General features: G+C 73.3%; 39 protein-coding genes and 2 pseudogenes (1 of these 41 running past the window's edge). 21 read left to right on the top strand and 20 right to left on the bottom strand.

Going from position 1 to position 57,671, the window contains the following annotated elements; all coding sequences use genetic code 11:
• The 3 genes in view from ABZ873_RS06820 to ABZ873_RS06810 are tightly spaced (each overlapping or abutting the next) and all read left to right on the top strand, a layout consistent with a single transcriptional unit that may run on beyond the window.
• A protein-coding gene (locus ABZ873_RS06820) for a bifunctional DNA primase/polymerase (RefSeq protein WP_360866286.1) crosses the window boundary here: on the top strand, positions 1–714 show its 3' portion. It extends 390 nt beyond the left edge of the window; the window shows 714 of its 1,104 coding nt (coding positions 391–1,104); its start codon lies off the left edge, out of view; its stop codon occupies positions 712–714.
• A complete protein-coding gene (locus ABZ873_RS06815; RefSeq protein WP_360866283.1) occupies positions 711–2,225 on the top strand; it encodes a phage/plasmid primase, P4 family in 1,515 nt (504 codons plus the stop codon). Before ABZ873_RS06820 ends, ABZ873_RS06815 begins: the two co-directional genes overlap by 4 nt.
• Positions 2,222–2,596 carry a DUF6009 family protein gene (locus ABZ873_RS06810; RefSeq protein WP_360866280.1) on the top strand — a complete coding sequence of 125 codons (375 nt, stop codon included), beginning with the start codon at positions 2,222–2,224 and terminating at the stop codon, positions 2,594–2,596. The genes ABZ873_RS06815 and ABZ873_RS06810 overlap by 4 nt, the downstream gene beginning before the upstream one ends.
• Positions 2,597–2,653: 57 nt before the next feature.
• On the opposite strand, the gene ABZ873_RS06805 is transcribed toward ABZ873_RS06810, so the two are convergent.
• The 11 genes from ABZ873_RS06805 to ABZ873_RS06755 all read right to left on the bottom strand — a co-directional run bounded on the left by ABZ873_RS06805 (position 2,654) and on the right by ABZ873_RS06755 (position 16,934).
• Positions 2,654–2,902, bottom strand: coding sequence for a hypothetical protein (locus tag ABZ873_RS06805; RefSeq protein WP_360866277.1), 249 nt, complete (start codon positions 2,900–2,902; stop codon positions 2,654–2,656).
• A 134-nt stretch (positions 2,903–3,036) separates the two neighbouring features.
• Entirely contained in the window at positions 3,037–3,357 is a 321-nt protein-coding gene (locus tag ABZ873_RS06800; RefSeq protein WP_360866274.1) for a DUF6087 family protein, read from the bottom strand.
• Positions 3,358–3,536: 179 nt separating this feature from the next.
• Entirely contained in the window at positions 3,537–4,412 is an 876-nt protein-coding gene (locus tag ABZ873_RS06795) for a hypothetical protein (RefSeq protein ID WP_360866271.1), read from the bottom strand.
• Positions 4,409–6,799, bottom strand: a complete 2,391-nt coding sequence (fxlM, locus tag ABZ873_RS06790; protein ID WP_360866269.1) for a methyltransferase, FxLD system — start codon at positions 6,797–6,799, stop codon at positions 4,409–4,411. The genes ABZ873_RS06795 and fxlM overlap by 4 nt, the downstream gene beginning before the upstream one ends.
• On the bottom strand, positions 6,796–7,527 hold the full coding sequence (locus tag ABZ873_RS06785) for a M15 family metallopeptidase (RefSeq protein WP_360866267.1): 732 nt from the start codon (positions 7,525–7,527) through the stop codon (positions 6,796–6,798). The genes fxlM and ABZ873_RS06785 overlap by 4 nt, the downstream gene beginning before the upstream one ends.
• Positions 7,528–8,031 carry an NUDIX hydrolase gene (locus ABZ873_RS06780; protein ID WP_360866265.1) on the bottom strand — a complete coding sequence of 168 codons (504 nt, stop codon included), beginning with the start codon at positions 8,029–8,031 and terminating at the stop codon, positions 7,528–7,530.
• A gap of 501 nt (positions 8,032–8,532) precedes the next feature.
• A complete protein-coding gene (locus ABZ873_RS06775) occupies positions 8,533–9,945 on the bottom strand; it encodes an NUDIX domain-containing protein (protein ID WP_360866263.1) in 1,413 nt (470 codons plus the stop codon).
• Entirely contained in the window at positions 9,942–10,469 is a 528-nt protein-coding gene (locus tag ABZ873_RS06770; protein ID WP_360866261.1) for a GFA family protein, read from the bottom strand. The genes ABZ873_RS06775 and ABZ873_RS06770 overlap by 4 nt, the downstream gene beginning before the upstream one ends.
• A 990-nt stretch (positions 10,470–11,459) precedes the next feature.
• Positions 11,460–12,935, bottom strand: a complete 1,476-nt coding sequence (locus ABZ873_RS06765; protein WP_360866257.1) for an NUDIX domain-containing protein — start codon at positions 12,933–12,935, stop codon at positions 11,460–11,462.
• Positions 12,936–13,050: 115 nt separating this feature from the next.
• Positions 13,051–15,057, bottom strand: coding sequence for an ABC transporter ATP-binding protein (locus tag ABZ873_RS06760; RefSeq protein ID WP_360866254.1), 2,007 nt, complete (start codon positions 15,055–15,057; stop codon positions 13,051–13,053).
• A 971-nt stretch (positions 15,058–16,028) separates the two neighbouring features.
• Positions 16,029–16,934 (bottom strand): LysR family transcriptional regulator, encoded by a 906-nt coding sequence (locus tag ABZ873_RS06755; protein ID WP_360866251.1) that lies wholly within the window; start codon positions 16,932–16,934, stop codon positions 16,029–16,031.
• Positions 16,935–17,120: 186 nt separating this feature from the next.
• Here ABZ873_RS06755 and ABZ873_RS06750 point away from each other — a divergent pair, with 186 nt between their 5' ends.
• Together ABZ873_RS06750 and ABZ873_RS06745 are read left to right on the top strand one after the other, a co-directional pair.
• The gene (locus tag ABZ873_RS06750) at positions 17,121–17,954 is read left to right on the top strand and encodes a 3'(2'),5'-bisphosphate nucleotidase CysQ (protein ID WP_360866248.1); all 834 of its coding nucleotides are present in this window, start codon (positions 17,121–17,123) and stop codon (positions 17,952–17,954) included.
• 57 nt (positions 17,955–18,011) lie between these two features.
• Positions 18,012–18,620 carry an NAD(P)-binding domain-containing protein gene (locus tag ABZ873_RS06745; protein WP_360866245.1) on the top strand — a complete coding sequence of 203 codons (609 nt, stop codon included), beginning with the start codon at positions 18,012–18,014 and terminating at the stop codon, positions 18,618–18,620.
• A 50-nt stretch (positions 18,621–18,670) separates the two neighbouring features.
• Here the strand turns inward: ABZ873_RS06745 and ABZ873_RS06740 are convergent, their stop codons facing one another.
• A complete protein-coding gene (locus tag ABZ873_RS06740) occupies positions 18,671–19,318 on the bottom strand; it encodes a TIGR03086 family metal-binding protein (protein ID WP_360866242.1) in 648 nt (215 codons plus the stop codon).
• 101 nt (positions 19,319–19,419) lie between these two features.
• On the opposite strand from ABZ873_RS06740, the gene ABZ873_RS06735 reads away from it, so the two are divergent.
• From ABZ873_RS06735 to ABZ873_RS06725, 3 genes are all read left to right on the top strand, one after another.
• Positions 19,420–20,391, top strand: a complete 972-nt coding sequence (locus tag ABZ873_RS06735; protein WP_360866239.1) for a WYL domain-containing protein — start codon at positions 19,420–19,422, stop codon at positions 20,389–20,391.
• A 130-nt stretch (positions 20,392–20,521) separates the two neighbouring features.
• Entirely contained in the window at positions 20,522–20,830 is a 309-nt protein-coding gene (locus tag ABZ873_RS06730) for a hypothetical protein (RefSeq protein ID WP_360866237.1), read from the top strand.
• A 384-nt stretch (positions 20,831–21,214) separates the two neighbouring features.
• Entirely contained in the window at positions 21,215–21,562 is a 348-nt protein-coding gene (locus ABZ873_RS06725; RefSeq protein ID WP_360866235.1) for a VOC family protein, read from the top strand.
• An 891-nt stretch (positions 21,563–22,453) separates the two neighbouring features.
• Here the strand turns inward: ABZ873_RS06725 and ABZ873_RS06720 are convergent.
• Positions 22,454–23,083 (bottom strand): winged helix-turn-helix transcriptional regulator, encoded by a 630-nt coding sequence (locus ABZ873_RS06720; RefSeq protein WP_360866232.1) that lies wholly within the window; start codon positions 23,081–23,083, stop codon positions 22,454–22,456.
• An 80-nt stretch (positions 23,084–23,163) separates the two neighbouring features.
• Between ABZ873_RS06720 and ABZ873_RS06715 the strand changes: the two genes are divergently transcribed.
• The 3 genes from ABZ873_RS06715 (at position 23,164) to ABZ873_RS06705 (ending at position 25,952) form a co-directional block, all read left to right on the top strand.
• Complete coding sequence (locus tag ABZ873_RS06715) at positions 23,164–23,916, top strand: MBL fold metallo-hydrolase (protein WP_360866230.1); 753 nt, start codon at positions 23,164–23,166, stop codon at positions 23,914–23,916.
• A 77-nt stretch (positions 23,917–23,993) separates the two neighbouring features.
• Positions 23,994–24,638: an NAD(P)H-binding protein gene (locus ABZ873_RS06710; RefSeq protein ID WP_360866227.1), complete on the top strand. Its 645-nt coding sequence runs from the start codon at positions 23,994–23,996 to the stop codon at positions 24,636–24,638.
• 3 nt (positions 24,639–24,641) lie between these two features.
• Positions 24,642–25,952 (top strand): multidrug effflux MFS transporter, encoded by a 1,311-nt coding sequence (locus ABZ873_RS06705; RefSeq protein WP_360866224.1) that lies wholly within the window; start codon positions 24,642–24,644, stop codon positions 25,950–25,952.
• 27 nt (positions 25,953–25,979) lie between these two features.
• Here ABZ873_RS06705 and ABZ873_RS06700 read toward each other — a convergent pair.
• Positions 25,980–26,330, bottom strand: a pseudogene (locus ABZ873_RS06700) (integrase core domain-containing protein); the annotation flags it as partial.
• 196 nt (positions 26,331–26,526) lie between these two features.
• Between ABZ873_RS06700 and ABZ873_RS06695 the strand changes: the two are divergent.
• From ABZ873_RS06695 to ABZ873_RS06670, 6 genes are all read left to right on the top strand, one after another.
• Entirely contained in the window at positions 26,527–26,967 is a 441-nt protein-coding gene (locus ABZ873_RS06695; RefSeq protein WP_360866221.1) for a restriction endonuclease, read from the top strand.
• A gap of 40 nt (positions 26,968–27,007) precedes the next feature.
• Complete coding sequence (locus ABZ873_RS06690; RefSeq protein ID WP_360866219.1) at positions 27,008–27,373, top strand: WXG100 family type VII secretion target; 366 nt, start codon at positions 27,008–27,010, stop codon at positions 27,371–27,373.
• Positions 27,374–27,410: 37 nt separating this feature from the next.
• A complete protein-coding gene (locus tag ABZ873_RS06685) occupies positions 27,411–27,725 on the top strand; it encodes a WXG100 family type VII secretion target (RefSeq protein ID WP_360866216.1) in 315 nt (104 codons plus the stop codon).
• Between the two features lie 25 nt (positions 27,726–27,750).
• The gene (locus ABZ873_RS06680; protein WP_360866214.1) at positions 27,751–29,097 is read left to right on the top strand and encodes an EsaB/YukD family protein; all 1,347 of its coding nucleotides are present in this window, start codon (positions 27,751–27,753) and stop codon (positions 29,095–29,097) included.
• 43 nt (positions 29,098–29,140) lie between these two features.
• Complete coding sequence (locus tag ABZ873_RS06675; RefSeq protein ID WP_360866211.1) at positions 29,141–31,936, top strand: right-handed parallel beta-helix repeat-containing protein; 2,796 nt, start codon at positions 29,141–29,143, stop codon at positions 31,934–31,936.
• A gap of 76 nt (positions 31,937–32,012) precedes the next feature.
• Entirely contained in the window at positions 32,013–32,336 is a 324-nt protein-coding gene (locus tag ABZ873_RS06670; RefSeq protein ID WP_360866208.1) for a hypothetical protein, read from the top strand.
• Positions 32,337–32,358: 22 nt separating this feature from the next.
• Here ABZ873_RS06670 and ABZ873_RS06665 read toward each other — a convergent pair whose 3' ends face one another.
• The gene (locus ABZ873_RS06665) at positions 32,359–32,973 is read right to left on the bottom strand and encodes a hypothetical protein (protein ID WP_360866205.1); all 615 of its coding nucleotides are present in this window, start codon (positions 32,971–32,973) and stop codon (positions 32,359–32,361) included.
• 191 nt (positions 32,974–33,164) lie between these two features.
• Here ABZ873_RS06665 and ABZ873_RS06660 point away from each other — a divergent pair, with 191 nt between their 5' ends.
• From ABZ873_RS06660 to ABZ873_RS06650, 3 genes are all read left to right on the top strand, one after another.
• Positions 33,165–33,620: a WXG100 family type VII secretion target gene (locus ABZ873_RS06660; protein ID WP_360866202.1), complete on the top strand. Its 456-nt coding sequence runs from the start codon at positions 33,165–33,167 to the stop codon at positions 33,618–33,620.
• A 54-nt stretch (positions 33,621–33,674) separates the two neighbouring features.
• Complete coding sequence (gene eccCa, locus ABZ873_RS06655) at positions 33,675–37,823, top strand: type VII secretion protein EccCa (protein WP_360866199.1); 4,149 nt, start codon at positions 33,675–33,677, stop codon at positions 37,821–37,823.
• A gap of 78 nt (positions 37,824–37,901) precedes the next feature.
• Positions 37,902–50,753, top strand: a complete 12,852-nt coding sequence (locus ABZ873_RS06650) for a hypothetical protein (protein WP_360866197.1) — start codon at positions 37,902–37,904, stop codon at positions 50,751–50,753.
• An 82-nt stretch (positions 50,754–50,835) separates the two neighbouring features.
• Here the strand turns inward: ABZ873_RS06650 and ABZ873_RS06645 are convergent, their stop codons facing one another.
• From ABZ873_RS06645 to ABZ873_RS06625, 5 genes are all read right to left on the bottom strand, one after another.
• Entirely contained in the window at positions 50,836–51,780 is a 945-nt protein-coding gene (locus ABZ873_RS06645; RefSeq protein ID WP_360866194.1) for an RICIN domain-containing protein, read from the bottom strand.
• Positions 51,781–51,930: 150 nt separating this feature from the next.
• A complete protein-coding gene (locus ABZ873_RS06640; protein ID WP_360866191.1) occupies positions 51,931–53,970 on the bottom strand; it encodes an ATP-binding protein in 2,040 nt (679 codons plus the stop codon).
• Between the two features lie 97 nt (positions 53,971–54,067).
• Positions 54,068–54,748 (bottom strand): transglycosylase SLT domain-containing protein, encoded by a 681-nt coding sequence (locus ABZ873_RS06635; protein WP_360866188.1) that lies wholly within the window; start codon positions 54,746–54,748, stop codon positions 54,068–54,070.
• Positions 54,749–54,966: 218 nt separating this feature from the next.
• Positions 54,967–55,680 (bottom strand): L,D-transpeptidase, encoded by a 714-nt coding sequence (locus ABZ873_RS06630; protein ID WP_360866185.1) that lies wholly within the window; start codon positions 55,678–55,680, stop codon positions 54,967–54,969.
• Positions 55,673–56,176 (bottom strand): SigE family RNA polymerase sigma factor, encoded by a 504-nt coding sequence (locus ABZ873_RS06625; protein ID WP_359125556.1) that lies wholly within the window; start codon positions 56,174–56,176, stop codon positions 55,673–55,675. Before ABZ873_RS06625 ends, ABZ873_RS06630 begins: the two co-directional genes overlap by 8 nt.
• A gap of 1,025 nt (positions 56,177–57,201) precedes the next feature.
• On the opposite strand from ABZ873_RS06625, the pseudogene ABZ873_RS06620 reads away from it, so the two are divergent.
• A pseudogene (locus ABZ873_RS06620) lies at positions 57,202–57,465 on the top strand (transposase); the annotation flags it as partial.
• Positions 57,466–57,671: the final 206 nt, after the last annotated feature.

The following is a 57,671-nucleotide window of genomic DNA, read 5'->3' as shown; positions in this document are numbered from 1 at the left end:
ATCGGGGATCACATCGACCTCTCCGGGATGACGACCGGCTACCACTCCCTCGCCGTACTCGCCGCGCTCAGGGGCGAGGTGAGCCCGGCCGACGACACCTCGACGCTCCGGGTACGGACCCCCTCCGGGGGCATGCACGTCTGGTACCGGGCCACCGACGGCCGCCGCTGGCAGTGCTCCACGGGCTCGGGGAAGCGGGCGCTCGCCTGGCAGATCGACATCCGCGCCCACGGCGGGTACATCATCGCTCCCGGGACCGCCACCGCAGCGGGCCTGTACGCCCCTGTGGGGCCCGTACGGCGTCCAGCTGCCCTCCCGGCTTGGCTGGCCCAGGAACTCCAGCGCACGGGGCATCTGCCGGCTTCTCACATCCCTGCCCCCAGGCCGGTACCTCCGCGCGCTCGTGAGGCCGTACTCGCGGCAGGAGGAGGGCGCGGGCAGACCTCGCGTCTGCTGGACGCTCTGCTCGCCGATGTAGCCGCCTGCTCGCACGTCATCGAGGGGGCGGGCTTCACGGAAAAACTCAACCGGGCGGCCTACACCCTCGGCGGGCTGGTCGCGGCCGGCCACCTCACCGAGCCCGAAGCCGAGATGGCGCTCCGGGAGACGGCGGAAGCGGCCCGCCCCGGGCAGGAGCAGCGCTCCGGCCAGATCATCCGCAGCGGCATGGCCGCCGGCGCGAAGCGCCCCCTGCACCTTGGAGGCCGTCGGTGACCCCCGTACCTGAAGCCGACGACTTCCTCTTCGACTTCGACCCCGAGGCCGTCGCGGCGCAGATCCTTGCCCAGGCCCCGCCGCCCGTGCCCGCGCAGGGTGGTGAACGCGCGCCCCTGGACCACGCGACGTCCGCGGGGCTCCTGCCCGACACCCTCAGCGACCGCGGCAACGCCAAGCTGTTCGTCCGCCTGTACGCGGGGGACTACCGGCACGTCCCCGGCCTGGGCTGGTACCGGTGGGACACCACCCGTTGGCAGGTCGACGAGGACGACACCGTCGTCTGGGCCGCCGGCGACCTCGCCGAAGCCCTCGCGACGACCGACCCCCGGGGTGTGCACAGCAACCAGGCACTGCAGAAGCACCGCCGCCGGGCCCTGAGCACGTCCGGCATGAACGCGATGCTCACCCAGGCCAAGTCGGCCCCAGGCATGGTCCTGCGGGCCGAACTGCTCGATGCGGATCCGTACGCCCTGTGCACCCCGGCGGGCATCGTCGACCTCCGCACCGGTTTCGTCCGTGCCCCCCAGCCCGACAAGGACTTCCACTCCCGCTCGACCTCTGCCGCGCCCAAGCAGCAGCCCACCCCTCGCTGGACCCGGTTCCTCACGGACACCTTCGGTTCCGACTCCCAGGGCAGGGAGATGATCGACTTCCTGCACCTGATGCTCGGCTACTCCATCACCGGGGACGTCGGTGCCCAGGTCATGCCCTTCCTCTTCGGCGCGGGCAAGAACGGCAAGTCCGTCCTCCTCGACGTGCTGATGAAGCTCCTGGGCGACTACGCCGACGCCGCCCCGCCCGGATTCCTCATGGCGCGCACATTCGACGGCCACCCCACCGAGCTCGCCGAACTGCACGGCCGACGCGTCATCGTGTGCTCCGAGGTCAAGCCGGGGGACAAGTTCGACGAGGCGCGCGTCAAGCTGCTCACCGGCGGTGACCGGATCAAGGCCCGCCGCATGAGGCAGGACTTCTTCTCCTTCGCTCCCACGCACAAGCTCTGGCTCATCGGCAACCACCGCCCTGAGGTGGGGACGGGCGGCTTCGCCTTCTGGCGCCGTATGCGGCTGGTGCCCTTCGAGAAGGTCGTCTCCGACGACCGGAAAATCGACAATCTCGCCGACATCCTCGTCACCGAGGAGGGCCCCGGCATCCTCGCGTGGCTGATCGACGGCGCCCGGCGCTACCTCGCAGGTGAGAAGGACCTGACCGGTCCCGCCCCGGTGCGGATCGCGACCACCGCGTACGCGGAGACGGAGGACCACACCGGCCGTTTCTTCGAGGAGTGCTGCACGTTCCACGCCGACCACCGGGCCGAGCAAGCCCGTCTCTACAACGTCTACCGCACCTGGTGCCAGAATGAAGGCGCGCCCACCGTCTCGTCCCGAGCCTTCGCGGCGCGGGCCCGAGAGCTGGCGGGCCTGGCCTCACCCAAAGAAATGATCTTGTCCAACTCGAAGAAGTACTACCCCGGCATCGGACTGCTCGCAGAGGAGGAGAACGTATGAGCTCTCTCATCTCCGACGACGAGATCCAGCACGAAGTCGGCCTGGTCTGGCTCGAAGACGTCAGCGAACTCGACTACGTCCGCCAGTCCCTCGACCGCCTCCCCACCCGCCGGGGCAAGCCCGCCTACCACCGCGACGGCCGCCTGGTCGGCTACGCCCAGCTCGGGCCCCAGGCGAAGCCGTCCCGCTCCAGCGGCACCTTCCGCCGCCGGGTCTTCTGGCTCCTGCCGCACGACCGCGACACGGCCCCCGACGGCCTCTACGCCTCCGGCGCCCCGGCCGAGGCGGTGGACCCGACGACCCTTGCCGCCGGCAGCAGGGGGCGGAAGACGGAACGGTCGGAGAGGCCGACGCAGGCGGCTGATACGTAGCCTGCGCGGCTCTCGGCGTCCGTATGCCCCGCGGGGGCGTGGAGGCGGGTGGTCGGGCTACCGGCGGGAGCGCCTGGAGGGCTTGCGTGGGGTGTGGTCCAGGTCGTCCTGCGCGGTGGGCAGCCCCGCGTGGCCCTCGGAGTGATGGTTGACCCAGCCGCACAGCGGACAGGCGTAGCGGCCGTTCAGTCCTGAGATGAGGGTTCCGCACTGGCGGCACTCGGTGGTGGTGATCTCCAGTGCGGTGAGTACCTCATCGTCCGAAGAGGCGGGGTCGGCAGCGGGGGCGTCCCTGTCCCAGGTCATGGTCCGACGCTACATCGGTGGCCGGGGGCGTGGCAGAGGACCAGCCGCAGTAGTTCGTGCACAGCCACTTGCCGTCGGGCCCCTGCTGGGCCGAGGCTCCGCAGTTTCCGCAGTTCATGGGCTCTCCTGATCCGTCAGGCCGGCGGCTTCCGGTGGCGTCCTGTGCCTGGGGCCAGTGGGCTTCGGCCGGTGACGGGGCCGGTGGTTTCCGTTGTGCCGGCGGGCTGTGTTTCCGATGTTGGGAGGAGGGCGCGGCATGCTGCCGCGTAATTCTCCACCGTCGCCAGCGCCTGCCAGGCGAAGCCGTCCCATTCGACGATCAGGCGGGGTGTGTCCGGGGCGAGGTGGGCCGCGCGTTGGGGGCCCGTCCCCAGGGTGATCGCCTTCCGCTCGCCGGGTTTGCGCAGGCGGCCCTGGCGGCGGGCGGCCCAGCGATCGAGGGGTTCGTCTTCCACTGCGTACCTCCGTGGCGGTAGGGGCAGCACCCTAGCGAAACGGAAGGGCCGAGGGGCCTGCCTCATCGAGATGGTCGGTCCAGGGGTGGGCACCGTAGGCGCTGAGACGGGATCCCAGGCAGTCGGCTGATGGGTGGGCATTCCCGGGAGGGCAGCCGTCTTGTATGCGCGGGGATCTCCTACGCCCGTAGGGGCACAGCCGGCACCGGTGTCCCGGTGAGGTGTTGCGCCCGGCGGGCCAGGTGCGGGGCGAGCTCCGGGTGGGCGCCGCGGGCGGTGACCTGGAGCAGCTGAGCCAGGGCGACGAGTTCGCCGAGCCGTCCCTCCGGGGTGTCGAGGATGTGCGCGTACTCGCTGCGGATGCGCGCGGCTGTGGCGGGCCGGGTGAGGGTGTAGGCGTGGAGGAGGCCCACGTCGTACCCGGTGGGGAGGCGGCCCCACCCCTCCCAGTCGAGCAGGACGAGGGGGTGTGGTGTCAGGTTGCCCCAGTGCAAGTCTCCGTGGCCTGTGGTCCAGGAGTCGATCGTGGGTGCGGGGATGCCGAGGAAGCGGGTGAAGTTGCGGTCGATCCACTGCTGTCGTACGGCCTGACGGTCGGTCGGTACCGTCGCGGTGGCGGCGAGCGCCTTGCGCAGGTCGTCCCACCAGAACTGGGGCAGGTCCACGTCGGCTGTCAGGATCGGGCCGCCCGTTTGGAGCGCGGGCCGGGCGATGTATTCCGACAGTTCGGCGCGGTAGGCGATGGTGTCCTCGGTCCACTCGGTGACGTCGCGCAGGCGAGGGCGGGGTACGGAGCGAGGCAGGGCGGAGTCCGCCGCCGCAGTGCCGTCCCACAGGCGGGCGTTGCGCCTGTCGGCGGGAGCGCTGACCAGTCGCAGCCAGTACTGACCGGCTCGGCGGCCCAGGGTCCGGCCGTTCCATCCCCACGCTTCCGGGCCGGATGCCGAGACGCTGAGGACCAGGGCGGCTCGCTCGTGTGCTCGGCGCATGCGCCGGCGGCCGGACGTCTCGGCGGGGGGTGCGAAGACGGCCTGCGGGATGTTCGGTTCGGTCATGCCGGCCGTCCCGGGTCGTCCTGGTAGTCGCGTCCGGGCCAGGAGACCACCACGCGGCACCCGGCCTTCTCCACGACGTCCCCGGCCGGGAGTGCCGAGTCGGGAGTACCGGCGGGCAGTACCGTCAGCCGCGGCCTGCTCCGGTCCCGCAGGTCCCGGTCCCAGGTACGGACCGCGGCCGCGAGGGCATCCGCGGCGTCCTTGCCGCGGCCGTCCCCGTCGCCGCCCCCGTCCCGCCCGAAGCTCTGGACGCCGAACTCCCAGGTGGAGGCCCCGGTGGCCTCGTCGTGCTCGCGGCGTTCCGTCATCAGGCAGGCCAGCGCCCCGCCGAGGACGACCGCCGCGGCCCCGGAGCGCTTCGGCAGCCGTACCGGGCCCCGCCTGTCCGGGTCGCCTTCCATGCGGCAGAAGCCGTTCAGGGACGTGGCCAGCCACAGCTGAAGGTCCTCGAAGGATTCGCCCCCGCGCACCGTCACCCCCGTCCACAGCTCCGACCCGCCGCCGGCGACGGCGCGGGCCAGGCCGTCGAGCGGGGCGGGCGGGGTGTCCTCCCAGCGGATGCCGTAGCCGGTGTCCCCGATCGGGACCGGCGTGTCGTCCCAGCGGCCGGCGCCCTGCATGGAGACGAATCCGCACGGGCTGATGTGCGTGGAGACCAGCGCCGAGCCCTCTTTCCGCAGGCCGACGAGCCGCGTGAACCCGCCGATCCGCAGCGGTACGACCAGGTGCCCGCCCTCCGCGAGCCGGCCGGTCCAGCTCCGCGGCACGTCGTTCGCGGCGACGGTGACGAGGACGGCGTCGAAGCCGTTCGCCGGAATCAGGTGCTCCGGGGCGCCGTGGGCGCCGTCGCCGAGGACGAGCCGGACCCGGTCCGCGTACCCGGTCTCGGCGAGGAAGCGGCGCGTACGGACCTGCACGTACGGGTCGATCTCCACGCACACCACCGACCCGGCCGGCCCGACTAGCTCCGCGATGAGGGAGGCGTTGTAGCCGCCGCCCCCGATCTCCAGCACGTGCGCGCCCGGCCGGAGCCCTGCCTGCCGCAGCATGAGCGCCTGCATCTCCGGCTGGGACACCGAACTCGTCGACTGCCCCGTGCCCTCGTCGAACACGGTGGCCACCGCCTCGTTGGCGTACGCCCGGTCGAGCGGCTGCTCGGGCAGGAAGGCGTGCCGGGGCACCGCCTGGAACGCCCGCCGCAGCTCCGGGGTGTCGGTCCAGCCAGCCTCCGTGAGATCCCGTACCAGCTGCTCGCGGAGCCGCACGGCCGCGGGCGGCTCCGCGAACGTCAGTGGTACGTCGCCGGGCGGCCTCGGCGTGTGATGCGCGTCAGGGACGTCGGGCAGGAGGCCCGGCCAGACCACGTTCAGGGCTTGGGCGGACGTCGTGAAAAGCGGCTGCGGCAGGCCGCGCAGGGCGGACGGGGTGTGCCACTCCCAGCGGGTGATCAACTCGGGCTCGCGCGCCGCGGGCCGGCCCGTGTGGTCGGTGATGCGCGCGATCTCGGTGATACGGGTGAGTCCGTGGGCGGCGTCGCACAGCGTCCCCAGCAGGAGCACGGACTCCGGCCGGGCGTGGAGGCCCGCCTCCTCCGCGAGTTCGCGTACCGCCGTCGCCTCGAACGCCTCGCCCGGCTCCACCTTGCCCGCCGGGAGTTCCCAGACAGCCCGGGAGGGATTCCAGCCGAGGAGCACCTGACCGTGGCCGTTGGTGACCACGACGGCGACACCGGCCAGCGCGACCGGCTTCGGGGCCCACTTCTCGTGGTAGGCGACGGATCCGGTACGGGGCCCCCGCAGCAGCAGGATCGTGGAGCCGTCGGCCTCGATGCGCTCGGTGTGCTGCCAGCCGTCGGTGAGGAGGCCGATCTCGGCGTCGTCCAGGCAGATTCCGCGCTGCTCCTCCGGGTGCCGGCCGGCGTGCGGGGTGATCACACACAGCGTGCCGTCCTCGTGGAGCAGGGCGGCGAGTTCGGTGACCGTGCGGGTGCGGTCGGGCAGGTGGGCCAGGGCCCGGCGCATGGTGATGAGCCGGTAGCCGCCGCTGTCGGCCGGGGTGAGAGAGGAGAGGTCGCCGCCGCTGATGTCGAGCTGCCGGAAGGAGACCCCGGCGGAGAGGGCCCCGGCCCGCTCGACCGCGGACCGGGCCCAGTCCACCGCGTCGACCCGGTACCCGGCCGCGCCGAGGAAGCGGGCGAGCTCTCCGGTCCCGCAGGCCACGTCCAGGGCCGGGGCGCCCTGGACGTCCTCCGCCAGGGGCAGGTTCAGATGCTCGCTGAGGGCGGCCTTCTCGGCGTCGGTCAGGGGGAGGAAGTCGCGGCCGGACTCGTAGTGGGCGTGCCAGTCCAGGACGGTGTGCGTGGTGCTGATGGGGTGCGTGGTGCTCATGCGGTGCGTGCTCCGTATCCGTGTCCGTCTCCGCGCTTGTGTGCGTGTCCGTCCGCTTGCTCGGGAGGATGCGGTGGGGGCGGGGAGACGGGCCCGTAGAGGGCTGTTGGCGCGCCGGTCATCAGGGCCCAGTAGCGGTCCCCGAAGGACCAGTGCCACCACTCCGTGCCGTAGTTGACGAGCCCCGCGGCCCCGAGCGCGCGGCTCAAGGTGGCGCGGTGCAGCCGGGCCTGCCGGGGGATGCCGTCCGCGAGGGTGTAGCAGGCGCCCGCGCTCTCCTCGGGGTCGGCGTTGACCCGTGTTCCCATGTCCAGCTCGGCGCCATCGGCGTCCACGAGGGTCAGGTCGACGGCCGCGCCCGCGCTGTGCGGAGCGATCTCGGGCGGCGACACGTACCGGCTCGCCTGCGCCCGCAGCTCCTCCGCCGACCAGTCGGCGCGGACGGCCCGCAGCTCGGCCGCGTACTCCGTGAAGTACCGCTGCTGCAGTTCCGGAGGCCGGAACCCTTCTACGACGAGCAGCCGCAGGCCGTCGGGCAGGAGCGACTGGGCGTGTTGCAGCCGGTCCAGGACGCTTGAGCGGAGGTGTGCGAAGGCCCGCGCGGGATCGGAGCGGCGGTCGTCGAGCAGGATCGCTCCGTCCGCGGTGCGTACGTCGGTGAGCGGATCGCCGTTCTCGGCCACGGGGATCGCGGCCACCCGCGGATCGGACATCAGGACGATGCTCATCTAGACCTCCCAGTCCCAGGTGTCGAAGTACGCCGGGATCCCGGTGCTGCGTGCGTGCATGACGGCCTGGAGGCGGGTGTGGTCGCGTGGGGGCATCAGGTGCTGCCATTCGGGGACGGTCAGGGCTTGTACCTGGTCGTGTTCGTCGGGGTCCAGAGTGATGTCGGTGAGTTGTGCGGTGGTGAGCCGGCCGCCGTCGAAGACGAAGCCGACCGTGGCGAGGGGCCAGGCGCTGCCGGGGAGGCCGAAGACGCTGGCGAGGAGTTTCGGTGGGCCGGGGAGGTGGATTCCGGTTTCCTCGTGGCATTCGCGTACGGCGGTTTCCCAGGGGCGTTCGCCTGGTTCGGCGATGCCGCCGGGCCATTGCCAGGGGTGGGTGTGGGAGTAGGTGGCGCGGAGTTGGACGGGGCGGTCGTCGGGGTCGGTGAAGAAGACGGCGCCGAAGACGGTGGCCTTGGGGAGGGTGGCGGCGAATTCCTCGGGTGGGAGCCATTGCTTGGTCATGGCGTGGTCCCTTCGGTGGGTGCGGGGTGTCGGGTCATGCGCGTGAGTGCGGGGTCGGCGGTGAAGCCCAGTGCCTGGTAGAGGGGGGTGGATATGGGGGTGGACATGGGGTGGCGCAGAGCTCGTAGGTGAGGAGGGCGGCTTTGGCGTGGCCGTGGCGGCGGTGGGCGGGGTCGGTGGCGACCGCGTGGATCCGTACGGCCAGGCCCTTGGGGTACCTCGGGTCAGGGAGGGTGGCGTGGACGAGGCCGAGGGCGCAGGTGCTGAGGCCGCTGGTGGGGGAGCCGAGGACGTAGGCGCGGGCGTCGCCGCCGTGCCGGAGGCGTGGGGCGGAGGCGTAGGGCGAGCTGGTCGGCGCAGGTGGTGAGCCAGGCCGGGTCGAGGGGTTCGGGGAGGACGTTCTCCGAGCGCGGGCGGGCGATGTCGGGGGCGTCGGCGGGGGTGGCGAGGCGGGGTCCGGGTGTCGGCATCGGGTCTGCCTTCGCTGTCGGGGCGTATGGGCTACGTGGTGTGGAGGTGTCGCAGGGTGCGGTGGGCGCGTTCGGTCACTTCGGGGTCGTGGTGGCGGGTGCCGTAGGCGATGCCGGAGACGGCGTCGAAGGCGGCTTCGCAGTCCAGGCGTAGTTCCTCGGTGGGGGTGAGGTGGCGTCCGTAGCCGGTGAGGAAGGCGGTACGGAGGTCGGGGCGGCCGGTCCAGGTGTCGCTGAGGCGTACGAGGTCGCGGGTGGCGGTGTTGTACTCGGACCGCTCGAAGTCGAGGAGCTGTAGCCGGCCGTCGGGGGTGAGGAGGATGTTGCGGTACTGGAGGTCGCCATGGGTGGGTACGAGTGCGGGGCGCGGGAGGTCGGCGTAGGCGTCGGCCAGGGTCAGGACCAGGGCCTCGTCGTCTTCGGTGAGGTGGGGGCGCGCGGCTTCCAGGTGGCGTTCGATCTTGTCGGCGGCGGTCGCGGCCGTGGTGCCGGCGGGGCGTTCGGGGACGCTGTGGTGGAGGGTGCGGGTGAGGCGGCCGAGGTCGTGCTGGACGCGGGCCTCGTCGGCGGGGGTGAGGACCATGCCGTGCAGCGGGCGGCCGGCCAGGGCGGTGACGACGACGGCCTGCGCCGGGGTGTCGGCGGCGATCAGGCGGGGTGCGTGCGGGCCGAGGGCGGGCACCCAGGAGCGGTAGGCGGCGACTTCCCGGTCGTGGAACTTCCTTCCGCGGTGCCGTTTCAGGTACCAGGTTCCGCCGCCGGAGCCGGGACCGGGGCCAGAGCCGCCGTGGCCGGTGAGTCGCCATACCCGGCTGCCGGTGCGGAGCCAGGACACCTCCGTGGCTTGCTCGATGCGGCCGATGGCTCGTTCGGCGAAGTCCCGTAGCAGGTGCGGCAGTTCTGTCGCGCCGGGAGGGGGCGGGCCGGGCAGGAGACGGGTGCGGTCAGGGGCGGCCGGGTCGTACTCGATGGTGTCGCCGGGCCGTTGGAAGTGGACGGCGGCGGGCAGACCGCCGCGGTAGGCATTTAGCCCGGCGCGGCAGTACGCGACCATCGGCCCGGGGAGGGCGTCCAGGGGATACCAGTCCATGCCGTCGCAGCGGTCCGGCTCCATGATCTGCGGGTGGCCGGACCAGCGCCGTACCTCGAAGAAGACCCCCAGCTGGGAACGGGACCCGACAGGCGGGCGGTGGTGAACGGTGACGGCCGCAGTCACGTCCTCCGCCTCGATCAGCACCCCGGTCTCCTCGCGGGCCTCCCGGATCACGGCCGCGACCATGTCCTCCCCGGGATCCAGATGCCCGGACGGCAGATGCCACAGCCCCGAGGCGTACACCGGCCCGGCCCGCCGCGACAGCAACACCTCCGGGCCGTGCGCGCCACCGCCCCGGCGCAGGACCAGGTGCACGTCGACCGGCACCATGTGCCGCTCGGCGCCGCTCACCGGGCTGTCCCGGGGAGCGCGGTGCGCGGGCTGTCCTGGTGCGCGATGTCGTGGTGGTCGGTCGAATCGGACAGGGACATGGGCCTCCGATCGTGTGGCGTGGCAGGGGCCGTGGGGTCAGTCGGGCGAGAGGTGTCGGGGACCTGGCGCAGCCAAGGGACCGCAGTCTCCCGGAAGCTCTGCGTGACCGGGACCAGATCGGGCGAATTGCCCAGCGCGGAGAGAGTGACCGCGATGCTGTCGGCCCCGTCGTCGAGGGCACAGACCTGGCTGCCGCAGGCCGGGCAGAAGCCGCGCCGGGAGTCCGGCCAGGTGTAGTACCACGACGGCTCGCCGCCGCCAGACCAGATCAGGCCGGCGAGCGGGAAGGACACCCACGACATGACGGGCCCGCCTGACAGCCTCTGGCAGTGAAGGCAGCTACAGGCATGAGGGAAGTCCGGCTCACCGGCGACCGTGAACGTGACGAGCCCGCACAGACAGCCGCCGGATCGCGGTGTGGTGGTGGGGGAGGGGGCGGTCATGGGTTTGTTTCCTTCGTTTTCGTGGCGGGGTGTCTGGCGGGTTCGGTGGATGCGTCGTGGACGCTGACCAGTGGTTTTTCCGGTTGGTGGTGGCGGTGTCCTGGATCTCTGCGCAGGTGTCCCGCAGGCCACAGTGCGCCGTCGAGGCGGTCGGTGGCTCAGGAGCCGCAATCGGCCGCCGATGGCCAGGCGAGCGGTGGTTCAGAGACGGACACATTCCCCGCGCTTCGTCCGCTGGACATCCGCGTAGGTGGTGCTGCTGTCTGTCGGCGCGATGTCCTACTGCCGCCGCCTCCAGCGGCGTTTGCCTCCGTCTGGTGGCGGTCTTCGGGATGGCGGTCAGGACCCGCGGAACGGAGTGAGCATCGGCGAGCGCGCCAGCGAGAGCCCGCCGGGTTGCCGAGGCCAGAGGCTCCAGCAGGCTGGTGACCGTGCACGGCGCGAAGAGCCGTGCACCGCCAGCCGCCAGCCCCCGGCCGCGAGCCGCGTCGACCGTTTCCCGACACGACGGCCAGCCGGTGACCGAGCGCGGACTTTGTTCGCGGGTGGCGGTGCTGACGTACGCGTCCCAGCCCCCAGAGCCCCTCCCGGTTTGCTACGCGATCAGGCAGGCGAGGGATGCCATCACCCCACCGCCCGTCCCGATGTCCAGGACGCCCCCGCCCCGGGCGCAGCCCGAGACGGGACAGCAGCGGGGCGGTCGTGCCGGCCGTACCGGACACAGCCGTCATGGCCCCGCCCGACCGCGAGCCCGGCACCCGGCCAGAGAGCGGGCCGCCCCGCGCGGTACGGCGGGCACGTTCTGCCCGCCGTACCGCAGCCCGGACAGCGCGCCACTGCCCGCTGCCGCCCACGTACGCCTGCCCCATCAGCTCCTCCCGCCGAAGGACCGGGGACGAACGCGTCCGGCCACCAGGCGTTTCCAGCCCGGCCGCAACCCCTCCCCGAACTGCCCAGCCGGACCGGCCACGTACGTCCCCCTCTCTGCCCTCAGTCCCAGCCGAGTTCGGTGTACGGGCGTCCGGCCCGGATGCCCTCGATCGCGGCACGGGTGTACGGGACGATCGGCTCGGGGAGGGTGTCGGCGGGCCACCAGTCCCAGGAGACGCAACGGTCCGGCTCCAGGACCTCCGGCGTACCCGTCCACCGGCGCGCGCGGAAGACGAAGCCGACCCGGGGCTGGGCGCCGGGCCGGTCCACCGTGTGCACGACATGCGCGAGCTCGACGTCCTGCGGATCGATGCGCAGCCCGGCCTTTTCCTGCGCCTCCCTCACCAGGCAGGCCACGGCCGATTCCTGCTCGCAGTGGCCGGCGAGGAAGTGGTGTGTGCCGCCCGCGTACGCGGAGTCCGGGTGCCGCAGCCCCAGGAGCACCTGGCCGTCGCGTTCGAGGTAGAGGTGGACGCCGATGATGTGTGGGACGCCCCTGCTGCCCGCCTCGGGCGTCTCCGCCGTATCCGGTCCGCGGGCCGCGGATCGCTCCCCGTCCGGCCGGCTGCGGGAGGCGTGCTGCCGTACGAGCTCCAGCGTGCTGGGGCTCAGTCGCAGGCGGGGCATGGCCTCGGTGTCGAACCAGGCGAGCATCACGCCCTCGGTGAGGCGAAGGCCCGCCGGGTCTCCGTTCCACCGCGCGGTGAAGATCTGGACCGGTACGGTCAGGCCGTCCGTGCCGGTGGCGAGTTCGACGGCGAAGGGCTCCAGGGAGGCCGGCTCGATCCCCGCCTCCTCGCGGAGCTCACGGCGGACGGTGTCCTCCAGTGAGATGTCGCCCGGCTCGCGGCCGCCGCCGAGCAGGGCCCACGCTCCCGGTTCCCAGATGTCGGGCAGGTCGTCGCGCAGGTGGAGCAGGTAGCGGCCGTGGCCGTCGTGGATCAGCGCCGAGGCGTTGACGGGTTCGACGCGGCCGTCCAGCCCGGAGGTGCGGAGCTTCGTCCGCAGGATCGGGGACGTGACGTGGTCGAAGGACAGCCACTCGGCGGCCGAGACCTCCTCTCCCTGGAGCGTGATCTCCACCTCCTCCGGGACGAGGGCGAAGACGAAGCGGAAGTCGTAGTGCCGGTGGGCGGCTTCCCCCTTGTCCGGCCGGGCGTCGACGTCGTGGATGTCGATGTCGAAGGGGAGACGGCCGTACGCGACGGTGGTGCACAGGGCGCCGGGCGGAATGCCGGTCTCCTCGTGGACCTCGCGCAGCGCGGCCTCCAGCAGCGTCCGGTCGCCGTCCTCGACGTGTCCGCCCGGCGCCAGCATCTTGCCGCTGACCTGGTGACGGATGTGAAGCATCCGGCGGTGGCGGTCGACGACGACCGCGCTGCACGTGATGTGGCCAGGAAGAGTCGATCGCTCCGTAGGGGTGGCGTCTGCGGCTTCGAGTGCCTGCGCCAGGGGAGCCAGTTGCGCTGCTTCAGCGGGGTGGCTCGCCAGGTAGGCGGTGAGGAGGTCGCGGATGTGGGTGTTGGGCGGCGTCATCGTGTCCTCGCGGAGGGGCGGTGGGTGAGCGGGGGAAGGAGAGATGGCAGCGGGCTGGGCCGGCCTGCCGGGGGGAGGCGACCCGCCAACGCCCCTGGAGCGGCGGATGTCTGTGTCACGGCACCTCTCCCGTCTCCGCGGCGGGTACGGACTCGGTCCGCGGACCGGGGAGCGTTTCCGCGAAGGCGGCGGCCTGGATCCTGTACGCGTGCCGGAAGTCGCCCGTGCCGCTGCCCTCGTCCATGAGTTCCGTGAAGGTCCCGGACTCCGCGAGCCGCCCGTCCTTCATCACGTGGATGACGTCGGCGTGCCGTACGGAGTGCAGCCGATGGGTGATCAGTACGACCGTCTGACCGGCGGCGGCCAGGGCGCGGATCTGGTCGAAGACGCGCTGTTCCGCGACGGCGTCGAGGGCGCTCGTCGGCTCGTCGACCACCAGGATCCGGGCGCGTTTGTACCAGGCACGGGCGATCCCGACCATCTGCCACTCGCCGCCGGACGCCTCCTGCCCGCCCTTGTAGCCGCGGCCGAGCAGCGTGCCGAGGCCGCGCCGCAGACCGTCGACGAACCGGTCGGCGCCGGAGAACGCCGCGGCCTCGCGTACGCCCAGGTCGTCGATGGGGACGGTGGGGTTCCCGATGCCGATGTTGACCCGGACGGTGAACGGCCAGCGGAAGAAAGCCTGCGACATGAGGCCGACCCGCGCGAAGATCTGGCGGCGGTCTGCCTTCGCGGCATCGACGCCGCCCCACCAGATCGTGCCCCCGCCCTCGTCCGGCAGGTGCAGTCCGGCCAGCAGCTTGACGAGTGTGGACTTGCCCGAGCCGTTCGCGCCGACCAGCGCGATGACCTTGCCCATCGGGAAGGACAGGGACACCTCCCGGAGAGTCGGCTCCGGCCTCTCCCCTCCACTGCCCGGGTAGGTGAACGTGACCTTCTCGAAGCGGACTTCACCCACCTCCTCGGGCAGGTCCTCCCCGGTCTCCGGGATGGCCCGCGTCCTGGCCTCCGTACACAGGCGCTCGAAGTCGGAGACGAAAAGCGATTCCTGATGAAGGTCCGCCATCTGCAGAACGAGGCTGTCCAGGCTGGAGGACCCGGTACGGATGGCCAGGACGGCGGTGCCGGCGACCGCGAGGTCCATCCGCCCGCTCCACAGGAACAGCCCGAGTGCCGAGTACGTCAGGAGGGTGGCGACGCCGGACGCCCCGTCGGCGATCAGGCCGATCCTGGCGGCGCTGCGCGCCAGACGGGTCTGCTCGCGCTCGCTCGTCTCCGCCATCTCGTGGAAGTGACCGAGGAGGAAGGGCCCGACCTCATGGACCCGGACCTCGGCGGCCGCCTCCCGCTGGGTCAGCAGCTGCCCCAGCAGATGGCCGGCCCGGGCGTGCTGGACGAAGGTGTGGAAGGAGAGGTAGCGCTGCTTGGAGATCGTCAGGGACCTCCAGGCGCTGGGCAGGGTCATCAGAACGAGCAAGGGGAAGAGCCCGGCGTGCAGGACCGTGAGCACGCCCGCCGCCGCGATCAGCGAGATGCCCGAGTTCAGCGTGTTGGTGCAGTAGCGGATCATCCGGCGGGCGGAATCGGCGCCGTAGCGGGCGGCGTCCAGCAGGCGGTGGAACTCGTCGTCCTCGATGGCCGCCAGCTCGACCCGGTGCACCAGCGCCAGGTACTGCTCCGTGGCGACCCGCTGCACCTTAGGCTCCAGCTCGCCGGTCGCGGCCGTGGAGGCGGACCGCAGCAGCGAACCCAGCAACGCCACGACCGCGACCACCGTCAGCGCCGGGAAGGCGTTGGCCAGCCGTGCGTTCGTCACCCCGCCGCCGAGAATGTGGCCCAGGACGCTGTTGACCGCGACCAGCCCGACCGCCTGCGTGACCCCGCGCCCGACTTCGGCGGCGATGACCACGCGCAGCGCCCGAGCGTCGGCGAGGTGGGCGAGCCGCAGGCCGGTGGCGATCATCCGGGGTAAGCCCTTGGCCATGGTCCACAGGCCCAGCTCCAGCCAGGCACCCTCGTGCTGGTCCCAGCCGATGTCGTAGGCCAGCTCCCCGCCGAAGAGCAGCCGCTCCGACTCCGACACCTTCGAGGCGCCGTCCGCGCCTTTCCGCCGCCGGCTCATGCCGCCCACCCCGCTCCCGGCCTGGGCGAGCCCTGACGAACCGCTGCCGCCGCATCACCACGCTGCCGGAGCGGGCGCACGGCTCGCCTCGCGGCCCTGACCTGTTCGAATCTGAGGGGCTTTCGCCCGACTGCGGGGCTGGCATCCATGGCGTCCTCCAACTGGGTGGCGAGATGGCACTGGTGCTCTAGAAACGCTTCGGAACCCGGCCTGTAACGGCCACGAAAGGGTGAATATCTCGAACTCGGATACGAGTGGGGCGCGCAGGCCAGTCCCTGCGGGGGTCGACACTTTTGAACTCACACGTTCGAGTGGGAAGCCGCAGCACGACACCCGATCAGGGCCTTGCCCGACGGAAACGGGCCACCCGCCGACCACCTGCCGACCACCTGTCGACCGCCGGGCCTCGACACAGGCGGAAGGCGAGTCCGCGTGGTGCGGCGCAGTCTCGTTCAGCCGTGAAGGCTGCGCCTCGAACGCTTCTTGACGCCGCTGCTCAGCCCAGCGCGTTAAACTCCTCCGCCACTGCCCCGTACGAAGCTTCGACGCGGGCCTCATTGCCGAGGCGGTGACGCTCCAGCCGCAGCGCGCCGAGGTGGCGTACCGCGTAGAGGTGCCACCGGCCCCTCGTCCAGCACCTCCGCTCCGTCGCGTGCGGTGTCGGCGGCCCTGCGGAGGTCGGTCGCGTCCAGGCCGCAGCTTTCGACGTCCCCGGCGATCAGCAGGAGGGACCCGACCACGGCCTCGCTCCGCCGCGCGGGCCCGGTACCCGGCCCGACGGCACGCCGGACCACCACCTGGACCTGGCGTCCCGTCAGGCCCTGCTGACAGGCATGGTCGGGGCGCTCGATGACGTGCAGGTCTACGGGCTGTTGTGGGCATCGGGTCGACCGAGCACCCGCCAATCCGCGCTCAGCCCGGTCCTGTACGTCCGCTGCCGTACGTGCGAAGCCGCCCGTACGGAGCCCCGCCTACGACGCCCCCCGCACCCCCAGCGCCCCGCGCGCCAGCCCGCGCAGCCAGGCGTGGGCCTGGTCGGTGTCGTAGCGCTGATGCCACGACAGGTATATCGGCGCCGCCGGCAGTTCGAGGGGGAGCGGGAGGACCACCAGGCCGAGGTCGGCCACCGCTGACCGCGTCGTGGCCTCGGGGACGCTGATCGCGAGATCCGAGCCGCGCGCGAACTCCAGCGCCGCCGCCTCCGTGGGCGCGGTCGCCACCACCCGGCGGGTCAGGCCCAGTTGCGCCAGGGCATCGTCGACGGCGTTGCTGAGGTTGCCGCGGCGCGAGACGGTGACGTGTTCGACGTCGGCGTACCGCTCGGCGGTGACGGTCTTGAGGCGGGTGAGGGGATGCCCCTGCCGCACGACCACCACGATGCGGGTCTCGCCCACGCTCTCGGCCCGGATGTCCGGCGCGCCCGGGCGGTTGGCGTTCGCCTCCAGATCGACCGCGCCGCGCCGCAACTCGGGGGAGTCCGTGCTCGATTCGGCGACAAAACGCAACCGCACGCCCGGCGCCTGATCCCGCACCGCCGCCAGCAGCGCGGGACCGCCCAGGGCGACCAGGGACTCGTGCCAGCGGAGCGTGAACGTGCGCTCCAGCGTCGCCAGATCGAGCTCACGGCTCGGCGCCAGCACCCCCTGGACCTGCTGCAACAGCTCGTGCACCTGCTCCCGTACGGCGATCGCGTACGGCGTGGGGGTCATCGTACGGCCGGTGCGCACCAGGATCTGGTCCCCGGTCGTACGCCGGATCCGGCCCAGACTCCGGCTCATCGCGGGGGCGGTGACATGCAGACGCGCGGCCGCCCCCGCCACACTCCCCTCCTCCAGCAGCGCGTCGAGCGCGGCGAGCAGATTCAAATCCAGTTGCATGGGAGTAATCCTAGGCGTGCTTGACATGCATTTGAAGTTAATCAACGCCCTCTATACCTTCAAAGCACAAGCACAGCACAGCGCAGCACCGCACAGCGCAGAGCAGAGCGGCGGAGTACGGAACACACCGCACGCCGCATGCTCCGCAGACCCCACCAACCCCACCCCACCCACAGGAGTACCGCCATGTCCGAAACCCTCCAGACCACCACGCCCACCACCCCCACCGCCCCCGCCACCGACGCCGACCTGCTCGCCCAGACCGCGGCCGCCGTACGTGCCGCCGGCTCGGCCCTGACCGAGCGCTTCGGCGACGTGGTCCGCTACCGGACTCGCGAGGAGCTGATGAGCGCCCTCGCCGCCAACGACAACACCGCCCTCGACATCCTGCGCCCCCGCCTCACCGCCCTGCGCCCGGAGGCCGGCTGGGTGGAGGACGAACTGGACGGCGGGGCGCTGCCGTCCGGCGAGTGGTGGGTCGTGGACCCGGCCGAGGGCAACGTCAACCACCTCCACGCCCTCCCCGACTGGGCGGTGACCGCCACCCTCGTACGGGAGAACCAGCCGGTGCTCACCGTCGTCCACCTGCCGCTGACCGGCGAGACCTACACCGCGCTCACCGGCGGCGGCGCCCACCTCGACGGCCGGCCGTTGCGCGTCGCCCCGACCGCCGACCTCGGCCTGGGCATCGTCGCCACCAGCCAGGCCCGGCCGGACGAGGACGAGAAGGTCGTACGGCGCGTCGGCTCCTCGATCACCGCGATGCTCTTCGACGCGCTCGTCGTCCGCACCTCCGTGCCCGCCACCCTGCACCTGGTGAACGTGGCCGCCGGCCGCATCGACGCCTTCTGGCAGTTCGCCGGCGCCCGCGCCGACCTGCTGCCCGGTGCCCTCCTGGTCACCGAGGCCGGCGGGCGGATCTCCGACGCCGAAGGCCGCCCCTGGACCCCGCAGAGCGAGAGCTTCCTGGCCGCCGCCCCCGGCGTCCACGCCCAGGCCGCCGCGACCCTCTCCCGCTGACCCCGCCCCACCCCACCACCGCACCCCCGCCCGCACACACGGAAGGCCCCGATCACCATGAACACCACCACGACCGCCATCGCCGTCCTCGGAAACGGCCGCGTCGGCGGCAACCTGGCCGCCGCCCTCACCCGCGCCGGACACCAGGTGACCGTCGCGGACCGCACCCCCGGCGCCGCCGCCGACGCGGCCCGGACGGCCCGGATCGTCATCAACGCCACCCCGGGCGCCGGATCACTGGAACGGCTCACCGCCCTGCGCGAGGAACTGCGCGACACGATCCTCGTCGACGTCTCCAACGCCACGACCGACGGCCCGGACGGCCTGCCCGCCGACCTGCTCTACCCCGGCTCCAGCCTCGCCGAGCAGCTGCAGCAGGCCCTCCCCGACACGCACGTCGTCAAGACCCTCAACACCATGCTCTACCCGGTGATGACCGCACCGGCCATGCTCACCCAGGCCCCCGAAGCCTTCCTCTCCGGCGAGGACCCGCAGGCCAAGCAGACCGTACGCGCTCTCCTCACCGACCTCGGCTGGCAGCCGGAGTGGATCACCGACCTCGGCGGCATCCGCACCGCCCGCGCCACGGAGGCCGCGATCCTCTTCGTCCCCCACGTGATCCGCTCCAGCGGCTTCACCCCGTTCGCCGTCTCCATAGCCCGCTGACGCGGGCGGCCCCCTTCAGCCGACCTGGGAGGCCGCCCCCGCCGCACCCCTCACGGCCGCCGCCCCGCCCACGCCACGAGCCGGTCGATGGCCGGGGCCCCGGGGTCCACGGCCACCACTTCCGCGAAGGGGATCCGCCCGCCCCGGGTTTCGGCCGGCAGTGCGCGGCGTACGACGCCGATCACGCGCTCGATGACAGCCGGGTCCCACTCCACCTCCTGCCCGGTCGCCTGGGCCAGGTCCCAGGTGTGCACGATCAGTTCGTGCGTGTAGACGGCCGCGGCGGCCGCGCCCGGCAGGACGCCCATCGGCAGGCGCAGCTGCCGGCCGAGGATGCCCGGATCCGCCCACACCTCCGCGACCTCGCGCGCCCCCGGCCCCCAGGCCGCCGCCCATCCGCCGTCGGCGATCTCGTCGGCGAAGGACGGGACGCTGAACGGGTCCTCGCCGCGCCCGATCACCGAGATCCGGCGGACCACGGCGACGAGGTGGCTCGACAGCCGCCGTACGTCGAACTCCTCGCAGGGGGTCGGCGCGTCGTACTGCTCGGGCCGGACGGCGGCCAGCGTACGGCCCGCCAGCTCGACGGCCGCGGCGAGATCGGTCCGCGGATCGACGGACAAGGGGGCGGGGGTGGCGCCGGGGACGGTACCGCTGGAGTCGGACGGGGTCTCGTTGAGCTGCTCGATCTTGTTCATGACCTCATCCTGCAAACAAAAGTGGCCACCTCCTGGCCTGTTTCCCGAAGAGAATGAAAGACGACGCAACGGCGACACCCGCGAAAGAGAAAAGAGGGCACATGAGAGCCGACCGGCTGGTGGCGACCCTGCTCTTCCTCCAGGAACGCGGCCGCGTCACCGTCCCCGAAGTGGCCGCCGAACTGGAAATCTCCGAGCGCACCGCGCGCCGCGACCTTGAGGCCCTGGCCGCGGCCGGCATCCCCGTCTACTCACAGCGCGGCCGCGGCGGCGGCTGGTCCCTCGTCGGCGGGGCCCGTACCAACCTCACCGGACTGACCGCCGACGAGACCCGCGCGCTCTTCCTCGCCGCCGGCCCCCTCTCGGCCACCCCGGAACTGCGCACCACCCTGCGCAAACTGGTCCGCGCCCTGCCCCCGCCCATGCGGGAACAGGCCCACGCCGCGACCCGCGCCGGCGTCGTCGACGCCACGGACTGGACCCGCAACGCCCTCACCGCCGACACCGCCCACCGCACCGCGCTCCAGGCCGCCGTCGTGGACGGCATCCGCGTCCGCCTCGGGTACGCGAGCATCGGCAAACCGGCAGGTGAACGCACCGTCGACCCCCTCGGACTCGTCGCCAAGGCGGGCGTGGACTACCTGGTCGCCGGTACGGACAAGGGCCTGCGCACCTTCCGCCTCAGCCGCGTCACCTCCGTCGACCCGACCGGCGAACCGGTCACCCGCCCACCCGGCTTCGACCTCGCCACGGCCTGGCGGACCCTGTCCGGAGCCTTCCAGGACGGCATGCACGCCGTCACCGCCCGAGCCCGCGTCCACCCCGACACGCTGCCCCTGCTGCAACGTTTCCTCGGCGGCCGCGTACGCACCGGCACCCCGATGCCCGACGGCTGGACCGAGGTATGGGTCGACGGCCCGGCCGCCAAAGCCCTGGCAGGACACCTGGCCGGGCTGGGAGCGGGGGTCGAAGTACTGGAACCGCCGGAGGTACGCCAGTGGCTGGCCCGAATCGCCGCCGAACTCACGGGTCTGTACGCGGGGGAGGAGCCGGCCCCGCCGCACGGCCGGTAGCCGATGGCGAACCGCTGCCGGGGTGTGAGCTCCGATGAACCGGTCGGGCTCACCCTCCTGCCGCGCCAGGGCGATCACCGCGGCATCGGCCCATGACAAGCTGTCCCCTTCTGAGCCCGGAGGGGGAGCCATGGCCGAGGTCGGTGGATGGATCTGGGATTGCAACCTGCGGTCGTTCCTGGAGTTGCTGTCGCACTACGTGGGCTACGAGTTCGATGCGACCGACTGGGAGACAGTGGCCCTCGCGGTCAAGGCGACCGACGACGAGCGGCCCGACGGCTGGTACGCGTATCCCCTGGTCGGCCAGGACCAGCAGGTCGAGGTCCGGCTTGCCCGCGCTGTCGGTGGCGACGAGCTCATGGTGGCCGTGAAGGGAACTCTGACGCCCGAACTGGAAGTCCGGGCGGACACCCTGCTGGCCGCCTTCGCAGCGGGATGACCAAGGTGGCGGCCCGGAACCGGTCGGGATGGGTGCGGTCGTCTGCCAGGACCGCGGGGCCCGCGCGGGCTCGGTCGTGGTGCTGAGCTTCCGGTTGCCGATGCGGCACCGGCGGGGGCCGGCCGCACCTTGTGCGGCGCCACGATCCACGTGCCGTATCTTCGGCCTGTGCCGCAGACGACAGCGCCTCGCACCCCGGTACCGGGCACGATCCGGGCCTGCGCGGGTTGGTGTCCCTGCGGGGACTGCCTCGCTCAACCTGCCCCTCCCCAAGGAGCTCACCCCTTCGCGGACGCGAGGTGCTTGCGCTCAGAGGCCGGGGGGACGCCGTCCGCCGTGCCATCGCCTCGGGCCGCCTGGCCTGACCTCACCCAGGAGCCGCCGATGTCCGTCCGCCGCGTCGTACCCAACGTCCGTTCGGAGGCCGCAGGAGAGAGCCGTGCGTTCTACGGTCTGCTCGGATTCGAGGAGGTCATGAACCACGGCTGGATCATGACGCTCGCCTCCCCGTCCAGCCCGACTGCGCAGATCAGCTTCATGGCCGACGACAAGACGGCCCCCGTCACCCCCGACATGAGCGTCGAAGTGGATGACGTGGACGCGGTGTACGCGGCCGTGCGGGAGAGCGGCGCGGAGATCGTCCATCCGCTGCAGGACGAGGAATGGGGGGTGCGCCGGTTCTTCGTCCGCGATCCCAACGGCCGGGTGGTCAACGTACTGAGCCACCGCTGACGGAAGGGCCTACTGCCTCTCCGCGTGGGAGCTCGTCCTGTTGGAAGGCCCCTCTCCGCCCGCGACGACCACCCGACCCGACCGCGCCTGACCGCATTCGAGAGGATGGCTGTCTACGGAGGATTTCAGGTGGTTCAGCTGCTCCAGCGGTGGCCAAGCGTTACACGACCCCCATCGGCTCCACACGCGGGCCGGCTGCGGCCAACTGGCTGGAGGACGCGAGGCTCCTCGGCAAGCTGAAGGGCAGCAGCACGGCCTGACCCACAGCGGTGCACGTCAGTACGACTCATGGAGATCGCCGGGATCGACCAGCGGCTCATCGGCTGGCAGTCACCCGCTGCCAGCAGATCAAGGACGCAATCCCGTTCTCACGGCCGAGTACGAGGCACGGCAGTGGCAAGCGCCGGGGGAGCGGGCCGCGTACGGGCTGGCCTGCCAGGCCGCCGACCAGACCCGCTCACCCAAACGCGAGCAGCCGCGCTCGCTGGCCGAGCTGCGCGCCGCCTGGCGGTCGACATCGCGCTGAACGGTCCACCGCATCGTACGAGCGGGCCCGTCCTGCCGCCAGAGCGCTGACCGTCCGCGTCCACGCCCTACGCCGCGCGGACCGCCTGAACTCCCGGCCCCGGCCACAGCCTGTCACCATGCCGGCCACCCTGAGTGCCCGCCCCGGGCGGAGAAAGGCCGTCGCGTTGCCGTACGCCCTGTCCCAGTTGCCGCACCCGGCCCGGGTCCGCCGGGTCCACGTCGGTGTGCACCCGACGCTTTCGGAACCGCTCCCGGATCGGCGGCTTCGGGCCGCGGGCCGGACTTCTTCTCGGAACGGAACGTCTGTGAGACGGCGCAGACTCCGTAGAGCGCGAGGTCGCAGGCCCCCGAGCGGCCGCTCGATCAGCGGGGCAGGATGCGCAGCACCGCCTCGCGTTCGCCGCTGAGCCGCAGGCCCTGCTGTACTGCGGCGCTCAGATCGAGCTCGCCGAGCAGAGTCGCGGCCAGCAGGTGCGGGGGGCCGGTCAGTGACGCGGTGGGGTGGTCGACCCGGCCGGCGTGTGTGTGCACCGAGCCGTCCTTGACCTCGATGACCAGGTCCTCGTTGCCGTCGGCGTGCAGTTGCAGGGCGATCGCCGGCTGGTCGGGGCGGTGGTCGGTCAGTGCCCGGGCCGGCATGTCCAGCCAGTGGGTGCGGAAGGTGTCGTTGTCGCCCGGCTCACGCAGCAGCGGCACGCCCCACCGGCTCAGCTCCCGCAGTACGGGCTCCAGCATGCGGCCGCGCTCGGTGAGGGAGAACAGGGTGGTGGCCACCGGCGGCGGGGCGGCCTCGCGGTGGATCAGGCCGGCTTCCTCGAGTTCGCGGAGCCGGTCGACCAGCAGGTTGCTGGCGATCCCGGGCAGCCCGTTGCGCAGGTCGGTATGCCGGCAAGGACCCAGGGCGAGCAGTTCACGGATGATCAGCAGGGTCCATCGGTCGCCGATGGTGTCCAGTGCTTTCGCGATGCCGCAGTACTGCCCGTAAGTGCGCATGCCACCACCCTACCTCGTGGATTGAGTTTCAAAACTCTCTTGTTGACTTTCTCAACAAGGTCGGTCTAGCGTCGCTGCCCATGACCTTCACCCTTTCCGTACGTCGGCTGGCCTGGGCCGGCGTCGAGATCCGTCTCGGCGACACCCGCCTGCTGATCGACCCGCTCGAGAACGTCGCTCCGCTGGCCCCGGTGATGGGGCCGCCGCACCGGCCGGTCGACCCGGTCGACACCCCGCCCGGCACCCACGCCCTCATCACCCACCTGCACCCCGACCACTACGACCACGACCTGATCGCCCGGATCGCGGCCACCGGCACGATCGGCTGCCACACCCCCAGCGCGGCGGCGCTGCACGAGGCGGGCATCACCCCCGTCGCCCAGGACCTGGGCCGGTCACGCCGCATCGGAGAGCTGACCGTCACCCCGGTGACCTCGCTGGACTGGCGCGGCAACGACTGTGACCAGGTCGCCTGGGTCGTCGAAGGCGCCGGCCGGCGGGTCATCCACTGCGGCGACACCCAGTGGCACGGCAGCTGGTGGCAGATCGCCCGCGACCACGGCCCGTTCGACGTCGCGTTCGTCCCGGTCAACGGCGTCATCGCCCACTTCGAGGGCTACGCGGCCAACGTCCCGGCGACCATGACCCCCGAGCAGGGCGTCGAGGCCGCCGTCGCACTCGGCGCCGGCACCGTCTGCGCCATGCACTACGGCCTGTTCCACAACCCGCCGTTCTACACCGAACAACCCGACATCGAGCAGCGCTTCCAGCGCGCCGCCGCCGAGCGCGGCATCACCGCGGCCATCGTCGCCGACGGCCAGCCGGTCCTCTGAGCCGCAGAAACCCAGCCGGTCCTCTCACCCTCAGAAACCCAGCCCGTCCTCCGACCCCCAGAAACAAGGAGCAACACATGAAGATCGTCCTGTTCGGTGCCAGCGGCAACATCGGCCGGCCCACCACCGAGGAACTGCTGCGTCGCGGCCACACCGTCACCGCGGTCACCCGAGCCGGCCACATCGACGGACTCGAGCACGAGGCCCTGACCGTGACCACCGGTGACGTCACCGACGCCGCCGCGGTCGCCGGCCTCGCCGCCTCCCACGACGCCGTCCTGTCGGCCGTCGGCCCCCGGATCGGCCAGGAGAACGACCGCGCCACGATCGTCGGCGCCGCCCGTGCGCTGATCGACGGACTCCGCCGGGCCGGTGTCACCCGCCTGGTCACCATCGGCGGCGCCGGGAGCCTGCGCACGCCGGCCGGCACCCGCGTCATGGACGACCCGGGCTTCCCCGCGCTGTGGAAGGCCAACGCCGAGGCCCAGTCCGAAGCGCTCGACCTCTACCGCGGCGTGCACGACCTCGACTGGACGTACGTGTCACCCGCCGCGGTCATCGCAGCGGGCGAGCGGACCGGGGCCTACCGCAGCGCCGGGGACACCCTGCTCACCGACGACGACGGCAACAGCCGCATCTCGTACGCCGACTACGCGATCGCCCTGGCCGACACGATCGAGAACGGCACCGCGATCCGCCACCGCATCACCGTGGCGTACTGAGCCATGAGCAACGACGCCGCCGGCCGGCACACCCGGTTCATCGTCCTGCTCGCAGCGCTGGTGGCCCTGGGACCGCTGTCCATCGACGGCTACCTGCCCGGACTGCCGGACCTCGCTGGCGACCTGCGCGCCGGCGCCGCGGCCACCCAGCTCACCATCACTGCCTGCCTGGCCGGGCTGGCCATCGGGCAGCTGATCGCAGGGCCGCTGAGCGACACCTACGGCCGGCGGCGTCCGTTGCTGGCGGGCCTCGCCCTCTATACGATCGCCAGCGCGCTCTGCGCGGTGGCACCCGACGTCCGGACCCTCATCGGCCTCCGCCTGCTCCAGGGCATCGGCGGGGCGTTCGGCATCGTCATCGCCAACGCGATGGTCCGCGACAGCGCCTCCGGAACCCGCTCCGCACGTCTCTTCTCCACCCTGACATTGATCACCGGCCTGGCGCCGGTGTTCGCGCCGGTCCTCGGCGGCCAGCTCCTGCGCGTCACGGCCTGGCCGGGGATCTTCGTGGGCCTGGCCGTACTCGGCGCCGTGATGCTGGCGGCCTCCGCCGCAGGACTGCCGGAGACCCGGTCCTCCGCGTCACACCAACCGCTGCCGGCTGTGATCGGGCAGCTGCTCGGCGACCGGGTCTTCACCGGGTACGTCCTGGCCAACGGCCTGGTCTTCGCGGCGATGTTCGCCTACATCTCCGGCTCGCCGTTCGTCCTGCAGGAAATCCACGGCCTGTCACCGCAGCAGTACAGCGCCGTGTTCGCCGTCAACGCCGCCGGACTCATCGCGGCCGCCCAGATCAGCGGCCGACTGGTGGCCCGGGCCGGGGCCCGCGTGCTGCTGCTCGCCGGTCTGCTGGGCGCGAGCGCCGGTGGCATCACGGTCCTGGGCGCGGTGCTGGTACGGGCACCCCTGCCCGCGCTCCTGACCGGCCTGTTCGTCCTGGTCTCCAGCGTGGGCCTCGTCATGCCGAACGCCGCGGCCCAGGCCCTGGCCGACCACGGCGGACACGCCGGGTCGGCCGCCGCTCTGCTCGGCTTCAGCCAGTTCATGATCGGCGGGGCACTTGCTCCGCTGGCCGGTGCGGGTGGCGCCACCGACGCCTTGCCGATGGCAATCATCGTCGCCGTGCTGCCGGCGCTCGCTCTGCTCACACTCGGCGTCCTCACCCGGCCGACGCACGGTGAGCGCACGCGCAGCCCGGCCCGCCAGGAACCTGCCGAGCACCGGCGCCCGCGCCGTCACACCGATCGCGGCCGAGCCGCCATCCAGCGAACCGGGCCGGCGTCTGGCGAACAGGGTGATTCGCGATCAGCGTGACAGACATACCGTTGATAAGAGCCGCGCCTAGGTGTATTCACCCGCAGCGTTGTTGACGCGGCTGATGGGTGGGTGTCCGCCCAGTGCGGTGTGGCAGCGGTGGTGGTTGTAGGTGTGGAGGAAGTCTGCCAGGGCTGCTGTCCGCTCGGTGTTCGAGGTGTAGGGCCGCAGGTAGGCCCATTCGTCTTCGTCCAGCAGGGTGCGGTTGAAGCGTTCGACCTTGCCGTTGGTCTGCGGCCGGTAGGGCCGGATCTTCTTGTGGGCGATGCCGGCCGCGGCCAGGGTTTGTGTGAACAGCTTGGATTTGTAGCAGGAGCCGTTGTCGGTCAGGACGCGTTCGACCAGGATCCGCCTCCCGTGAACGGTCAGCCGGGCATCACGGTGGGACACGAAGACCTCCGTGTGCGGTGCAGCTTAGACACCTCCACCACACTGGAGGTCTTCGCCGTGATCAAGACCCCGCCAGCGTTAACAACGCTCGTGGTCAATACACCTAGTCCTCCACGACCCCGAGGGGCGTCTCGACGCGGAACTCCCCTTCGAAAGGGAGCTCCACAAGGCTTTGGTCAAGGCCGTGCTCGTATGGACCCAGAACCCCGGCCTGCCGCCCGCGGACCTCCAGCAGATCGCTCTGCTGCGCACCGGCACCGCCCGGGCCGTCGCCGCCTATGTCCGCCGGGCCGCCGACCGGCTGCCCGAAGACCACGCCGCCCGCGCCCTGGCCGACGTCGTCCTCGAGGAAGCGAGCCGCCGCCTGTCCGTCCCGCCGGAAGGCACCGCCCGCTGCGCCCAGAACCGTGCCCGGCTCGTCCGCGCCCTGTACGAGCGCCTGGACCGCCTCGTCGCCGTCGCACCCCAGGCCGCCACAGCGCCCCGGCCCACCGCCGGGGCGCCGAGCCGGTTTCCGCAGCTCGCCGGGACTCCGGCGGGCTGCGCCGGCAGCGCCGCTCAGAACCTGCTCAACCGCTGCTCACCCTGGTTCGCGACGCCCCGGCCGGCACCGCGGTCAGGTTGACTGCGTCGGTGTCGATCGAGTGAGAGGGGCGGATCCCGCCATGGCTGACCAGCCGTCCGTGAGCATCGGTGGTGTGACCTACCGGGTGACACCCGAGTACCTGGCCAACGCCTCCAGCAACACCATGTCCACGGCGGCCGAGATCTCCGGGCAGTTGAGCGACCTGAAGGCGTACGTGTCGAGCCTGGAGGCGAGCTGGCAGGGCATCGCCCACAACCGGTTCCAGGTGCTGATGGCCGAGTACGACATCTACGCGCGGATGCTGAACGACGCCCTGGAGGGAATCGCCAAGGGGTTGCAGGGCAACTACGTCAACTACAAGGAATCCGAACAGCAGAACGTGAACAACCTGATCGCGCTCGGCGCGGACGTACCCAGACCCTCCACGGGCACCAACTTCTCCTGACCGCCGCACGCACGCACGCACGCACGAGGAGCAACTCATGGCCGATGTCGATGGCACGCCGATCTACGTGGGCGAGGGGCTCGCCGCGGCCGGCGGCTGGCTGAACGAGAGGGCCGGCGAGGTCTCCGGCGAGCTCCAGGGCCTCAAGTCCCAGTTGATTCCCCTGGCGGACTCCTGGCGGGAGAGCCATGCCGCCACCTACTACCAGGACATGCAGAACGAGTGGGACCTGGCGGCGAACGGCCTGTTCGGACCCGACGGAGTGCTCGGCCGCATCGCCCATGCCATGCACGTGAACTGGAACAACTACAGCGATGCCGAGTGGTCGAACATGTCCACCTGGCGCCGCTGACCCGACACCACCGAAGGAATCGTCCGTGCCCGATGAACGCTGCCGGGTCACCGTGGTCGGTGAACGCAGGCGCGTCGACCTCGCGCTGCCGGCGCAGGCGCCGATCGCCGAGTACGCCCCTCGGCTCGCCGCCCTGTGCGGCCAGCCCGAGTCCGAGGCGATGCCACCCGTCTGGTCACTGGCCGAGTCCGGGGGCCTGCCCATGGCCCCCGGCGACTCGCTGGCCGGCGCGGGCATCACGGACGGTGCCACGCTCTACCTGCGCGACCACCGGGACGGCGAGTGGGGCGAGCTGACCGTCACCGACCTGGACGAACAGGTCACGGCGGCACGCGCGGACAGCGGTCTGTGGAGTGCCCGCCGCCGGGCGCAGGCGGTGCTGGGGGCGGGTCTGCTGGTGACCGTCGTTGCCGCGGGATGGCTCGGGGCGCACCGTGCGGCCGGGCCGGCCGTGCCGCTCTTCGTGTTCGCCGCGCTGGCCTCGGCTCTGCTCGCCCGGTACGCGACCCGCAAGAACTGGCCGCTTCCGGGCGCAGTTCGCCAGCTCCTGGCGCTGACGGCCTGCCCTCTGCTGGCCTGCGCCGGCCTCGGCGCACCGCTGCACGGGCCGGTGGCCACCCCGGTGCTGGTCTCGGTCACTGCCGCGCTCGGCGCGCTCGCGGGGCTGGTGGCGCTGCCCGCGCCGTCCACCGTCGTACTGCAGCTGATCACTGCCGTGGCAGCGCTGTTCGTCGTACCGCTGACCGTGCTGGGCGCGAGCCGCTCCGGCGCGGCCGCCGTACTCGCTCTGAGCCTGTACCTGCTGGCCGGCCTGCTGCCCCGGGTGACCAGCCAGATCGCGGTCCTCGCGCCCACAGGACCGGACACCGGCGCGCCGGTCATGGACAGTGGCGACGTGGCTGCTGTGGTGCGCCGCGGCAATGCGCTGCTCACTCTGCTCAGCGTGCTGACCACGACGGTGCTCACCGCCGCGCTGCTGGTCCTGAGCGCCTCCCGGGGGCCTTGGGCGCTCGCCCTGCTCTGCGTGGTGGGCCTCGGGCTGCTGCTCCAGGCGGGCTCGGTGCGGGTGCTGTCCGCCGTACTGCCCCAACTGGCAGCCGGAGTGATCGGGTTGCTGGCGCTGGCGATCCGGCTCCCCGAATACCTCTTCGACTCCCGCGCCGCCGGGCCGCTCGCCGCGTTCGCCGCCGGGCTGGTGCTGGTCGGCTGCGGTCTGTTCCTCGCCTTCGGTGCCGCGCTGCGCCCCGTCGAGCAGGAGCGGCCCACGTGGCCGTCGGCGGTCGCCACCTGCCTCACGGTGGTCGGTCTGCCGCTGGTCGCCGGTGTCTTCGGCCTCTTCGGCCGGCTGGCCAACCTGGGGAGCGGCCTGTGACCGGGCTCCGGGTGCGGGCCCGCGCCGCCGCGGGGGGCCCGCGGTGAAGGCGGCCGCGCAGCGGGTGGCGCCCGGCAGCTGGGGCGCCCACCGCACCATCACGGCAGCGGTGCGGGGAGCCCGGCCGGGTGCCGTGATCACGGTCCAGGCCGGCACCTACACCGAGAGCATCGTGCTCGACAAGGACGTCAGCCTGGTCGCCAAGGGCGAGGTACGGCTGGTCGCCGCACGGGGCCCGGCCGTGACCGTGCAGGCCGGCCGGGGCGAACTGCGCGGCTTCGTCCTGTCCGCCACCGCACCCCGCGAGGCGGCCGTGCTGCTGCGCGGCGGCGAACCGGTGCTGCGGGACTGCGAGATCACCGGCGGCCGCGTCGAGGTCGCCGGAGCGGCGGCAGCCCTGCTGACGGGCTGCTCCGTACGGCAGGCCGAGGGTGCGGCGCTGTGGCTCACGGGCACCAGCCGCACGGTGCTGGAGGGCCTGAGCGTCCACGGCTGCACCGGGGACGGGCTGGTGGCGGGTGACGAGGCACGGGCCGAGCTGACCGACGCGCTGCTGGACGGAGCGACCGGGCGCGGCGTCGTCCTGACCGCCGGCTCCCACGCGACCCTGACCCGCTGCGAGATACGCGGCACGGGCGCCGCCGCCCTCCTCGCCGAGGGGCACGCGGGGGCCGTGCTGCGCGAGTGCCGGCTCCACGAAGCGGGCGGCGAGGGGGTCTGGCTGCGCGGCGCCGCAGGCCGCCGCGCGGGCGCGGACGGCAGCCCGGTGCGGGATCACGACCCGCACCCCCAGAACAGGGGCTCGGCCCTCCCCCGTGGGGTCGAGCCCCCCACCCCCCGCTGCGCCCCGGGCGTCCGGCTGCGCGGTTGCGAGATCTTCCGCACCGCCGGGGCCGGGGTGCTGGCGGACGGCGGCAGCGCGGTCCTGCTGGACGGGTGCCACGTGCATCACACCTCCGGGGCCGCGGTGCTGGTCACCGCCGAGGCCGCCGCGGAGCTGAGGGCGGTGCGGGCGGTCGACTGCGAGGACACCGCGATCGTCGTCAGCGGCTCGGGCGCGGTCGCCGCGTACGACTCCACCTTCGCCCGCACCGCCGCCAACGGGTTGTACGCGGTCGGTGAGGCAGAGGTGTCGCTGGTCGGCTGCACGGTGCGCGACACCGCTTACAGCGCCCTGCACCTGGGTGGCGGAGCCCGCGCCGACGTGCGCGGCTGCACCGTCGCCGACAGCCCGGAGTACGGGATGCGGGTGACCGAGCGGGCCGAACTGCTCGCGGAGGACTGCGCGGTGACCGGCACCGGTCTGGCCGGGGTGTGCGTGGACGGCGGCGACGCCGCGCTGCGCGGCTGCCGGATCAGCGGCACCCGGGAAGGGGTGCGGCTGCGCACCTCGCACCGTCCGCTGCTCGCCGACTGCGAGATCACCGGCACCGGGGAGACCGGTGTGCGGATCGGCCGGGACACCGGAGCACGGCTGGAGAACGTGACGGTCACCGGCAGCGGCACAGCCGGTCTGCTGCTGGAGGAGGGCAGTACGGCGGTGGTGGACGGCGGCTCGGTCCGCGAACCGGCCGGCAGCGGCATCGTCGTCCGGGCCGGGGCCCGGCCCCGGATCCGCGGCACGACGGTCGCGTCGGCCGCCAAGAACGGGCTGTTCGTCGAGGAGGACGGCGAGGGCCGCTACGAGGACTGCCGGTTCACCGGGAGCCGCTTCCCCGCCGTCTACGCAGGAGCCCGCTCCCGCGTCCTGTTGCGCCGCTGCACCGTGGACGGGACCGAGCAGGACCTGCTGCGGGACGAGGAGGCGCAGGTGACGGCCGAGGACTGCCGGGTGGAGGGTGTCTCCGAGCCGTTGCTGCCCGCGCTGGAGCGCGTGGGAGCGGGGACGGGGGCGGGGCGCACGGCCGTGCCCGCTGTCGCGCACCCCGCGGGTCCGGCCGGCCCAGCGGACGACGGCGGGTCACCGGACCGGGACGCGTCCGGCGGCGCCGGGCAGGGCGCAGGCGAACTTGCCCGTCTGCACGCCGAGCTGGACCGGCTCGTCGGCCTCGACGGGGTCAAGCGGGACGTACTGAACCTCACGAAGCTGATGCAGATGGTCAAGGTCCGGCAGGACGCGGGGCTCCCGCCGCCGCCGCTCAGCCGCCATCTTGTCTTCGCCGGCAACCCCGGTACCGGCAAGACCACGGTCGCCCGGCTCTACGGTGGCTTCCTGGCCGCCCTCGGGCTGCTCGCCCGCGGCCACCTGGTGGAGGCGGACCGGGGCGACCTGGTCGGCGAGTACGTCGGACACACCGCTCCCAGGACCACCGCCGTCTTCCGGCGGGCGCTGGGCGGGGTGCTCTTCATCGACGAGGCATACTCACTGGTGCCGCAGGGACATCTGACGGACTTCGGCGCGGAGGCCGTCTCGACGCTGGTGAAGCTGATGGAGGACCACCGTGACGAGGTGGTCGTCATCGTGGCGGGCTACCCGAGCGAGATGGACCGGCTGCTGGAGTCCAATTCGGGCCTGGCCTCCCGCTTCACCCGCACCCTGCACTTCGAGGACTACTCCTCCGCGGAACTGGTGCGCATCGTGCGGCACCAGGCCGACAGCCACGAGTACGCCGTGGCGCCGGAGACCGCCGAGGCGCTGCACGACCATTTCGAGACCCTGCCGCGCGGCGAGCGGTTCGGCAACGGGCGCAGCGCCCGGCAGGTCTTCCAGCTGATGACCGAACGTCACGCCCAGCGGGTGACCGAACTGGGGCTGAGCACGGCCGATCTGGCCTCGGCGGACCCGGGGCTGCTCACCACCCTGCTGCCGGCGGACCTCCCGCCGGGGCAGGCGCGGTGACGGCCGGCGGCGCGGCGCGACGGGACTTCGGACCTGCTGAGACGTTCGGACCTGCTGAGAGGAAGGTGTCCGGCGGATGACGGAACAACCGACGGGGGAGCAGTGGCGCGCCCACCTCGCGGCGCTGCACGAGGCGATCGGCACGGTCAAGCGCGAGGCCGTGTCCATCAACGAGACCATGGCATCGATCGACTCCAGGATGAACGAGATCGGCACCCACTGGGCCTCCCCGTCCTACGCCACCTTCGACGAGATCAAGACCTGGTTCCACACGGCGCAGCACGACCTGGAGACCCTGCTGGAGGACATCCTCCACCGCATGACCACCAGCTACTGGAACTACCACCACGCGGAGACCGCCAACTACGCGAACCTCGGCGACGGGCAGCGGGATGCCTGAGCCGAGGTCCGCGGCGGCCGGTTCAGCGCGCGGCGGGCGGGTGGGGGAAGCGGCACTCCCGGTCGGTGTGCGCGTACACCTGTCCGGAGTGGTTGATCAGTGCGATGTACTCGCCCAGCTTCTCCAGAGCGGTGCCCACCTGGAGCAGGGCCCGCTCCTGCGCCGGGTTCATCTCGGCGGCGAACTGCGCGCCGGCCGCCGCGAACGGGTTGTCCTCGCCCTCCTGCAAGCTCTGGCCCTGCGAGGCCACCTGCCAGACGTACCTATCCTGTTCCTTCGCGCCCTGCCCGAAGACGGTGTCCTTGGTCGCCACGACCTTGGAGCGGACCTCCTCGTAGGTGGCCACCGCGGCGCGGGTCTCGGTGAGGATCGACTTCTCCGTGGTGCGCATGGCGCCCAGGTCGATCTTCAGGTCCCCGGACGGGTCCGTCTCGCCCTGCGCCCCCGTCCCGCTGTCGGAGGGGATCTTCTTCGGGTCGTCGTTGAAGGAGGGCGGCTCGCCCCAGGCGACCTTGTCGGTCGGCACGAGGCCGCTGAGGTCCTTGCCGTGGTCCGGCCCCGGCTCACCCGACTCGTCGCCCCCTTCCGCGGGCGGCAGCGGCGTCGTGTCGTGGTTCGAAGCGATCGGGTCGGTCACGGTGTCTCCCTCGGCATTCTCGCGCGCACCTTGCGGTCCGTCGGTCGGGCGGCGCGGTGTACGGGGCGCGGCCCCCCACGGAACCTCCGACAGATCTACCACTTATGAGATGAATTGTCACCACAGCTGCAGACATGCGTGAATCACAACAACTCTCCTTGCCATCAAGGGACTTACCAGGAAGGCGCGTCATGGCTGACAGCGGCCGGGCCGACTACGACGTCTCCGTCATCGACGTCTCTCCGAAAGGCATGCGGACCACCGCCACCCAGCTGAAGGCCCTCGCACTCGACGTCTCCGAGAGCCTCGGTCTCATCAACACCACGCTCGGCAGGCTGCGCATCGCCTGGCAGGGCCGGGCCGCCTCGGACGCCGACGAGGTGACCCGGGAATGGCTGCGGGTGATCACCGAACTGTTCGGCACCGAGGAACATCCGGACAAGGGCGTCCTGCCCACACTGGCCGACGGCCTCGGCATGGCCTCCGGCAACTTCAGCAAAGCCGAGGACGGCATCGCCAAGCTGTTCACGGACTTCCGCAACGCCCTGACCTCCGGTGGCGGCGAAGGCGATCCGCCCAAGGACACTCCGCCCGAGGAAGTGACGGACACGAACAAGACGGCGGTCACCATGACCTTCCCCGGCTGACCGCCGCCCGCAGCCCCCGCCCGCCAGCCCCAGCACCGTCAGTAGGCATCCCCCGTGAGTCGCATACCCTTCCACCGCCCCGTCCGCATCACGCCCCCGCCGATGCCGGACGGCAGTACGACCTTGGCCAACCCGCCCCAGCAACCGCAGCCGCAAGGGGCGGCGGGCTGGCTGATGCTCCTGCTGCCGCTGCTGTCGAGCATGAGCATGGCCGCCTACATGGTCGCCTACGGCAAGGCGTGGATGATCCTGCTCGGCATCGCCTTCGTCGTGGTGTCGGTCGGCATCACCATCGGAGTCCGCATGCAGCTGAGCGGCAGCCGGCGACGCAGCCAGTACCGGCAGCGCGAGCGGTACGCGGAGTACCTGGCCGGGGTCCGCAAGCAGGCGCTGCGCGACAGCGCCGCGCAGCGCGCGGCGGATGCCTGGCACCACCCGCACCCCGACCGGCTGTGGGCCATCGCCACGCGCCGCCGACGGGTGTGGGAACGGCGTCCCGGCGACCCCGACTTCCTGCACCTGCGCGTAGGCACTGGCGCGGCGCCCTCCGCGCACGGGCTGCACCTGCCCGTCCAGAACGACCCCACCACCGAGACGGACACCCGGTCCCAGTACGCCGCCGCCGAACTCGTGCGCGCCCACGAGAGCGTCGACGGCCAGGCCGCCTGGCTGGATCTGCGCGGCGCCGGGGTCGTCAGCCTGCTCGGACCGCGCCCGCGCACCCGCGGGCTGGCCCAGTCGCTGCTGCTCCAGCTGTCGGTGCTGCACGCCCCCGACGACGTACGCGTCGCCGTCGTCACCGGCGGCGACCGCAGCTGGGACTGGGTGAAGTGGCTGCCGCACGCCCAGCAGCCGGACCACGACGCCCGGCAACGCGAGCAGGAAGTCGTCCCGCTGCTGGCCGACGACCTGGCCGGACTCCAGGACCACCTGCAGAGCACACTGGACCAGGCCGTCGCCGCGCGCGCCGAGCGCACCGGCCGCATCGTCACCCGGCGCGACACCGGCTCCCCCCGCCACCTGGTCGTCATCCTCGACGGCTACGACCCCCGGGCGCCCTGGACCCGTTCGGCGCTGCTGGCCGACCTGCTCACCGAGGCCGGGCCGGAGCTGGGACTCCACGTGGTGTGCCTGGTCGAGGAGGAGGGGTCGGAACCGGGCCGGGTGGACGTACGCGCCCGCACCGACGCGCGCGGCGGCCTCGTCATGGAAGGCCGTGCACCCGGCCTGCACGCACCCGTCGAGAAGGCCGTGGCCGACGAGACCGCACCCGCCGTCCGGGAGGCGACCGCCCGCGCCCTGGCCCCGCTCCGGCTGTCAGGCGAGCGCGACCAGGTGCTCTCCGAGCACGTCTCCCTCTCCGGCATGCTCGGCTTCCCCGACATCTCGGACTTCGACCCGGCCACCTCCCGGCGCGCCCCGGACCAGAAGAACCTGCTCAGCGTCCCGATCGGGGTGACCGGCACCGGCGAACCGCTGTCCCTGGACCTCAAGGAGTCGGCACAGGGCGGCATCGGCCCGCACGGGCTGATCGTCGGCGCCACCGGCTCCGGCAAGAGCGAACTCCTGCGCACCCTCGTCACCGGCATGGCCATGGTGCACGCCCCCGAGCACCTGGCCTTCGTCCTCGTCGACTTCAAAGGCGGCGCCACCTTCGCCGGAGCCACCGAACTGCCCCACGTCTCCGGGCTGATCACCAACCTCGCGGACGACCTCGCGCTGGTCGACCGGATGAGGCAGGCCCTCCAGGGCGAACAGCAGCGCCGCCAGCGGATGCTGCGCGAGGCCGGCAACGTCGACTCGGTGCGCGAGTACCAGCTCCGCCAGGCCGCCGGCGGCACCGACGCGCACGGCACACCGCTCGAGCCCTTGCCGTACCTGCTGATCGTCGTGGACGAGTTCGGGGAACTCCTCTCCCAGCGGCCCGATTTCATCGACCTGTTCGTGCAGATCGGCCGTGTCGGCCGCTCCCTGGGCATGCACCTGCTGCTGGCCACCCAGCGGCTGGAGGAAGGCCGGCTGCGCGGCCTGGAATCGCACCTGTCCTACCGGATCTGCCTGCGCACCTTCAGCGCCGCCGAGTCGCGCGCCGTCATCGGCACCACCGACGCCTACACGCTGCCCGCCATCCCCGGCTCCGCCTACCTCAAGGTGGACGAGTCCGTCTACGAGCGCTTCCGCGTCGCCCACGTCTCCGCGCCCTACCGCGAACACGACACCGCGGGGCCGGCCTCCGCCGCCGAACCGGTGCCGTACGCCGTCCACGGCGAACTCGCCCCGCTCACCCCCGAGGAGAGCGAGCGCTCCGGCTGGGAGTGGGACCCGGACGCGGGCGCCACCGAACTCCAGATCGCCGTCGAGCGGCTGGTCGACAAGGACACCCCCGGACATCAGGTGTGGCTGCCGCCCCTGCCTCCGCACTTTCCCCTCGACCCGCTGCTCGGCGAGGCCGAGGCGGACCCGGACCTCGGCCTGCGCTGCGCCCAGTGGCCGTTCGCGGGCGAGCTCAAGTTCCCCGTCGGTGTGCTCGACGTACCGTCCCGCCAGGAGCAGCGTCCGCTGGTGCTGGACCTCGCCGGACGGCAGGGGCACCTGGCCCTCGTCGGGGCGCCGCAGAGCGGCAAGTCCACGTTCCTGCGTACCGCCATGCTCAGCGCCATGCTCACCCACACCCCCGACGAGGTGCAGTTCTACGCCGTCGACATGGGCGGTGGGACACTGCACGGGCTCGCCGACGCACCTCACATGGCCGGCGTCGCGGGGCGCCGTGACGAGGAACGGGTGGCCCGGGTGCTGGCCGAGGTCGGCCGCCTGGTCACCGCGCGCGAACAGATGTTCCGCGACCTGCGCATCCAGTCCGCCACCGAACTGCGCGCCCGCCGCGCCCGGGGCGGGCTGCCCGAGGGCGTACGCGCCGCGGACGTCGTGCTCGCCGTCGACAACCTGGCGGCTCTGCACACCGCACACGAGAGCGCCGTGGAGACGCTCACCGAGATCGCCACGCGCGGCCTCGGCGTCGGCGTCCACCTGTGGCTGACCGCCAACCGCTGGGCGGAGATCCGCGTCAACCTGCGTGACAACATCCCCGGCCGCCTCGAACTGCGCCTCAACGACCCGTCCGAGTCCGAGATCAACCGCCCCGCCGCCCGCGGACTGGGGCAGGGCATCGCCGGGCGCGGACTCGCCTCACCCGGGCTCACCCACCACGTGGCCCTGCCCCGGCTCGACGGGGCGGACCATACGGAAGGGCTCGCCGACGCGGAGCAGGCGCTGGTGCGCCGGATCGCCGAGAGCTGGCGCAAGGCGGCGGCCCCGGCGCTGCGCGTGCTGCCGGAGCGGATCACCGTCCGCGAACTGGCCACCGCGGCCGAGCCGTCCCCCGCCGAGCGCTGGGAGGGCCACGGACCCGGCATCGGCGCGCGCGAGGTCCCCATCGGGCTGCGCGAGTCCGACCTGCGCGCCGTCGGCCTCGACCTGGCGTCCGGCGCCCCGCACTTCACCGTCTTCGGCGACTCCGGCTCCGGCAAGACCGCCTTCCTGCGCGGCTGGATGCGCGGCCTGGCGGCCCGCCACTCCGCACACGAGGTGCGCTTCATGGTCGTCGACTACCGCCACAGCCTGCTGGACGTGGTGCCCGAGGAGTACCTGGGGGCCCGCGGCGGCAACGCCGACCTGGTCGCGGCCCAGGCGCAGGCCCTCGCCGGGACACTGCGCTCGCGCATCCCCCCGGCCGACCTCACCAGCGCCGAGCTGGCCGCGCGCGGCTGGTGGCAGGGCCCGCAACTGTACGTCGTGGCCGACGACTACGACCTCGCCTCCGGCAGCATGGGCCGCGGCCCGCTCGCCGCACTGGCCGAGTTCATTCCGCAAGCCGACGAACTCGGCTTCCACCTGGTGCTGGCCCGGCGCGTCGGCGGCGCTGCCCGGGCCCTGATGTCGGACCCGCTCCTCAGCAAGCTCAAGGAGATCGGCACCGACGGGCTGCTGCTCTCCGGCGACCACCGCGAAGGCGCGCTCATCGGGGACCAGAGGGCCCGCCGCCGGCAGCCCGGCCGCGGTCTGCTGGTACGGCGCAGCGCCGAACCGGCCGTCGTGCAGATCGCGCTGGACGAACGGGACGCGCCCCCGGCCGCCGTCGGCGACTCCGGCCGTTCCGGTTCCGGTTCCGGTTCCGACGCCGACGCCCACGCCCACGCCGACTGACCCGGAACGACCTCGGGCACGACCCCCACCATCCAAGCCTCGACAGCAGCACCGCGCCCGGGGAGGGCGGCCGACACCATGGCAGACGCGGATTCCGTACTCGGCAGCATCAGCCTCGACGAGATCATCGCCCTGGGAAACGCATGGATCCGGCTCGGCGACGAGATCCACGAGCGCAGGGTCGCCGTCAACGGGCACCTGAACGGCCTCGGCATGACCGGCACCGCGGGCGACCTGGCGCACCGGGCGTGGGACGAGGCGCTCGGCAGGACGATCGACGACGCCGCCGAGACCGCCTGGACGATCGGCCAGACCATCCACCGCTACGCGGAGGAACTGCACAAGGCGGCCGACGAGTACGCGAAGAAGCTCAACGCCTCCATGTGGGCGACCATCCTCGGTACCATCGTCGGGTTGGCCTTCCTGGCCCTCGGACCGCTGCTCGGCAACCTGTTGTCGACGATCGGCTCGCTGCTGGGCCGGCTGATCCCCGTGCTCTCCCAGATGGCCGCCCGTCTCGGCACCCTGGGCACCACGGCCGTAGGAGCTGCCGGCGGCGCGGTGTCCGGCGCCGCGCTGAGCCTCGGCATCGACGTCGCTGTCGGTGCGGCCGGCGCCGCCATCGCGGGCACCGACTACGAGGTCGACTGGGGCGCCGAAGCATGGAGCATGGGCCTCGGCGGGCTCACGGGCGGCGTCCTCGGCGGCTTCGCCGGCTACCACTACACCCCGCGCCCGGCGGGCCCCGTCGCCGGCCCCGGTACGGGCGCACCGGCGCCCGCTCCCCGCGGCGGTCCGGCCACCGGTCCCGGCGGAAACCCCACGGCGGCCGGTGGCGGAGCTCACGTCACTTCCGCGCCGAGGATGCCGAGCGGTGACCCTACGGCTCCCCACCCCGGCGCCCTGGGCCGGGGGGAGGGCGCCTTCGGCCCCGATGCGCCCGCCCCCAGGGGCGGCAGCGCCTCGGCCCACGAGGCGCACCCCACCAGCAGTGGTGCCGGTGCGGGCCGCACCGGCGACGTCGGCCTGCCCCACCCCGGCGCCAGGAGCGAGGGCTCCGCCACCGGCGCGTCCCCGGCGGGCACCCCGGCGCCCCACCCGGCCGGCACCGGGACCGGCGGCGCCGCGGTGCGCCCGGAGTCCCGTCCGGGGCAGCGGCTCGGCGGATCCCCGGCCAACCCCCACGGAACACCGCTCCCGAAACCGGCCGTCGGACAGCAGCGGACCGAAACCCCGACCGGAACCGACCCGTTCGGCGGAGCGGGCCAACGACTCGGCGGACCGCCCGCCAACCCCCACGGAACACCGCTCCCGCGGCCGGGCGGCGGGCACCAACCGCCCGCCGCAGGCAGGACCGAAACCCCGGGAGTCGATCCGTCCCACGGAGCCGGCCGACGACTCGGCAGCGCCCCGGCCAACCCCCACGGAACACCGCTCCCGAAACCGGCCGTCGGACAGCAGCGGACCGAAACCCCGACCGGAACCGACCCGTTCGGCGGAGCGGGCCAACGACTCGGCGGACCGCCGGCCAACCCCCACGGCACCCCCGCGCCACTGCCCGCCAAGGGTTCTGCGTCCGGCGACTCCGGCCCGGCGGCCACCTCTGCCGCCGGCCGGGGTCACGAATACCCGGCGACGGCCGCCAACCGCCCGGCCGGCGAGACCGGTGACGGTCCGAGGTCCGGCGCCCCGACGCCCCCGCAGCCGTTCGAGCGCCCCGGGCAGCCCCTCGGCGGGCCGCAGGCCGACCCGCACGGCACCGCGCAGCCCCGCCCGGGCGGAGGGAACCGTGCCGGAGAGGCGGTCCCCGGCACCGGCGGCCCCGTGCCCCCGACGCGCTCGGGACCCGGCTTCGAACGGCCGGCCACCCTCGACGACATCCGCGGCGGCCCATCCGGCGGCGGGCGCGGACCCGGACAGGGCGGGGGAAACCTCCGCTCCAATGACGGCAGCTCCACCTACGTCGAGACGCCGGCCCCCGCTGCCCGCCCCGGACCCGGAGCAGGCACCCGGTCCGGTGGGGACGACGTACGTCCGCCGGGCACCCAGGGTCCCGCCGGGGCTCCCGCGCCCAAGGCCGCCCGGGGAACGCCCGATCCGGGTCCGGCCGGGCCCACCTCCTCCGGACCCGCCCGGACGGAGAGCACACCGGGGAGCGCCGGAGCGCGCCCGTCCCCGACCCCGGCGCCGTCCCCGACCCCGGCGCCGTCCCCGACCCCGTCCCCGTCCCCGTCCCCGTCCCCGTCCCCGACCCCGACCCCGTCCCCGACCCCGGCGCCGTCCCCGTCCGCAGCCGCGCGGCCGGGAACGTCAGAACCGGTCGTGTCCGGCGGAAACACACTTCCGCGAGCCGGCTCCCCCGGCATGGACGGACACCCCACCGCGCCGGGCACGCGGCCCGCGGGCCCGGGCACCGCACCGTCCGGTTCACCGGGCGCGCCCACTCCGGGCGGTACCGCATCCAAGCCGGTGGAGCCGCCGTCGCCGGTGCAGCACGAAGCCTCGGCCGCGGGTACACCCGGCGTCGGTGCGCCACCGGCGGAGGAGCCGTCCCGGGCCGGTGCGGTGCCCCCGGCGCGCGAGACGCCGGGACCGCGCGGGACGCCCGTCGGCGGTGCGGCACCCGTACCGGGCGCGCCCTCCCGCCACCCGGGCGATGCACGGTTCGACCTCGGCGCGGCGCGAGCGCGGCTCGACGACCCCGCGGTGCAGCACGAGCGGCGGGACGCTGCCCATCAGTGGGCCGCGGAGGCGGTGCTCGACCGGATCGGTCGCGTGGCGCCCGGTGAGAATCCGCTGGGCGTGGTGCCGCGACCGCAGGAAGTCGTCGACCTGGTCGCGGCCGAGCACCTGCGGGGCGGACCCCTGCCCGCGACGATCCTGCTGAACTCCCTCGTACCGGGGGCACAGCCGTTCGTCGCGCCGCCCTCCGCCGGGGACGCCCCGCTGCCGGCCCCGTCGCGCCTCCACCTCGCGCCGCCGTCAGGCCGGACGGACCTGGACCCGGTTCAGGACTGGGAGCACCTCTCAGCCGTGCCGAAGACGCGCTCCAAGCAGGTACGGGACATCGACGAGGCGGTGCGCCAGCTGCGGCGCAACCCCGGTGTCGCTGCCCTGAACCGGGTGCTCGACGCCGTGCAGACCTGGCAGGGCGGCAAGCAGCCCACCAGTAGTCGCTGGGGGGCGGTCGCACAGCTCAAGGGCGCGATCCAGGACCAGCTCTACGCTTCCCGTCAGTCCGCCGGGCACGGTGAGTCGTCCGCGCAGGGCGCCGCCGGGGCAACGGCCGCCCCGGAGACGGCCGCCCCGTCGGCGGGCCCGTCCGCGCCCACCGCCGGGGAGCGCACGGTCGAGGTGGAGGGGTTCGCGCCCGCCAGCGGTTTCGAGGCGGAACTGCACGGCTACCAGGTGGTGGTGCCCCGGAAGATGACTGCGGCGGACCTGATGTCGCTGGGCAACGTGGTGGAGATGCCCGGGCTGCTGGCCATCACCATGGACTTCGTGGGAGGCAAGCCCGTTCTGGAGGTGGTGGCGGATCCGGCCCGCGGGTTGGTGCGGGGGCCCGACGACGGGCGGGCCGAGCGGTCCGACGTGGTGGCGGCGTTCCGGGACGTGCTGGAGCGGCTCGCCACCGCGAAGTCGGGTGCCTCGTTGTCGCAGATCTTCCCCGCTTCGGCAGGCTTCCACGTCGATGTGGAGGCGCTGGACCTGCGGGTGCTGGACGCCGGCGGGTCGACGATGCTGGTGCACCACACGGCTACGGCTCCGCTGAGCGGGGTGATCGAGTTCTTGGAGCACGTGCGCGACCGCATGCGTACGGAGTCCGAGCCGGTCAGGATCGCCAAGCAGGACCTCGAAGGGGCACTGGTCTTCGCCAGGGACGCCGGTGTCCGGTTCGGGCAGTGGCTGGCCGGGCGCCCGGAGCAGGCGAGTGCGTGGGATCGCGGCGACTTGGAGGGGGCGCTCGCGCTGGGGTACACGCAGGTCGCGGCCGCGGCACGCGATCTGAAGTCCGTGAAAGCCAGATCGAAGGACTTCACGGCGGTCGCCTCGCGGGAGCCCTTGCAGGCGATCCGGGCTGCGCTGGGCGTGGTACCGGGGTTGTTCCTGGAGGAGCACGCCGAGGCACTCGCGGGTGACTTCGAGCGGTCCGTGCGCACCGCCATGGCCACGTCGAAGACCCTGCTGGACCGGCCGATGCACTGGGAGGCGAGCGCGACGATCGGGCAGTACCTCGACAATCTGCTCCGGGAGGTCCCCGAGCGGGTCGTCGACCAGTACCAGGCGCTCAGGATCCGTACCAGCTTCGGCGAGTTGGACAGCAATCCGGACGTCGGGACCGGGACGCGGCGCATTGATCCTCCGGTCGTGCGGATGGAGTCCCGGCCGTACGCTTCGGCCCATTCGACCCGGGACACGGTCCTTCAGGAGTACGGCACCTTGGCGGACCTGTCCCTGGGCCTCTACAACCGGGCCAGGCAGCAGCGCGGACTGCGCCCGGTCGGCGGCCCGGTGGTGCCGCCGGTCCCCGCCGCGGCCGGCGGGTCGTCCGGGCAGGTACTGGCGGCGCCCCCGACGGCCACGGCCGTCCTGGACGAGCCGCCCGCCCGGACACGGCCCGCCGGGCCGGCACCCGTATCGGCACGCCCGGCCCTCCTCGCCGGCATCGCCGCCCGGCTGCCCGGGATGGCGGCCGAGGAGCGGACCCGGGAACTGGCACTGCTGGCGCCGGACGCACTGGAGGCGCTGGCCGCCGACGAGGCGCTGGTCGCCCGCCTGCGGGACGCGCTGGCGCCCCCGGAGTTCGCCGATGCGGCCGCCCACCTTCTGCTACGGGTGCCGGAGGGGGTCGAGCAGCCGGTCTCCGCCCGGAACGAGGCGCGGGACCTGATCGCCGGCATGCTCGCCGATCCCGAGGTGGCCGCGCGCCTGCTGACCGGGGGGACGCGGATCATCGTGGTCCCCCGGAACGTCCCGGTGACCTCGCTCGGCCCGTTCGCCGTACTGCACGGGACCCGTGTCGAAGCACGGTCCCTCGACACCGTGCGCGGCATCCACCACGACGGCCGGGTCGCGGTCACCGAGGAGAACCTGCTGGGTGAGACCACTTCGGTGCCCGGCGACGGCGTATACCCGGACGGCTACTCCACCACCACCCACGAGATCGCCCACGCCATCCACGAGCGCGGCCTGAGCGCGGCCGATCGCGCCCTCGTGGCGAGCGCCTACCGGTCCAAGACGGCCGAAGGCACCTCCGCCCACTGGCCGGACGGTCCGCTGCGCGACCCGTCCGGTGTCCGCCCCGGATCCAACTACTCCTCCCGTGACGAGCACGAGTACTTCGCCCAGCTCAGCAACGCCTACCTGGGCACGAACGCGGGTACCGACGCGTACACCGGAGAACGGCGCAACAACGGCGCCGCCTGGGTGCGGCGGCACGAGCGCACCCTGCTGCCGCTGCTGGAGCGGCTCTACGGCCCTCGGCAGGAGCCGGGCGGCCGGGCGGCCAACCCGTTCACCGCGGTGCAGGCCGAGAGCGAGACCTGGGCAGGCTTCCGAGGTCTGTGGGACCGGGCGGAGCAGGAACTGCGGCCGCAGCCCCACGTACCCGCTCCGGCGGCCCTGCAGACGCAGCGGCCATCGGCCGGATCGGGCTCCGGCTCGTCGGGGACCGCGATCCCGGGCAGCAGTCCCGGCGGGTCGCCCGGCGGCACCCGGCCGGTCATGCCGGCACCCCCGACGACCACGACCGTGCTGGAGGAGCCGGCCACCGGGCCGGCCACCGGGCTGCTGCCCGCGCAGGAGGCCCCCGCCGGCTCCGGGCGGCCGCAGGCGCAGGTGGAGGTACAACTCGCCGCGCAGGGACTCTCCCCGGTGTTCGTCCTCGCCGGCGGAGACGTGCTGGCGCACGCGCTGATCGCCGTGGCGCCCAAGGAGAGCGGGCAGTTGGCCGGTCGAAGCCGGCCCGCCACCCCGCAGGAGCTGCGCGACCAGCTCGCCGACGCCGTCGCGGCCGAGCTGCGCAGGACGCCCGCCGAGCGCCGGCTGCTGTCCGCGGAGACGCTGCCGAACGGGCCCGACGGCGCACCGCTGCTGCCCGGGGCGGCGGAGGCGGACGGCGCGGACGGCGCGGACGAGATCGCCCGCGCGGTGCGGACCGGCGGCGGCCCCGCCTCCTCGGACTGGCTGACCCTCGCGGTCGCGGCCTCCGGACTGGGGCTGCGGATCACCGTACTGGCGGCGGACGGCGTCCCCTGGACGGTCGGGCCCCACGACGGACGCCCGGTCGTACTCCTCCGGCAGGAGCAGCCCGGGCCCCATGCTGCCCGCTGGGTGGCGACCGAACCCGTGGCCGCGGCCGAGCAGGCCCGGCGCCCCGGCCGGGGCGCCCCGGCCGACACCTCCGGTTTCACGTGGGGCAGCGCACCCGCTGCCGCGACACGGCCCCCCGGTACGGTCCGAAACGGCCTCGGGGCGCTACGGGCCACGGCCCCGGAACGGCCGGCGGCGACCTCCGGCCCGGCGGGTCCCGTGGTCTTCTTCGGCGAGTCGCTCCGTCCGGCCAGTTCCGCCCCGGCCCCCTCCGCCACGCAGACCACCACTGCGGCGGCCTCCGTGCCCGCCCGCGGGAGCGACCCTGTCCCCGCCGCCCACGATCCCGGCGAGGGCGGCTCGGGCTCGGGCTCGGGCTCCGCCTCCGGCTCGGGCTCGGGCTCCGGCTCCGGTTCCGGACACGTCCCGGCGCCGCACGAGGGCGAGGACGTCGAGCCCCCCGCCCTGTCCCCGTACGTCAACGACTACGGCGCCCGCCACGACGGCCGGATCGGGCTCGCACCCCACGATCCGGTGCCCGAGGACGTGCTCGACGCACTCCACCACCAGGTGCTCGACGCCCTGGGCGTGGCCCCGGGGAGCGCCGCGGGCCCGGCCGTCCTGCGGCAGCTCTCCGAGGCGCTCAGCAGTGCGGAGATCGGGCTCCACCTGCCGTACGTACGCAGCACGCGCGGGTATCGCATCACGGTCACCGTGGACGGCACGGAGCACACCGTGGACGTCCGGCTGCGCCTGACCCATCCGCGGCCGGTCGCGCGGGGAACCGGGGCCGGGGTCCCGCGCGACACCAAGCTGGAGCGGCAGAGCGAGGGCAGTCAGACCTCTTCCGCGGCGGAAGGCTCCGGCACCGTGCGGACGATCCCCTTGCCGTGGACGGCGATCTACAACGGCCCCGCCGGGCCGCTGCGCTGGTTCGACGGGGCGCTCACCCTCACCCTGACCCACCATCAGCTCACGCAGTCCGCGACGGTCAGCGAGGGCGTCACCACCACGTCCATGCAGCGCGCGAACGATGCCGCGCACGCCGTCGAGTTCACCGGCCGGTGGCAGGTGCGGGTGGACGCCGGGCGCAGTGCGCCCGTGCCCGCCTGGGGCCCGGAGCACGACCACGGGCGGCTGACCGTCTGGTTCCCCGAGTACCGGGCCACCGGCCACGGCGGCGCCCTCGGCCCGTTCCCGCAGGCGGCCGGACTGGACGACTTCCCGCTGTGGGGCGTGGAGGCCGTGGCCGAACCGGGCAGGCTGCTGGACGAGCTGTTCGCCGACGACGCCTTCGCCGTCCTGCGGAGCCTGGGCGAGGGATCCCGGAGCGAGCTGGAGGACTTCCTCTCCGAGGGGATGCTGCGCAACACCCTCCCGATGCAGCGGGACCGCGGGGTGTACTCGCCGCTGCTGCTGGACCGCGGCGGCAACGTACTCGGCGTGCTCCGGCTCGCCGCCACCGTACGTCCGGGCAGCCCGGACGCACAGACCCCGCACGGACGCTTCAGGCTGGAGAGCTGGTTCACCCACACCTCCGGCGTGGACCGGTCGGCGCGGCTCACCAGCGGCATCGGCCTCGACGGCAGGGGCGGGCCCGTGTTCACACCCGATCACGCACCCGGCCACCCGGCCGCCGCCCGCCGCGTACAAGGGATCGTCTTCGGCAAGGCCGGGGTGTCCTGGCAGTCCAGCGACGCGCTGAACGTCAGCAACAAGGCATCGATGATGCACGCCCTCTACACGGACACCGGCCACCTGCACGTCCCCTCGGACATCAGCTACCGGATCACGCTCGTACGCGCGGGCGGCGGCACGGCCACCGGCTCCTTCGGCCCGTGGCCCGAAGGAGTCCAGCTGCGCATGCTGCCGCGCGGCATCGTCCGCGCACCCGCGCAGGAGGAACTGCGCGGACTGCCCGGGCACCTGGAACACCTCGAGAGCATCGGCTTCTCCGCGGTGCCCCTCGCCGTCAGCGGCGCGGACCGCATGTTCGAGCGGGCGCAGGAGTGGCTGCGCCGGGAGGGCTTCCTGCCGCCGCAGGAGCGCAGCCCGTACGGGGTGAACGGCGCTCTGGCGCTGGCCCAGTTGGCCAATCTGCGCCGGCTCGAGCAACTGCGCTCCCGGATGGGGCTGGCCGCGGCGCTGCCGGACGCCGTCGAAGGCGGGCGGCCCGTATGGTTCGAGCAGCCCGGCACGGTGAGCGGCAGCCGCCGCGTCCAACTGCGCTTCACCGCGAGCCGGGACCGGACCCCGCGCCCCGGTGAGGCCGGCGCGCCGGCCTCCGTGCACACGGGTCGGGTGCCGGACGTGCAGACCGCGGGAAACACCTCCCACGAGGCGCGCGGCACCCGGCAGCGCGGCAACCAGTTCGGCGGCACACTGGGCGGCGGAGGCGGTGTGCGGTGGCCGCTGGCGGACGGCGCGTGGGGGCTGGACAGCACCGCCGAATACACCGGGGGCGCCCAGAGCTCGGCTTCCGCGACGGCCGGATCCTCGCAGGGCGGGGACCAGTTCACGATCACGTCCCAGGGCGGCACCGACATCTTCACCGTGCCCGCCCGGTTCTCACTGGACCTCTACGAGGGCAGCGCGCAGGATCCGCCGGTGCGGTTCGCCGACCCGGCGAGCGACCCCGCGTCCGCCCCCGTGGCGGGCCCGGGGCCTGCCGTGACCGGCCCACTGGGTCGCCCGGTCGTCCCGGCGGCCCCGACGACCGTCGCCGGACACGTCACGCTCGCCGTGCCGCACCAGCGCACGGTCCCGGTGCAGGGCCGGATCCTGCCCGCGCCGGCCCTGGACGTCATCCGCGCGCCCCGCACCGGAGGAGGACCGGCGGACGACGGCGTGCGGCTGCACCTCACGGACCCCGCCGGACAGCCGCAGCCGGGGCTGCTCCGGCTGCCGGACGACGCGATCGTGGACGTGTTCCGCGCGAGCGCCGCGCTGCGGGAGGCGTTCCGGCAGCTCGCCACCGGCACCTATCCCGGCCGGCCGGACGCCGGCCCGCTCGGCCGCGGGCTGCATACGTTCACCGGCCGGTTGCCCGACCTGGTGACCGCGCCCGGCGTCTGGCTGGGCGCCTATCTGGCCGGCCCCGCCGCCGGGGACCAGAGCGCCTTCGCCGGTGAGGTCCTCAACCAGCACCTGCGGGTCTCCAACCTGCTCGCCCGCGCGCAGCAGATCTTCAGCAGCACCTACGTCATCGAGGGCCTGGTCCTGCCCGGACTCGGCGCCGACCAGGAGCTGTCCCTGGAGATCACCGGCTATCTGAGCAACCCCGCGCACAGCGGTTCCTTCCGCAGCCACGGCCAGCGCGACGTGAACGCGACCGACACCGCCGCCCGGCAGCGCACCGGCGCCGTGTCCCACCAGGTCGACGTGGCGGTCACCGCCCTCCGGGCGGCGCCCGCCGCACCCGCCGGCAGTACGCCGCGCGGGATCCCGCAGGCCAATCCGAGCGTGCGGGTCTCGCGCGGCAGCCGTACCGAGACCACGGTCGAGCACTCCGCGAGCACCTCGGTCGTGCGGGTGCCGGCGGACGCCGCCGACCAGTACCTGATCACCGCCGACGCCACCGTGCTGGTGACGCTGCGGCAGGGCACCCGGAACGTGCTCGGCAACCTCGCGGGCCTGGGCAGCCGAGACGGCATCACGGTGGCCGTCGACCTGCCCGGGGCCGTGCAGTTCACCATGGCCCGCAGCCACTTCGGCCGCTACGCACCCTGGTTCGCCGGCGTACTGGGCCTGCCCCGGCTGGTGCGGGAACCCGCCACGCTGCCGCCTCCGGACCATTTCGTGCGCACCGGTGAGATCGGCACCGGCAGCGTCCTGTCCGTCACCCAGGTCGACCACCCGGCCCGGCGCACCGAGGTACGCGGCCGGCTCCACGAGGAGCTGCTGGTGCAGGTGGAGCGGGTGGCGCCCGGCGTGACCAGGCCGGGACACGCCGCATACCTGCCGGGCGTGGCCACTCGCCTCGCCGACCTGACGGCGCCCCCCGCGCTGCGCGCGCTGCCCGGGCGCGGCACGGTGAAGCTGTGGTTCCGGTACGCGGCGACAGGCGGCGGCCGCCTGGTGGAGGTCACCCTGGCGGCCCGGCCCGCCGGCGAAGTCCCGGCCCGGCGCGAGCTGCGCGGGCGTCCCGCGGGCGGGATGAACGCCGTGGAGACGGTGCACATCCACGCGCCGGCGAACCGCTCCGATTCCCGCGCGGTCACCCGGACCTGGCAGGCGCAGGCGGCCCCGGTCTCCCGCTATCCGCGCCCGGGCGACGGTGAGGGGCACACGGACCGGACCGGCCCGGTGCTCTCCGCCTCCCTCACGCGGACCAGCGGCTCGCGCAGCGACCACTCCGCCGACGACCGTCTCTGGACGCGCTCGGGCAACGCCGCCGACTTCGACGACATCGTCTACGACCTCACCGCCACCGTCCGTTCCGAACTGGTCTGGGACTGGCCTCCGGACCTGATCGGCGGCGCCCTGAACCACGGATGGGTGTCCCTGACCGAGCGGGACGGCGGCACACTCAGCAGGCGGCTCGCCCGGATGATGACCGGCGCGCGGGGACGCCAGGTCTCGGTCCCGGCGCTGGTGAGCATCCGGTTCATCGGCTCGGAGGCCGTGGATCCGCCCGCGTACGACCCGCCGGTGCGACCGCGCACCACGCTCACCGACCCACGGCTGCCGCACGCACCGGGCTCCGACGCCGGGCGGCCCTTCACCGCCGGGCCCGTGCTGGTTCCCACCGGCCCGACACCGGTGACCGGGTTCAACGGCTTTCCGGAACTGGCCGGGGCCCTGCGGACGGTGGCGCCGGACAGCTCGGGCGCCTGGGGACTGTCGGCGGACGCGACGCCGGAGGCAGCCGCGGCCCGCCTCGGGGAACTCCTGCAAGCCGGGCGCATCACCGTCGGGCTGGCCGGCACGGCCGCGGGGCTGACCACCACCATGCCCGGAGCCTGGCCCGGGGAGAGCGATCCCGAGGAGGCGCCCACCCTCCATGTGACCCTGCACAACCCGCGGCCGATCACGGCCGCGGACGACGTCGCCGTGGACCGGGTACGCAAGCCCGTGGTCTCCACCAGCAGTTCCGCGGTCGCCGGCGCGGCGGTGGGCCTCGGCTACCAGTCCACCCTGAGCGGCAACCGGGCCAACCTGCACGTGGTCGGCTTCACCGCCCCGCTGCTCGCCCAGCAGCCGGTCACCCGTACCCGGGGCGCCGCGGCCTCGGCCGGGCAGCGGGACCGGATCAAGACCGGCAATCCCGTCCGTTCCGCCACCGGTGCGAACACCCGCAGTCACGAGGTGCTCGCCGATGCGGTGATCACGGTCACCGGGCCGGCGGGCACCCGGTACGTCACCGGCAGCGTCGGCGTCCGGTTCTTCGAGCGGGAACTGCTCGGCCACGGCGCGACAGGGCCGCGCGTCGCCCCAGGGGTCTACGACCTTCCGTCGATGCTCGCCGGGCAGCCGAGCGCACCGCTGCGGAACTGGGCGACGCACCCGGCCACCGAACTGCCCGCGGTGCTGGCCGGTGGGCTGGACGGCCGGGAGAGCGGGGCCCAGCTCTGGCTCGACCTCGGCCCGGACCCGGACGGGAGCCGGCTGGCCCGCGCCCTGTACGTGGGCTCCCGGACGGCCCGGGCGGCGGGCCGTCCGGTGGAGCTGGTGGTGCGCGGTGGAACGGGTCTGAGGTTCTGGCCGTTCACCGCCGAGGGAGGGCTCGCCGACCTCACACCGGCCACCACCCCCGCCTGGAACCTGCTGCGTACGGCGGTCGTCACCGCCGCCGACGCGGCCGACGCCGAAGCGGACGCGGCGGTCCGCGAGGCCGGGCTGGGCCCGCGGGAAGCCGAGGCCGCCCGGCAGCTGGACGCAGCGGCGGCGGAGTTGGCAACCGCTGTCATCGCGCACGAGGCCAGGGCAGCGGAGCTCGCCGCTGCGCGGACCGACCGGCAGTCCCTCGCCGACCGGCACCGTGACGCCGCGCTGGGCCGGGCGGAAGCCCAGGAGGAGGCGGATCGGCGGGACCGGGCCGTCACGACCGCCGGAGAGGCGCTCGCGACGGCCGAACAGGCGCTACGGCGGCTTCAGGTGGAGGCAGCGAGGAAGGAGCCGACAGGCTCCGGTGCGGCCGGACCCGCGGCGCCGGGACCCGCGGCTCCAGGGGCCGCGGCCGGCCCGGACGCCGTGTCCGCCGCGCGGGACGTACGGGACGCGGCCCGGTCGGAGTGGGACGCCGCCCGCGGTGCGGCCGACCTGGCGCGGCAGACCGCCCGGCGCGCGGCCGGCGCGGTCGCGGAGCTGGAGGAGCAGCTGGCGGCCGCCGGGAAGCGAGTGGGTGCCGCCGCCACCGGGGAAGCCGCCGCGGCCGCGGAGGTCACCCGGGCCACCGCCGTCCGGGACACCCGGTACGACGGGCACGGGCGGCTCCGGCGAGAGCTGGAGCGTGCGCGCCAGGAGCAGGCCGACCAGCGGACGCTGTGGAACGAGGCATGGACGGGTATGCCCGGTCCGGCCGGAATGCTGGCTGCCGACCGGTGCCGGGAGGGGACCGGCGGTGCCCGGTTCCCGCTCGACTCACTCGGCAGGGCGCCCGGCGGTTCGGGCCGCTGAAACGCGCGACGGCCCCGGCGGAAGGTTCCGCCGGGGCCGTCGCCCATCGCTCAGCCGGTCAGCCGGTCAGCCGGTCAGTCGGTCAGTCGGTCAGCCGCCAGCGGCTGTCGCCGTCCACGTCGCACCGATCGATCTCCACCCGGACTTTGTCCTCGAGCTGGAGGCACAGGTGGTTGCTCATGTAGTTGCGGATCCTCACCGTGCCGTCACCCACCGGGTCGAGCCACCACAACTCGTTGTCCTCCAGGATGGAATGGCAGTTCGCCTCCTGGACCAGGGTGCCCGCGGGCTTCGGCACGCGGTCCGGCAGGTCCATGCACAGACCGTCCTTGGCGTTGACGAAGAGGACGAGCGAGGCCCCTCCCGGCCCCGTGGCGCCGCGGTGGACCCGGATGTTCCAGCGCTGGTTGTCGTCGGAGTTGCTGCACTTGGACTGGACGACCGGCATCATGTAACGACCGGCGCCGATGAAGGGGAGGTCGGCGCACATGCCGGTGGCCGCGTTCTTCAGCAGCACCCCGGACCGGTCGGAGAGCACCATCGGGCGGGCCTCCGGCTTCACTGCCTTCGGCTTCGCCGGCTGCTGCTGTTCCTGTCGCTGCGCACGAGCGGCCTCGGGAGCGGTGCCCTGGGCCCGGACCTCGGCCTCGGCGGGGCGGGCCGGCTGCACGGGCTGCCCCGGTCCCGCACCTGCCGCCGGTTCCGCACCGTCCGCCGCCGGCTTCGCCCCTTCCACCGCCGGCTTCGCACCGTCCGACCGGGCCGCAGCGGCATTCTCGGTGAGCGGCCCGCGCGCCGCCTGTTCGGCGGCCGTCTTCCGCCCCTTGGCGTCCTGCTCCGCCTGGTAGCTGCGCCACGCACCCAGCCCCAGGGACCCGCCCGCCACCAGCGCCAGCACCGCGGTGGCACCGGCGAGCCTGACGCCCACTCGGGAGCGCTCTCCCGGCTGCTGCGCGGTGCTCGTCAGCGCGTCGACGAACCGTGCCCGCTGCCGCCGCTTCGCGTCGTCCTGCTCGGTCTCACTCAACACCCGTCACCCAACTCGAAGAAAGTGTTCGCACGGATCCGTCCGGCCCGGCCCCGGGCTCGCAGTCAACCACCGGGGGTCCCCCGCGGGCCCGTTCCGTGAGCCGGGTGAGCGCGGCATGAGCACGGGATGAGCAGTGCTCGGACGCCTTCACCGCGGTACCGGCCCGTACACCTCGCGGTCCCGCAGGATCTCCGCCGCTTTCGTCAGTGCGGTGGAGAGCCGGCGCCGGTAGGTACTGAAGGACATGGCGGCCCGGCTGGCCGCCGCCTGCTGGCTGCGCGGCCCGCCCAGGTAGGTGATCTCCAGAACGTCGCCCAGCTGCCGCTGCCCGGGGTGCGCGCGCAGTTGCGACACCGTCTGCGTCAGCACCTCGCGCAGCGCCGTCGCGTCCGCACCGGGCGCGACCAGCCGAGTGCCCAGCAGCGCGCTCTCGCCGAGCCGCCGCGGATCCCCCGCACTGCGGTAGGCGTGCTTGACGGCGTCGGCGAACTCGCCCCACGGCATGGCCGGTTCCATCACCGCCGCGGCCGGCGCCACCGCACCGGCCGGCTCGTCGCTCAGCAGCCGGACGCGCAGCGCCGCGGCCCAGCGGTCGAACGGCGCACAGCGCCAGTCCTGCACGAAGGGGAGCACCGGCTCCCCGTCCGGTCCTTCCACGGGCGCCGTCCGCTGCTGCCCGTACAGGTCGAGCAGCGAGGCGAGCTCCGACTGCTCCCCGGCCGTACAGGTCCAGCTCATGGCCAGGCCGGGCGTGGTCGCCCACAGCGTCATCAGCGCAGAACAGGCGGCCGCCGCGCTGCCCGTGCTCCACCGGGTCAGCAGCAGCCGCTCGGTGCGCCGCAGCGGCGACCGGCCCGCCGTGTGCTTCAGGGCCGCACGGGCCACCGGATCGTCGGGCAGTCCGGTGGCGCCCGGCTCCAGGCAGGGCGCGACGAGTACGCCGACCAGCCGGCGGCCGTCCTCGGCGACGGTGAAGGCGGCCTGCTGGTACTGCCACCAGCTCCGGGCCAGGGCGCCGGCCGCGACGCCGTGCTCCTTCTCGATCGCGGCCACCACCTCGTCCAGGTCCTCCGGGCGGGCCGCGCGCAGCCGCATCCGGTCGGCGCCCCGCCAGTCCACCGCCTCCCGTGCCACCCGGCTCGCCCGGCCCAGGCAGGCCAGCCCCGCACCGGAGGCCCAGCGGTCGCCGGCGCGCTGTCCGAGCCGCTCGACCAACTGGCTGTGCAGCCGACCGAAGAGGGACTCGTACTTCTGCGGACCGCGCCACCTCAGATCGGCCAGCAGCGCCTCCCGGACCAGCTCGTGCGGCACCAGGCCCTCGGCGGTGCTGCGCACGAACGACAGACCGCGCAGCCAGGTGCACAGCGCACGCGCCTCGGCCGGCGTCACCTCCAGCGCGTGCCGTACGGACTCCTCGGTGGTGACCCGGGCCAGCGCCAGCACGTGGAGGGCGTCGGTCCGGGCCAGCGACGGGCTCTCGCGCAGCATCAGCCGCAGTAACTCGCCCACCAGGTCGGGGCAGTCGCGCAACTCCCAGGAGCGGCCCGGCTCCGGGGAGCCCGTGCGCAGTGCCCGTGCGTCGGCGAACAGCGCCAGCGCGAGCGGCAGTCCGTGCGCGGCGCGCACGATGCCCGGGACGTCGGCCTCGTCCACGCCCCGGTTGCGCAGCAGCAGCGCGGCCTCCGCCTCGTCCATGCCGGTCAGCTCCACGCTGCGCAGTGCGTGCCACCACTGCGGATCGGTGCGCCACTCGGCGGACGGGGGCAGCCTGCAGCCGACGACGAGCAGCGGAGGCGTCGGCATACCGGGCAGGAAGACATCGCGCAGCCACTGCTCCAGAGGCCCCAGCGATTCCGCGGAGTCGATCAGCAGTACCTGTGCGTCCTGCGGCGCGCCCTGTGCCTCCAGTGCGGCCAGGAACGCCTCCGGCGTCGGGTCCGCGTGCCGGAGATCGACACTGCGGGTGATCCGGCCGTGCGCCTCGGCCTCCTCCGCGAACCGGCGCAGCAGCGTGCTCTTGCCCACGCCCGCCACACCGTGCAGCCACACCACGAAGCAGCCCCGACCGCTGCTGAGCATCAACTCGCCCAGCAGCCTCAGTTCGGCCTCCCGGCCGGTGAAGACCTTCCTCCAGGACACCGCCCGTACGTCCCCGTGCGATTCCACCGGCACCAGTGTGGGAGACATCTCCCTCGTCATACCCGCATTCCCTTTCCCTGCTACGAAGCGCCGCGCACCCGGTGGTCGGCCGGGCGGAGCGGTCGTACGTGCTCAGACGTGCGCCCTAGTACGAGTGGTGGGCCTGCCAGTACGACCACGCCTCGCAGGGGCTGCCGTACCTCTTGTTCATGTAGTTGAGGCCCCACTTGATCTGCGTGGCCGGGTTGGTCCGCCAGTCGGCGGCCACGGTCGACATCTTGGAGCCGGGGTACGCCTGCACGAGTCCGTAGGCACCGGAGGGGTTGGCCGCGCGGTAGTTCCATGTGGACTCGCGCTCCACGATGTTGCTGAAGCACTGGAACTGGTCCGCTCCGACGATCTGCCGCGCCAGCGCCTGGACCTGCGCGACGGTGTAGGAGCTCTGGACCTGCAAGGGCGAGGCGTCGCGGGCGGCGGAGCGCGAGGCCGTCTCCTTGGCCTCCTTGCGCTTCTTGGCCTCCTCCGCGGCCTTCTGCTTGGCCGCCGCGTCCGCGGCGGCCTGCTTGCGGGCCGTCTCCTCGGCGGCCCTTCTGGCGCTCGTGTCGGCGGCGACGGCCTGCGTCTCGGCCTGCTGCGTCAGCAACGTGGCCTGCACCTGAGCCTGCTGACCTTCCGGTATGCCCGCGAGGAGCATCGTGTCGCTCGCGATCGTCCCGGGGGTGCCGGGCCGGTCACCGCTGTCCGCGGCCACACCGGTCACGGCGCCGACCGCCGTGACCGCCGTGGCCGAGACCACGGCGAGGCCGCGGACCGAATCCCGGTTCACGCCGGCCTCCCGGCAGTGGTGCGGCGGGCGGTACGGGCCACGGCAGCCGAAGCGGAAGCGGCGCCGGGACGCCGGTCGGCCGGACCGGCCGGGCCGTCGGGGTGTGGCCGTAGCGTCGGGTACATGAGATTCCCTCCCCGTGCGAAGTGCGGTTGTCGCCTCCTATACGCACGGGCGGGGGGCTGGGTTGCATCGGCCGCCAGGACGGCGCGCCGGCGTCAGCGGGCGACGGTGAGCGGTAGGAGCCCGGAGCAGGTGGTCTCCGGATCCGGGCTCGCGGCCTGCCATCCCTTGATCTCCACACGCGCACCGGGCTGGATCGCGTCGTACACCCACTTCCCGTCCTCGGGCGAGAGCGCGATGGCGCCGTCGCCGGCGTCGCGGCCGATGGAGGCGAGACCGGCGGCGGGGTCCAGCGCCGACATCAGCAGCCGCTCGTGTTGCCGACCGCGGTCGGTGAAGGTGACGGCCCACTGTCTGACCTCGATGCCCGTCAGGCTGGTGAACTCGTCGGGGGGCATCGTCAAAGAGGGGTACTTGGCGGTGACCGTGACCGTCGTCTCACCGATCGGGCAGCTCTCCTGCAGCCCGCTGATACGGAACGTCCTGCCTTCGATGGTCAGCGTGTAGGCGTCCAGGTCGATCGTCACCCGCTGGACGGGGGCCGGGGTCGGGGCGGCCGGGGGCGCCGCGGGCGGCGCGGGCTGCCCGTCGGAGGAGGTGAGGGCGCCGGCGGTGAGGGCGGCGAGGGCCGCCACCGCCGTCGCAGCGGTGGACAGCAGGACGCGTCGGCCGCGCCGGCGGAGCCGGGCCCGGTTCCGCACCTGCGCTCCCGTGGCCGGCGCCGTGGCCGTGCGCTCCGCGGCCAGGCCGCGGAGCCGGGCGGAGAGCTCCTCCTCGGTCAGGAGTCGCGGTGGCGGCTGATCAGACACGGGCTTCCTCCGTCGGGTGGGTGTCCTCGGCCAGGTGGGCGGCGAGTGCGGTACGGCCGCGCGACAGGCGCGCCTTGATGGTGCCGACGGCCACGCCGGTCTCCGCGGCGGTCTGCTCCACGCTCAGATCGCACAGATGATGCAGCACGATCGCGGTCCGCTGGGCTTCGGGCAGGCGCCGCAGCGCGGCGACCAGCGCCACGTGGTCGGGGCTCGGTTCAGGTGCCGGTCGCGGTGCGGACTCGCCCCGGACCAGCTCCCACCAGTGGCGCGCCCGTCTCCAACGGCTCATCGCCAGCCGGTGCGCCACCGTCCGGATCCACGCCTCGGGAGCCCGGTTGCCGTCCAGGACGGACACCCGCCGGTCCCAGGCGCGGACGAACGCCTCCTGCACCACGTCCTGGGCCTCGGCGTAGTCACCCGTCAGGGCGTACAGCTGGCCGACCAGGCGCGGGTAGGCGGCCGTGTAGAAGAGATCGAACTCGTCCTCGGTCACCTGGTCCTGCTCTCTTCCTACGGCGCGGGGCGCGGGGGGTCGGCCCGTGCGGAGGGGGTTCCGCAGTCGCCGCGTCGTCGGCCCCGTCGCACCTGACCCGGCGACACGAACCCCTGCCCGGACCGTCGGTGGCGTCACCCGCGCAGCCGCAGGTGACGCTACCGTGTCGCGCCGCCGGGCCCGCGTTCGGGTTCTCGGGCCCACCGGACCCGCATCCGGCGCGGCCCGGGCCGGGCCGGGACAACACCAGCACCTGAAGACCTACCGGCGCCGGCCCGCCGACAACGGGCCCCGGCTCCAGCCCGCTCCCGCGCCCCCCCGAAACCCCGCTCATGCAGCCCCCCCGCCTTCGCCCCGGACCGTGCCCGCGCAGGACGCCCGGTACCGGTCCGTCTACCTCCCGCACGCCCCGCGGACCCATCACCCCGGTGCTGGAAACCGTCACGGAACGTCCCCCGGCGCCCTCCCAGCCACTCCCGGCCCTCAACGCGGTGGTGTTTGACGCCGCAGAGCGTGCCACCGAACTGCTGAACGGTGTCCCCGAGCCGAGCGCGGGCCTGGCCGGGCACCTCGCCCGCTTCACGGCATCCGCCGCAGGAGAGCCGTACACCGAACATGCCGCCCGTCAACTCGGCCTCACCTACGTGCAGATGCGCCAGCTCGCCGCGGCCCACCGCTACGGCGGAAGCGCGGGTGCGGAGACCTACCTCCACACCACCGACCCCGGCCCGGAAATCCTCGCCCAGGCCGAGGACGCCATCCAGTCCTTCGGCCGAGCCCCCTTGCCACCACCGCGCGCGAAGGCACCGGCTCACCGAGCCGGCGGCGCGTATCCAGCTCCGCTACGGGCCGGACCACCGCTGGCACCCGTACGTCGAGCAGTCCGGAGACCGGCGGGTCGTCCCAGCCCCGGACGGCGACCCGGCCAAGGCGTACAAACCCGCCCGAGCAGCGCTCCGCCGCCGATGGCTGCCGGCAGGTCCACTGGTCGGAAGATCGGAGAAATCCCAGGTGAGCCGCCCCTTCGGCGTAACCGCCGCTACCTGCGCAGACGGCAGATCAAGCACACCGTCCCCGAGCCGAAGAACCAGCGGGCCAACCGCCAACGCCGCGGCAGCAGGGGCGGACGGCCCGTCGGCTTCGACAAAACGATCTACAAGCGCGGAAACGAAGTCGAGCGCACAATCAACGCCCTCAAGAACTGCCGGGCCGTGGCCACGAGGTTCGACAAGCGTGTCTACGCATTCCAGGGCACCGTGACCGTCGCAGCGCTCCGGCTCTGGCTCCGGGGGTGGATCCATTATCCCGATGCGGCGAGGCGCCTGTCACCGTTCTCCGGAATGATCTTTCCGTCCGATTTACACCTCTAGGCTTGCGGGCGGACCCAAAGCATCAATCCGACCTGGGAGTTGAGAGTGGCGCACGACGTTGCCGCGCTGGCGGTGGAACTCACGGACATGGCTGCGGCCGATCACAAGTCCGCTGTCAGCGCGAA

The organism is Streptomyces sp. NPDC047014, from assembly GCF_040644195.1.
Lineage (GTDB): Bacteria > Actinomycetota > Actinomycetes > Streptomycetales > Streptomycetaceae > Streptomyces.
The sequence above is the reverse complement of the archived record's forward strand: the minus strand, read 5'-3'. Positions and strand labels throughout refer to the sequence as shown.

Bases quoted from the DNA above. Each gene is read 5' to 3' on its own strand.
- ABZ873_RS06810 (WP_360866280.1), top strand. From the start codon at position 2,222: ATGAGCTCTCTCATCTCCGACGACGAGATCCAGCACGAAGTCGGCCTG.
- ABZ873_RS06805 (WP_360866277.1), bottom strand. From the start codon at position 2,902: ATGACCTGGGACAGGGACGCCCCCGCTGCCGACCCCGCCTCTTCGGAC.
- ABZ873_RS06795 (WP_360866271.1), bottom strand. From the start codon at position 4,412: ATGACCGAACCGAACATCCCGCAGGCCGTCTTCGCACCCCCCGCCGAG.
- fxlM (WP_360866269.1), bottom strand. From the start codon at position 6,799: ATGAGCACCACGCACCCCATCAGCACCACGCACACCGTCCTGGACTGG.
- ABZ873_RS06785 (WP_360866267.1), bottom strand. From the start codon at position 7,527: ATGAGCATCGTCCTGATGTCCGATCCGCGGGTGGCCGCGATCCCCGTG.
- ABZ873_RS06780 (WP_360866265.1), bottom strand. From the start codon at position 8,031: ATGACCAAGCAATGGCTCCCACCCGAGGAATTCGCCGCCACCCTCCCC.
- ABZ873_RS06770 (WP_360866261.1), bottom strand. From the start codon at position 10,469: ATGACCGCCCCCTCCCCCACCACCACACCGCGATCCGGCGGCTGTCTG.
- ABZ873_RS06765 (WP_360866257.1), bottom strand. From the start codon at position 12,935: ATGACGCCGCCCAACACCCACATCCGCGACCTCCTCACCGCCTACCTG.
- ABZ873_RS06760 (WP_360866254.1), bottom strand. From the start codon at position 15,057: ATGAGCCGGCGGCGGAAAGGCGCGGACGGCGCCTCGAAGGTGTCGGAG.
- ABZ873_RS06755 (WP_360866251.1), bottom strand. From the start codon at position 16,934: ATGCAACTGGATTTGAATCTGCTCGCCGCGCTCGACGCGCTGCTGGAG.
- ABZ873_RS06750 (WP_360866248.1), top strand. From the start codon at position 17,121: ATGTCCGAAACCCTCCAGACCACCACGCCCACCACCCCCACCGCCCCC.
- ABZ873_RS06745 (WP_360866245.1), top strand. From the start codon at position 18,012: ATGAACACCACCACGACCGCCATCGCCGTCCTCGGAAACGGCCGCGTC.
- ABZ873_RS06740 (WP_360866242.1), bottom strand. From the start codon at position 19,318: ATGAACAAGATCGAGCAGCTCAACGAGACCCCGTCCGACTCCAGCGGT.
- ABZ873_RS06735 (WP_360866239.1), top strand. From the start codon at position 19,420: ATGAGAGCCGACCGGCTGGTGGCGACCCTGCTCTTCCTCCAGGAACGC.
- ABZ873_RS06730 (WP_360866237.1), top strand. From the start codon at position 20,522: ATGGCCGAGGTCGGTGGATGGATCTGGGATTGCAACCTGCGGTCGTTC.
- ABZ873_RS06725 (WP_360866235.1), top strand. From the start codon at position 21,215: ATGTCCGTCCGCCGCGTCGTACCCAACGTCCGTTCGGAGGCCGCAGGA.
- ABZ873_RS06720 (WP_360866232.1), bottom strand. From the start codon at position 23,083: ATGCGCACTTACGGGCAGTACTGCGGCATCGCGAAAGCACTGGACACC.
- ABZ873_RS06715 (WP_360866230.1), top strand. From the start codon at position 23,164: ATGACCTTCACCCTTTCCGTACGTCGGCTGGCCTGGGCCGGCGTCGAG.
- ABZ873_RS06710 (WP_360866227.1), top strand. From the start codon at position 23,994: ATGAAGATCGTCCTGTTCGGTGCCAGCGGCAACATCGGCCGGCCCACC.
- ABZ873_RS06705 (WP_360866224.1), top strand. From the start codon at position 24,642: ATGAGCAACGACGCCGCCGGCCGGCACACCCGGTTCATCGTCCTGCTC.
- ABZ873_RS06690 (WP_360866219.1), top strand. From the start codon at position 27,008: ATGGCTGACCAGCCGTCCGTGAGCATCGGTGGTGTGACCTACCGGGTG.
- ABZ873_RS06685 (WP_360866216.1), top strand. From the start codon at position 27,411: ATGGCCGATGTCGATGGCACGCCGATCTACGTGGGCGAGGGGCTCGCC.
- ABZ873_RS06670 (WP_360866208.1), top strand. From the start codon at position 32,013: ATGACGGAACAACCGACGGGGGAGCAGTGGCGCGCCCACCTCGCGGCG.
- ABZ873_RS06660 (WP_360866202.1), top strand. From the start codon at position 33,165: ATGGCTGACAGCGGCCGGGCCGACTACGACGTCTCCGTCATCGACGTC.
- ABZ873_RS06650 (WP_360866197.1), top strand. From the start codon at position 37,902: ATGGCAGACGCGGATTCCGTACTCGGCAGCATCAGCCTCGACGAGATC.
- ABZ873_RS06640 (WP_360866191.1), bottom strand. From the start codon at position 53,970: ATGTCTCCCACACTGGTGCCGGTGGAATCGCACGGGGACGTACGGGCG.